The sequence below is a fragment of the Fodinibius salipaludis genome (assembly GCF_002287075.1).
GTDB lineage: Bacteria > Bacteroidota > Rhodothermia > Balneolales > Balneolaceae > Fodinibius > Fodinibius salipaludis.
The window spans coordinates 115,343-173,013 of the sequence record NZ_NSKE01000007.1 but is presented as its reverse complement, the minus strand read 5'-3'; the positions used below and the strand labels follow the sequence as shown (position 1 = coordinate 173,013).

Below are 57,671 nucleotides of genomic sequence, written 5' to 3'. Positions count from 1 at the left end.
CCGATGCGTAATCGCCGGCACTTTCGGGCGTCCATTTCCCCAGAAATACCGATCCCGCATTCATGATCTGATCTTCATATAGCTCGGGATTTTGGCATTGTAAAATAAGATGTTCAGGGGCATACCGGTTCGAGAAATCGAGAGCCTCATCCAGATTATTAACCGTAACACTAAAACTCTGCTCTATTGATTTACGGGCAATTTCCTGACGCGGAAGTTCAGTAAGCTGATGCTCAATTGCTTGTAAGCAAATATTTAGATCAAAATCGTTAGTAGCTACTAATACCACCTGACTATCTTCGCCGTGCTCAGCTTGAGATAGTAGATCGGCTGCCACAAATGCAGGGTTTGCAGTTCCATCAGCAATGACTAAAACTTCCGACGGACCGGCCGGCATGTCAATGGCGATCTGGGCTTCACTGTTCTGGAGCATCATTTTGGCTACTGTCACGTATTGATTCCCGGGACCCAGAATTTTATCAACTTTGGGAACAGATTCTGTGCCTAAAGCCATCCCTGCGACTGCTTGTGCTCCCCCCGCTTTTAAAAGATGGGTTGCCCCGATCTTTTTTGCGAGATACAGAATTTCATCAGCAACAGAACCGTCACTTTTGGGAGGCGTCGCTACTACTATCGTTGAGCATCCGGCCAGCATTGCGGGGATACCAAGCATCATCAGGGTAGAGGGAAGGATGGCCGTACCACCGGGAATGTAAAGGCCAACGCGTTCAATGGGACGAGCTACTCGTTTGCACTGTACGCCCGGCATCGTTTCTACTTCCAACGGCGCAGGCAGTTGAGCCTCGTGGAAACGGTAGATATTATCAAAAGCGGTATCAAGAGCCTGTTTTATTTCAGAGTCAAGACTTACCTTTTTTTGCTGTGGGTTGATGACAATTGGGTCGGGAGCTGCACCATCAAACTTTTGGTTATAATAATTGATGCCAGCATCACCCTCTCGCTCAACTTTTTCAATGATTGGTTCCACCTGCCCAAATATAGATCGAAAATCCATCTTGGGTCGCTGACAGAGTAGGTTCAAATCATCGGCAGATAAATCTTTGTACGAATATTTTTTCATAGGATTTCATGTTTAATAAGCAAGAAGTAAAAAGCAAGGATATAGTAAATTATCTTGCTTTTGCTTCTTGCATATCACTTGTTAATTACAAAATCATACTTTCGATGGGAAGGATCACAATACCGCTGGCCCCCTCGGCTTTTAGCTTTTCCATCACAACCCAGAATTCATCAATAGGGATGACGGTATGAACAGCAACCATGCCGTTATCGGCAAGGGGCATAACTGTTGGACTTTTGAGTGAAGGTATAATTTCTTTGATCTTGGGAACGGCTTCTTCCGGGGCATTCATCATAATATATCGGCTGCGCTCGGCTTGCTGGTGCCCATCCATCCGCTGTAGAAACTTTTCAATAAGCTGCTTTTTCCCGGAAGATAGTTCTTTATTGGTACGGATAAGCTGGGTTTCAGATTCTAAGATTGTCTCCAGTTCTTCAAGTCCGTTTGCTTTAAGTGTATTCCCGGTAGAAACCAGGTCACAGATAGCATCGGCGACTTCAAGGCGAGGGGCAATTTCTACGGCTCCCGAAATTGTTACAATTTCAGCATTAATATCGCGTTTTCCGAAAAAATTCCGCGTTAAGTTAGGGTAGCTTGTAGCTATCGACTTACCTTCAAAATCTTGTATCGATTGAATGTCCCCGTTTTTACGAGCAGCCAGTGAGAGACGACATATTCCGTAATCAAGTCCGCGAAGAACGGTAACATCAGCCCCTTTTTCCTGGGTTTCGTTAGCCCCTACAAAGCCGAGATCACAGACGCCATCCTGTACGTATTCGGGGATGTCATCATCACGAATTAGCAGGAGTTCAACGTCAAAGTTACGGCATTTAACAAGGAGGTTTCGTTTGTAGTCATCAAACCGGAGGCCGATACCTTTGAGTAAATCAATGGTTTTATCAGTTAGTCGACCTGATTTCTGAATAGCGATGCGTAAAGAAGTTGTAGAGTCAGCAGTGCGTTGCATAACAAGTAGTTATTAAATTTTGTTGGAAACTGTTATAAAAAGTGGGAAAGACGATGTAGCCTCAGCTACACAAAGTAATGCTATTGACGGGGCCAACCGCCGTGATGGGGGTGAGAATGGAAGGAAATATGTAGGCTTTGTTTTTGCATCAGGCCAAAGATAAGAGTTTTACGGAATTCTTCCACAATGAATTTTAGAATTTGATTAAAAGGAACCCTTTCAATGTTAAATGTGGATAACCGGGTGGGTAAGAAAATCATTCCACAAAGAAAAAGGCCCTTGCCGTTTGGCAAGAGCCCTTGACTATCATGTTACCTTGAGGGGTAAGTGATGTCCTTAATTAGAAATTTATCAAGCTTATGTCATCTGATAATTTGATAGCAATTTAGGTGACCGTATTTTGATTAGCGGGTCGGCTGTTTGAATTCGAGTGTCCGAAAATAGTATGATCGCTCATAGGGATGCTTCGGCATTTATCATATAAATGCTGGATATTAGCTGTCAATTTCTGCATAAAAAAACTATGCTGATATTGCGGCTACAAATGCGATAAGCATCAATGTAAATAACGTAAGTTGAATGATAGGGTTATAAACAATTCGTTTGTGCATGGATCTGTGTTTCTTATAATGTTCTATTAACCTTAATTAAAGGGCAGAAATATTTCATTGTTCCGAAACAATCTATTTTTTTTAGCCATTAAAAATCAGTTTAAAATTTTAATATGAATCGATTGAAGTATTATTGGTAAAAGACTATCCTTACATACCAATAATTAAAACAGATAACAGATATTTTATATGATTACAACGGCCCAATTTACGTATATCCCACTCAAAGCTTCCGACCCGCGTGAAAGTATTGATTATCTACTTGAGCTGGTTGCCCAGCATGATGTAGAGGTAGATGTAAATTATATGTCCACAAGTGTTCGTGGTGAAACAGAGGTTGTTTTTGAACTTATCCGTGAGATGTACGACACAATGACGATAGAAAAGGAAGAGTTTAGGTTTCATGTTGAGTTGCTGAGTCCGGAGTCAGCAGATAAGGATCCGCTCGATATTCCGGAAGCGTAATTCTTAGGATTGTTTAAAAGATTACCACTCCCAATACCTGACCGGTATTGGGGTTTTTTATGAAATATCTTTTATAGCACTTAGTTGAATATATTGTGCAATGCCACCGTCATTTTTGTATCTTTAGCGTTCTTTTGAGCAAGCAAAAATAGTGCTGTAAGCACATCTTTATGACCCAGATTCGCAACTTTAGTATTATCGCCCATATCGATCACGGCAAATCCACGCTCGCAGATCGGCTTCTTGAGCGTACCGGTGCAATCACCGAGCGTGAAATGCAGGAGCAAATTCTCGACGATATGGATTTGGAACGTGAACGTGGTATTACGATTAAAAGCCACGCCATCAGGATGGATTATGAGCGTCCAAGCGGTGAGGAAGTGATTTTTAATCTGATTGATACTCCCGGTCATGTTGATTTTTCCTATGAGGTTTCCCGGGCGCTAAAAGCTTGTGAAGGGGTACTGCTGGTTGTGGATGCAGCGCAAGGTATAGAAGCTCAAACCATTTCTACGTTGTATCAAGCCATTGATCAGGATTTAGAAATTATTCCAGTGCTTAATAAGATTGACTTACCGAGTGCTGATGTAGAAGGAGTAGGGCAACAGATTGTAGATTTGATAGGCTGCACTCATGACGAAATTTTAAAAGTGTCTGCCAAAACCGGTGATGGGGTAGACGAGCTGCTTGAGGCAATTGTAGAACGTATTCCCGCACCGAAACAAGAGACCGAGAAGCCATTACGTGCCCTCATTTTTGATTCTGTTTTCAACAGCTATCGCGGGTCTATTGTATATGTGCGAGTGATGCAGGGGACTCTTAATAAGGGGGATGGCATTCGTTTTATAGCAACAGATAAGGAATACGAAGCTGAAGAGATAGGATTTTTAAAACTTGAAAAAGAAAAGACCGAAAAACTTGAAGCCGGCGATGTGGGATATATTGTCGGAAGTGTAAAGTCGTTGCAGGATGCTCGGGTGGGTGATACCGTAACGCGAACAGATAATCCAGCCGAAGAACCAATTCCCGGATATCAGGAACCGAAGCCAATGGTATTTAGTGGTTTATTTCCCACCCAGTCGGATGATTTTGAGGACCTGCGATCGGCGCTGGAAAAGTTGCAGCTTAATGATGCTTCGCTGACGTATCAGCCGGAAACATCAGAAGCACTTGGTTTTGGATTTCGAGCCGGATTCTTGGGAATGCTCCACATGGAAATTGTGCAGGAGCGGCTCGACCGCGAGTTTGATATTGATATTATCACTACGGTACCGAACGTAGAATATGAAGTGCATATCACTGAAAAGGGAGAAGATAAGAAGGTACTGGTTGATAATCCCAGTGATATGCCCGATCCTGCTGTAGTAGAGGCGGTTTATGAACCCTATATCAAGGCGAGTATTTTAACGCCTTCGGATTATATTGGTCCTGTGATGACCTTGTGCCAAGAGAAACGTGGGCAGTACGTGAATCAGATTCATATGCAGAGTCAGCGGGTGGAAATTAAGTACGAGCTGCCCATGGCTGAAGTAGTGTTCGATTTTTATGACCGTTTGAAAAGTGGAACGCGCGGATATGCATCTCTTGATTATGAGTTTCTGGAATATCGGGAGGGTGATCTGGTGCGATTAGATATTTTACTAAATAAAGAGCCGGTTGATGCGTTATCGAGTATTGTGCACAGAGATAAGGCCTACGATCTGGGGCGCAAGTTGTGCAAGAAACTAAAAGAGCTAATCGACCGTCACCAGTTTGAGGTTCCTATTCAGGCGGCTATCGGAAACAATGTGATTGCACGTGAGACTATTCCGGCCATACGCAAAGATGTTACTGCTAAATGTTACGGCGGTGACGTTTCGAGAAAACGTAAACTCCTTGAGAAACAGAAAGAGGGCAAGAAGCGTATGAAACAAGTAGGAACCGTGGAAATTCCTCAGGAGGCATTTTTAGCGGTACTCTCTATGGACGAAGATAATAATAACTAATGTAATTGACGGATAATGGACAGGACATTTTTTGATTCAGTTGAAGGACTATTAAATTCTTCCTTTTTAAAGGGGATTACTGCCGGAGTGGCATTCATTTTATTAAGTTTAACAGCATTACCGGCTAATGCTCAGTTTGAAGCGGCAGAATTTGAAAAGATAACCAAAGAAAACCGGGCCCAGTTTGAGCGTGAAACCCGGAATATTAGCTTAACCGGACAGGGATTATACGAAGATACTAAGCTTGATGACCGCCAAACCAACGAAATTAGAGCTCGTCTACAGGCTCTATTTGGTGACCCTACTCAAACGCTTGAAGATCTGATTAATAAGGATAATTTCAGACCCGGTAAAGCCATACAATTTGAATATTGGTTTATGGTTAATGACAGTATCCCCTTGATGGTATTAGATTGGAATGGACCGTTTGGGAGTGGCTTAACATATGGTGGAGCAAGCAAATACATAGATTTGATGCCTCAAATTAAGAGGGAATTTGTAGAAAAGCTGATGTCGGTTGAGGAGCTCGGTGAGTATAAAGATTACTTTTATTCTCCGGAAAAAGATCAGTGGTATATTGTTAAATATGAAGATGGTAAATTCAGAAACGAAGAGATTGACTCACCGGCAGGAATGAGTATAGATTAATTTATTAATAATTAGGAGTAACATTGGCAGATAAATTATCAAAAGAAGAGCGCAAGGAACGGCGATCTCAAAGAAAACGGCGAAAAGGGAAAGAGAACGAAGAGGCAAAAAGTTGGCTTCGGGAATGGATGGATGCACTGCTATTTGCAGCAGTGGCAGCAATAATAATCCGTGCTCTTTTATTTGAGGCCTACCGTATTCCTACGCCTTCTATGGAAAAGACCTTGCTGACGGGAGATTTCCTCATCGTTTCTAAAATCAGTTATGGGGCCCGAACGCCGATGGTATTGGGCGTGCCGTTTACGAATATTTATATGCCCGGTGCGGTATTACCGTGGACGCGTTTGCCCGGATTAAGCGATGTTGAACGTAATGATATCGTTGTCTTTAACTATCCCATTGATTTAGATCCAACGGCCGCCAAAACAAGCTATATTAAACGTGCTGTTGGTGTACCCGGCGATACGGTTGCTGTTGATGATGCAGAACTTTTCATTAATGGAGAAAAGGCACAGGAATTCGAGGGAATCCAACAAACATATGTTGTTTCGGTTCGCGATCGCGTGCGGTTGAGTCCTGCCAAGGTAGAGGCCGCCGGGGGAAAACTTATAGGATCTCAAAATGAGGGATCATACAGAGTGACGATGACCCAAGGAGTGGCTGACAAAATGAGTGAGTGGCCAGAAGTCAATAATATAGAACTGTTCGTTTTACCGGAAGATTTCAATGAGTTTAACCGACGTGATTTTAGTTTTTCCTCCGGCTTTAACAATCATCATCATATGCCGCCGGTTGTAATTCCTTTTGAAGGGCAAACGGTTACATTAACGCCTGATAACTATCATATCTACGAAAATATTATTACTCGGTACGAAAGGAATAATGTAGAGCGAAATGGAGATCAGTTTGTAATTAATGGTGAGGCTACGGATGAATACACCATTCAGCAGGATTACTACTTTATGATGGGAGATAACCGTGATAATAGTGAGGATAGCCGTTTTTGGGGGTTTGTCCCACAGACTCATATTGTAGGTAAGGCAGGCATGATTTACTTTTCGTGGGATAATGAACGCATGTTGCCTCGCTTTGGCCGTCTTTTAAACTTTATCCACGATTAGTTTTTTAGTCGGTGTATATTAAGCTGATGACAATATTCTATACTTTATCTAGATAAGAAAGACGATGATAGTCAATTTTTTGTTATGGCTAAGAACCATCACAAATAAAAAGAGAATTTTGATTGAATATCTCTCTAATTATTATTGACACCCATTTTATCCTGGGCGGTAGAAATTGATCTTTGCATGGTAGTGATTGCTTGCCTTACCTCATCTCCCGACTCTTCCATATTTTTGCTAAGGGAATATACGGCTTCGACTGCATCCATAGTGAGATCGTTGTCCAGGTAAGATTTTATTTCGTTTATATCAGAAATATATGTTTCTAACATTCTGTTTACCTTACCACTATTGTCTCTAACTCTGCTGAATGCTTCCCTTAATTCTTCGCGGCGGTTTTCACTGCCGCTTCGCAGTTGAGTATTGTCGTAATCTTCTGCGTCGTTTTGCCATTCGGAAAGGTAGTCGTTGCTATTGGATCTCATTTCTTTAATGAGGGTATTTAATTCCTTTTTCATTTCCTCAGTTTTGCTAACATTATCACTGAATGAATTGTATGCTTCTTTAAGATCAGATTTGTTAGTGTTGGAAATGTTATTCAGTGAGTTTTCAGTTTTATCTATCTGTTCGGTGAGTTGGCTTAGTTTTTGTTCAAGATTACTCAATGAAGATTCAGTTTCTTGAGCTCGACTCGTGTCACTTGTAGCACATCCTGATACTACAAAAAGAATAAGTAATAGGGCGGTAGGTATGAATAAACTTTTCATTGTGGACTGACTCTCTTTTAGGGTTAAATTCATTTAGAAAAATTAACCCTTTTATAAAAGAATCTATATGAGATAAAGTTCAAGTTTTTTGTAGGAATTTAAGTGGGTATTCCGTAATACTCTATAACAGTCGATTTGTTAGGGAAGGATAGGAAGTAAGAAAGAGAAGTTGACTTTCTTGATAAAAATTAATTTTTACGGATGGTTTTACCCATTGGCTGACCTTCTTTGATGGCAAGCTGTCCGCAACCCGCGTCAATATCGTCACCGCGGCTTCGTCGAACGGTAGCTGTTACGTTCCGTGAAACAAGTTCCTGCATAAAGGCATCGAGGCGTTGTTCGCGGGCTCGTTTTAATGCCACTCCGGCAACATCATTATACATGATGATATTTACCTTACTGGGCGCCCACTGAACAATATCAGCAAGTTGTTGTGCATCTTCGGGGCTATCGTTGAATTCATCAAAGAGTAGGTATTCATAAGTGATAGGCCGATGCAGCTTATCGTAATAATGTTGAACAGCTTCCTTAAGTTTATCGAGGCCCATAGAGTTATTAATAGGCATAATCTCGTCACGCTTCTCATCGTTCGCCGCGTGTAGTGAGATTGCCAGGTTAAACGGCTGACGCTCGTCGGCCAGCTTCTTAATCTGCTTGGTAAGTCCCACCGTGGAAACTGTAATACGTTTGGGTGAAAGGCCAATGCTTAATTCATCAGTAATTATATTTGCTGAATTGACGACCGCTTTGTAATTGTGGAGCGGTTCGCCCATTCCCATATATACAATATTGGTGATACCTTTGCCGAATCGTTCTTCACAAAGTGCATCAATGTACTGCACTTGGTCGACGATTTCGCCGTGTGTTAGGCTTCGGAAAAATCCCATCTTGCCTGTTGCGCAGAATGAGCAGCCGAACACGCAACCTACCTGTGATGATACACAAACCGTGAGTCTATTGGCGGCTCCATCCTCATAAAAGTCGGGAATGAGTACGGCTTCAACCTTATGATCTTTTTCACCCTGCAGTTTGAAAAGGAACTTCATGGTTCCGTCTTCAGATTCCTGGTGGGTGGCATATTCAATAGTTGGGACCTTGGCTATTTCTTTGAGACGTGAACGCAGATCTTTGGAGAGATTGGTCATCTCATCAAAATTGTGCACGCCTTTTTGATACAGCCATTGGAAGAGCTGATCACTGCGGAAGGATTGAAGTCCGAGTTCTTCGGTAAACTCCTGCAGTTCTTCTTTGGTTAAGCTTTTCAGGTTAGTTTTTTCGTCTGTATCGGTTTGTATAGTCATATCGTTAAAGATACAAATCCTTAAGCACGTTTGTTAAACAAAGAGTAATGATTTTTTTATGTGCCATACTATTGCAACAAAAAAAAGGGGGATGTCTCAGAAGACATCCCCAAAATAGTTATCTGTAGAAGAAGAGTGTTAATTGTCGAGTGTTGCATTAAGCTTAATATTAACCCCTGCCAGTGCTTTTGAAACCGGACAATTTTTCTTGGCTCCTTCGGCAAGTTCCAAAAATTCATCCTTTTCGATGTCAGAAATATTACCCGTTACGTTTAAGGTAATTGTAGTTATTGCCGGATCACCGTCTACCATTTCGAGAGCGACATCAGCGTTGGTCGTGACAGCTTCGGGGGCATATCCGGCTTCGGCTAAATCACCAGATAGTGCCATAGAAAAACAGCCGGCAAGTGCGGCCCCGATGAGTTCTTCAGGATTTGTGCCGGTACCATCTTCAAAACGGGATTTGAAGGAATAGGACCCTTTATAGGCTCCGCTTCCAAACGACATGTTTCCCTTTCCATTTTTTAGATCACCATTCCATGTTGCTTTTGATTTACGTGTAGGCATAGCTTAATAATGTTTGGTTAAACTTTTGTGATGATATATAAAAACAGCTTATTCGCTTCTGACATTCCTTTGGGATATGAGGGTTGTTTTACAAAAACATTGATAGATGAAAAAATCGGGGAGAATGCAGTGAATCTACAGTTATTATGAAAAATTTTATTTAAATGAACGATCTTTTTTTGTATTTAATTTTATGCATTTAGCTGTAAGTGTGTAGGAGTAAATTGTAATAAAATATATAGTATTGATGAATCAAGAAATGGAAGCGGAATTTGTGGATGTATATAGTACGCTCACAGAAAAACTGATGAACTGGTTGGAAACGACCATCGCGATGTTACCTAATCTTGTAGTAGCATTGCTTATTTTGATTGCGTTTTTCATACTCGGGCGCCTTGTCCGCAGGGGGGCAAAACATATGCTGGAAAAAACAACCAGCAATAAAACAATCATCAATTTGATGGAAACGATTGTCGGGGTTTTAATAATTGGTGTTGGGTTTTTTATTGCCTTGAGCGTTCTAAAGCTTGACGGGGCGGTAACATCACTCCTTGCTGGTGCCGGTATCATTGGTTTGGCATTAGGTTTTGCATTTCAGGACATTGCCTCGAATTTTATCTCAGGAATTATTTTATCTATCCGTCATCCATTTGGCATTGGGGATATTATTGAAACCAATGATTTTTATGGGACGGTGCAAAAGATGAATCTTCGCAATACCATTATTCGCACCCCACAGGGGCAAATTGTTTATATCCCAAATAAAAGTGTTTTTGAAAAACCATTAGAAAATTATACAACCAGTGGAGTACGACGCATTGATCTGGAATGTGGCGTATCTTACGGCGATGATCTCGAGAAAGCGAAGGAAGTTGCGATTGAAGCGATTGAAACACTGGATAATTATGATGATGACAAAGAAGTCGAATTTTATTACGATGAATTTGGCGGGAGCTCAATTAACTTTGAAATTCGTTTTTGGGTAAATTTTAAAACAAATTCTGATTTTTTATCTGCCCGTAGCGATGCCATAATAGCCATTATGAAAGCGTTTGAAGAAACTGATATTATGATTCCGTTTCCCATACGTACGCTGGATTTTGGAGTTCGGGGCGGAGAAAAGTTGAACACAATGTTGGGAGATGGCAAAAAATCAGAAAAAGAATAGCTTAAGAACCATCTAATAAAAAAGGCCCGAGTATTACACTCGGGCCTTTTACTTTTGTAAGAATTTTTGTCGCTATTTGAGGTGGCGATTTAGATAGTCCACATACGAGGTATAGAGCAGATAGTAGCTTGCGGTGTTGAAGGCTACGCCGTGGGCACCGGGAGGGTATATCTGTAAATCAACATCTTGCCCATTTCCTGTGAGTTCGGTTAAAAGCTGCATGGTGTTTTGCACGTGCACATTTTCATCCATTGTAGAGTGCGAGAGCAAGAGATTTCCCTTTAGGTTTTGGGCATTTGTGATGGATGAGCTTTGCTCATAACCGTCTTTATTATTTTCGATCAGCCCCATATACCGCTCGGTATAAATACTGTCGTAAAATCGCCAGTCAGTAACGGGTGCCGTAGCAATACCGACCTCAAAAATATTGGGATAATTGAACAGGGTATAGGTTGTCATGTATCCCCCGTAACTGTGTCCACGGATGGCCATTCTGTTACCATCGACCCAGCTTTTTTCGGCCATGAATTGTGCTGTTTCTACAAAGTCGGTAGCTTCCCATTTGCCAAGCTGCTTGTAAACAATCTTTTCAAATTCAGATCCGTATCCGCCGCTTCCCCGGTTGTTGACATTCACGACAACGTAGCCTTGCTGTGCCAAGTATTGATTCCATCCCCCGGATTCCCAGCTGTTATATACACCTTGCGCACTGGGTCCTCCATAAATATTGAGCACCATGGGATATTTTTTGTCAGGATCAAAATCGATAGGTTTAATCATGAAGCCGTCTAACTTCTGTCCGTCGGAGGTGGTAAAAGAAAACAGCTCGCGAGGAGCATAGACATGTTTCTCTGTAAATTTTTCCACAGAAGCATTGTCTTCAAGCACTTCCAATTTCCCATTCCGAGTGCTCCAGAGTTCAACTTGTGTTGGGGTTGAAGTGTTGGAATAGCGATCGATATAAAAATTGCTATTCGATCCCATGCTGATGTCATGTCTTCCCTCTGATTGCGTGTGCTTGGTTTTATTACCTCCGCTAAAGTTGACGGAGTACAGATGCCGTTCCAGCGGCGATTCTTCGGTAGAGGTGTAATAGATTCTGTTATTGCGATAATCTACCGTATGAACGTAGGTTACTTCCCAATTTCCATCAGTAACTTGATTTTTAACGGTGCCGTCATAACCGTAGCGGTAGATATGACTCCAGCCATTACGGTCCGAGATCCAGAAAAACTCTTCGCTGTCCTTCGGGAAAAAGAACAGGTGGTCAATGCCGGCAAAGAAGTCGAATACATCGATCCAGGCATCAGACTGCTCCTCCATGACCAGTCGCCGATCACCGTTATTGATATCGTTAAAAAATAGTCTCAAGTGATTTTGAGCTCTATTTAGATGTACGGTCGCCAGTTTGTTTTCTTTAGCTGTCCAATAAATTCTGGGGATATAGCCGTCGGTCGGCGTATCCATCCACTGTTGTTGGCCGGACTCTACATTTATAACCCCGATTTTTACTTTCGGATTTTCGTCACCCACTTTGGGGTAGGGAATCTTCTCGTATTCAGGATGCTGTCCGGAATAATCCGTCATCTTAAAAATGTTGACATGCCGTTCATCGGTTTGCCAATATGCAATTTTTTCACTGTCGGGTGACCATGTCCAGGCTTGGGCCAAACCAAACTCCTCTTCATAAACCCAGCCAAAGCGTCCGTTATAAAAATATTCTTTGGCACTGTTGGTAAGCTGTGTTTCTTTCTGTGCTTCCAAATCATAGACGAACAGATCCCCATCTCGTTCATAACCGATTTTGCTTCCGTCGGGAGAAAGTTCAGCCGTGCGTGCATCTTCTACAAGTAAGTTCAGGGATCCCTCTTCTACAGAATAAAGATAATAATCAGAAATACCCGAACGGCGGTATACTGGGCGAAAATTCGATTGAAAAACTAAATACTTCGAATCATCCGACCATTGAAACGAAGAATATTCAAAGGTGGAGTCGGATTCGGGAAAGGTATGATTGGCACTGTTGAAAATAAGTTCATCTTCTTCCGATGCGGGATCATAGGCGCGGATCTCCATATTTTCCGTTTTCTCGTTGTATTCCATATACGAATATCGGTTGCCGTCGTCAATCCAGTTGACATTTCGGGGGCCGTTGGAACCGCTAAGCTGACTGCTTTTCGAGAGAGCTTCTTTAACACTGGAATAGCGCTGTTTATCCTGGGCTATAGTGGGTTGCTGAAGCAAAAAAGCTCCCACCAAGAAACTGAGAGCCAATGTTTTAAAAAATAAAGAGTATGAATATTTCATTTTTTTGATATCTATTTTAGAGAAAAGCTCTTTTCTAAGAGTTGAAGGAATTAATAATTAAAAGCCGATACAAATTAAGATTTATAAGTTGTTATTCAATCAGAACTTGAAATATGATCATCAGTGCGATGGAAATGGTTATAGTTGTTGCGACCGTGGAGGTATCACTTTCTTCCATAGCGTCGGGGACGAGTTCTGCAAAGACCATCCATATCATGGCCCCGGCCGCAAAGCCAAGTCCCATGGGGAGATACGTGCGAAATATTTCTACAAATAAAAAAGCGGGTACGGCCATTAATGGTTGAGGCAAACTCGAAAAAATACTCCACCATGCCGCTTTTAATGGGGATGTTCCTCGCGGAATAAGTACCAGGCTGATGGCCAACCCCTCCGGTATATTATGTACAGCAATAGCGGTGGTGATGAATAACCCTAAATCCAATCCTCCACTGAATGATACGCCTACACTCACGCCTTCGGTAAAAGAATGGACCGTCATAATTCCGACGATCAGGAGCATCTTTGTGCTGTCAACTTGATCAATATTTTTGATGGAAAATCGATCGTCATATTTATTGAGTAACTTTTCGCTGCCGATTATAAATAGTAGCCCAATAATTATTCCATAAAAAGTAAACCATGGATCGTGATTTATTCCTTCATAGATGAGGCCAAAGCTTGCCGCAATCATCAATCCGGAGGCAATAGCATTAGAGATGCCAAGCCAGTTTCGGGTTAAATTCTTAAAGAAGAAAAAGGGGAGGGCTCCGAAACCTGTAGCCACTGCGGTAATCAGGGCATAAATAAAGACATCAAATACGGGTTGTTGTAACAAATCACTCATAATGTTTTTGTATATCAATGCTCAGGAATATACAGAGTGATTCTCGTTAATCCACTGATTTAAAAAATTTAGAATTGAATTAAATAGGGGAGAGGAAAATTATGAGTGATGAGTAACGATTAGATGTTACCCATCACACATTATAAGTGTTAAAAGCTTATTACGTTTCTTCGGTCAGTTCTTGGATAATGGTATCCATTTTGTCTTCCAGCACTTCTGTTTTTTTGTCAAAACCAGTGCGGTTGGTGAGTTCGGTATTAATACTGCAGTAAAATTTAATTTTGGGCTCTGTACCGGATGGACGCACGGTGACCATTGTTTCATCTTCTGTAACAAATTGGAGGACGTTCGATACTGGTAGATCGATATCTTCTGTTTCGCTCGTTTTAACATTCCGCGATTTCTGGGTTTTATAATCCTTGATAACCACTACGTCAGATCCCGCAAGCTGTTCAGGTGGATTTTCCCGATAATTTTTCAGCATTTTTTGGATCTCTTCAGCGCCCTCGCGTCCGCGCTTGTAAACCGACACCAAGTTTTCGCGATAATAGCCGTGCTGCAGGTAGATATCCAGCAGGGCATTAAATAAACTGGTTCCCTGATCTTTATAATAGGCGGCCATCTCGGCGATGATAACCGATGAGACAATGGCATCTTTATCGCGCACGTGATCGCCAATGAGATATCCGTAACTTTCTTCACCACCGGCAATAAACTGTTTTTTATCTTCCAGCTCGGTCATCAGCTCACCGATATATTTGAATCCGGTCAACGTATTGTAGCACTCGACACCGTAATGGTCTGCAATGGCATCAATCAGGTAAGAGGTTACAATTGTTTTGACGATGTATTCATCGCCGTCGAGTTTATCGGCTTCTTGCCAGGCGTTTAGGACGTAGTTGATGATCAGCGCCCCGGTTTGATTACCGTTAAGCAGAACCCATTCATCATGATGGTCCTTAATAGCAATTCCCACACGGTCGGCATCAGGATCGGTGGCCATTACCAGTTCAGCATCAATTTCTTTGGCTTTATTCAGTGCCATGGTGAGTGCTTCTTTTTCCTCGGGATTGGGATATTCAACCGTGGGAAAATCACCGTCGTAGGTCATCTGTTCTTCGACGAGCGTTACGTTCTTGAAGCCGTAACGTTTTAATGCAGGTGGAACCATGACTCCCGACGTTCCGTGAATGGGAGAGAAAACGATGCTCAGGTCGTTCTGACGACTGATGGCATCGCCTGATAATGAGACATCCATCAGGGCATCCAGGTACTTTTCATCAATTTCTTTGCCGATGGATTCTATATTCTTGGATACTCCCTCGAATCTAACATCATTGATGTCCTCGATCTGTTGAACTTCCTCCATTACTGACTTGTCTTGTGGAGAGACCAGCTGGCAGCCATGTTCATCGTAGGCTTTGTATCCGTTATATTCTTTAGGATTATGTGAAGCTGTTAACATTACCCCACCATGGCAGTCCAGTTCGCGAATGGCGAATGACAATTCTGGGGTTGGACGTAACCCTTCAAAGAGGTATACATAAATACCATTGGCAGAAAATACATCCGCTACGACTTGAGCCAGTTCCTCAGAATTATTTCGGCAGTCGTGGGCGATTACAACTTTAATTTGTTCATCATCGGGATAATTTTTCCTCAAAAAGTTGCTGAATCCCTGGGTAGCCATTCCAAAAGTATATTTGTTGACACGATTAGAACCCACGCCCATAATGCCGCGCAGTCCACCGGTTCCAAATTCCAGATCCTTATAGAAAGCGTCAGTCAGTTCTTGATATTCTTCGTTGTCAAGCTTTTTTCGGATGGCAGCTTTAGTTTCGTCATCATAATTGCCATTTAGCCAGCTGTCAATTTTTTGTTCAATTTGTGGATCTAACGATTTCATGGTAAACGAAAGTTGAGGAATTAATTTTTTTGTGACTCTACAGCCGGAGGTTGACTCCAGTTCACTTTTTTGATCATTAGCCAGATGCCGATGGCAATAAGCGGAATGCTGAGCCATTGTCCCATATTAAATACCCAGTCGGCAGCAAAAGCGGCCTGTTCCATCTTTGTAAATTCGAGCAGAAAACGTCCGGTAAATAACGTACCTAAGAATAGAGCGAACAGTGATCCCTCAGGCGGATTCGTTTTATAAGCGTGATATACTTTCCAAAGGATTCCAAAAACAATGATGCAAAGCAGTGCTTCATAAAGTTGGGTAGGATGGCGAGGAATCATGTCGATTCTGGTAAAAATGACGCCCCACGCCAGTTCGGTTGGCTGACCAACAATCTCGGAATTCATGAAATTCCCGGTTCGAATAAAAGCTCCTGCAATAGCAACGACGACCACCACGCGATCGGCCAGCCAGAGAAAACTCATATCTCTGAACTTTTTGGTAAACATGTACATGGCGATGATGATCCCAATGGCAGCACCGTGGCTTGCCAGTCCGCCATGCCAAATTTTTAAAATTTCGGCAGGATAACGCAGATAAAAGCCGGGATCATAGAACAGTACATGTCCCAGCCGGGCACCAACGATAGTAGCAATTAAAACATAGGTTAACAGTTGATCTACTTCTTCGGGATCACGCTTGGCATGGAGAAACATTTTGCGTGTCAGCCAAAAACCAATCAAGAATGAGGTGGCAAACAAAATGCCATACCAACGCGGTTCCAGTGGTCCCAGGCTAAAGGCTACGGGATCGACGGACCAAGTAAAATAATCGTTTGCTAAAAGTAATAAGTTCATGTGGTAGTTTATCTGTTAAATAGGCGAATTTTGCCCCCCCCTTACATCTTAAGAAGGGGAGATTTTGATAAGTACCTTTTTTAGATATTAAAGTCTTATTGATAATCCCTTCCTTATAAAGGAGGGGAGTAGGGGTGGTTAATATAATTATATATACTCTTGTTCTAATTTTTTAATAGCAGAAATTATATGTTTAAGAACACCTTCCAAATTTTGTTTTATTTGAGGATTGGTGAATCTCAGGATATAAACATCAAGCTCGTTTAAAAATTCAGTTCTTGTCTCATCATGCTTTTCACCTTCTGAGGTATAATGAGATTCTCCGTCTACCTCAATAACAAGATTTAACTCTGGACAATAAAAGTCTACAATGTAATCTCCAATACCGTGCTGTCTGCGAAATTTGTGATTAAGCATATTCCTGCCTTTAAGCTTTGACCAGAGAATAACTTCTGCTTTGGTCATGTTATTTCGCAAATATTTTCTCTGAGCTTTAATACGCTTTGGATTGAATATGTTTGATTCTTCTTTTTTGCACATTTTAACCATTGCCTCAACCCCTCTTACATCTCCCCTTAAGAAGGGGAGAGTTGATAAGCACCTTTTAAGAAATTAAAGTCTTTTTGGTAATCCTCTCCTTATAAAGGAGGGGCGGTAGGGGAGGTTCAATAAGAAATTGGATTATATTGATAGTTATTATTTTACGATTTTGTAATCGGTGCCTTCGGGGCTGTCCATCAGCTTGATATCCAGTTCTTCGAGCCGGTCACGAATAGTATCCGACAGTTCAAAATTCTTTTCGTGACGCGCGTTTTTGCGGATATCAATAAGCAGTTCAATAAGTTGTTCGGTTTTATCATTGTCTGCCAAAGAATCGTCTTCTTGCGGCCAGAGTCCCAATACACCCTCAACAAAATCACGCAAAAATTCCTTGATATCGCTAATATTTTCTGGGGTATCTCCGCTGTTAATTTGTTTGCGGATGATTTTTAGCTCTTCAAAAAGAACGGCAATGGCCTGTGCCGTATTAAAATCATCATTAAGTTTGGTTTCCAGAGAGGTTTTCAGGGATTCCAGATCATAAGCTTCGGTAGAACCGCCCTCAGTATTGTCGATGGTTTTAACCATCTCTTGTAGGCTTCGAAGACCGTTTTCGGCACCGGAAAGGGCATCCTCAGAAAAATCAGTGGTGCTGCGGTAATGACTTTGTAGTAAGAAGAAACGGATGATCTGCGGATCCCAGGAACGGGTTAGCAGATCGTGATCACCAGAGAAAAATTCGTGCAATGAAATCGCGTTGCCCAGCGATTTCCCCATCTTTTGTCCCTCAAGGGTAACCATGTTATTGTGCATCCAATAGTTGGAAAAAGGCTTGTTAAAAGCGCCCTCGCTCTGGGCAATTTCGCATTCGTGATGGGGGAATTGGTTGTCCATGCCGCCGCCGTGAATATCAAAATGTTCGCCAAGGTACTTTGTGGACATTGCCGAGCACTCTACGTGCCATCCCGGATAGCCCTTACCCCAAGGCGAAGGCCATTTCATAATGTGACCGTCATCGGCTTTCTTCCAGAGCGCAAAGTCTTCGGGTGAACGCTTGTCGCTGGCCGTTTCGATGCGGGCACCGCTTTCCTGATCTTCAACATCCCGTCCGCTTAGCTTACCGTAATCCTCATCCGAGGAGACATCAAAATAGACATTACCATCGGTCTCGTAAGCGTGACCATTTTCAAGCAGTTTTTTGACCATCTCGATCTGCTCGATGATATGTCCCGTAGCACGGGGAGAAATATCAGGTCGCTGAACGCCAAGAGCATCCATATCGCGGAAATAGTTATAGGTGTACTTCTCCGCAATTTCCATGGGTTCCAGCTTTTCGATGGCGGCCTGTTTCTCCAGTTTATCCTCACCCTGATCAGCATCATCAGTCAGGTGTCCCACATCCGTAATATTTTGGACGTAACGAACATTATATCCCAAATAACGGAGATATCGAATAACTACATCAAATGAGACGTAACTTTTTGCGTGTCCCAGGTGGGGATCCCCATACACCGTAGGCCCACAAACATAGATGCCTACAAAGCCCTCTTTGATAGGTTTGAATTCCTCTTTTTCGCGGGACAGCGTATTGTAAATATGTAATTTATCCATGGATCAGGATGCTTCCTTATTAATCAATAAAATTGCATTTACAGTTCGCAAAGATAACGTTTCATTGCAACAGTTGACAACGCCTATTGCCGAAAATCGTTGTAGTTAGTTGTCAAATAATCCCTTGAGAAGATTTTTGCCCTTATCTTTCAGGTAGTCTTTTACAATGGGAGCAATCTCTTTTTTATCAGGGCGAATATTGGGGTCTTCTTGTGTGCCCGTCATGCGAAGCGGAACCATAATAGTTCCGTTATCTCGTGTTAAGGCCTCTGTAGCCTGCGTAGTTATAACCGAAGCGATGCCTTTTTTAAATCGTCCTGGAAGCAACAGTTGGGTTTTATAGTCGATAGTACCTTTGACCATGTGCTGAGTTCCGCTGAGTTCCATACCGATATCTTTGCTGGTCATCTGCAGGTCATTGATGGTAAACACGCTGTTTTTGAGTGAGTAGGTGCTTTCGAACTCATCTAATCCCACATTATTAAACTCTTTGGCATTGAACAACGAAGCTAATCGCTCTTGAATAGGATGTCCCTGAATCCGTGAGTTAGTCATTCCAAAATTTCCGTCCATGGTTGATGTTTTGATGACCGGCTCTAAAAACTCGTTAAGTTCAGAATAGTATTCTACATCAGCGCTGAAAGCCCCGGATACATATTCATGGAAATTGCTGTCTTCACCGAGCACCTGGAACTCATCAAAGAAGGCGGCCGCTTGTAAGCTGTCTAAGTTTCCGTTGAATGAGATCATGGTGCGTTCCGGATCCGGAACTTCCCAGACAAACGATCCCGTAGCTTTTCCATTGAACATATTTATAGACGCTTGCTCAAGCGTGATTTTCTCCGGTGTTGTAGAAGCTTCGGCCGTCATGTTTGTCATCGTTACACCCGTGACGATCATTTCGTTAATTTCGGCACTTACCGAGCTCGTCAGGTGTGGAAGGTGAATAGGAATGGGTCCGGTTTCTGTAGTGTCACTCCAGTCGATTAATTCATCTAAATTAAGCAGTTCACTTTTGTAGGTTCCCGTAAGTTGAGGCGTAGTGCTACGGTCTTCTTCTGCCTTTAGATATTCCATATAGTCGCTTAACGAGCCGCTGAGCGAAATATCAGATGAGCCGATATTGAATGACAATCCATCTAAATCTACTGAGCTTGGTGACAGATTTAACACTCCATTGAGTTCAGTCACTGGCTGAACCATAGCTTCTCCATCCATATTGATGTTCTGTGCCGTTAATTGACCGTTGAACTGCATATTTGCAGGATCATTGGGCTTGCCCTGCACGCGTAGGTTGAGGTCGGCCAAGCCGGTAAGTTCGGTGATTGTGGGTTCCAGTTCGTAGTAATCTTTAATCTGATTAAGGGCCGCCTTACCTGTTAATTCTACATTGACCGTTCGATCATCGCTCAGGTAATTTCGTACATTTCCTGAAATATCGAGGTTATTATCTCCTGTGGTAAAGCTGGCTTTTGATATAGTGAGATCTGGGCCATCCAATGAGGAGTTTAAGGTGATATTTTCGATGGGTTTACCCAGTGATTTATGGCTGATATATCCATCAGAAAGCGAAATATTTCCCGACTGAACAGCGTTTTCTATCTGATCGGCTTTGCCTTTTAAGACAGCCTGAGCCTTGAATTGGCCGCGCATGCTCAGCGTATCCTCGTCAATAGGATAAAAATCTTTGATGGTAGCGAGGTCAAAGTCCAGGTTGGTTGTTAAATCAATGCTGCGTTGTTCTTCATCCATCGGTTCATTGATTGAGCCCTTCATGGAAAAGGTGTTAGCCGCGGCCTGTAGCTTCATGTTGTTTATAGTGATGACTGATTGATTAGCCTCGGCATCGATGGTGATATTTTCAATTGGCTTGGCTACTTCGGCATATTTGAGCAAGCCATTACTTAGCGAAATGGTGGCATCAAAAGTAGCTTTTTCGGGTGCCTCCATATTCCCGGATGCTTGTCCATTAGCGGTAAGCTGGCCGCCCAGGTTTTCGACATCAAACTGACTGATATCGTAAAAATTACGGATGGTGGCAAGGTTCACATCCGAATCAAAATCAATAGAAAATGTACCATTGTCTTCCAGTGGGTTTTGGAGCTCCCCGTTTGCCGATAGATTATTTTCTCCGGCCTTTGCGGTAAGGTTTTCAACGGCAATTAATTTATTGGATGCATTGGCTGTTAATTGGATGCTTTCAATTGCCTGGGGAAGATCCGGGTTTTTGACATAGCCGTCATCAACTGAAATTCTGATATCAAAATTCGGCAATTCTTCTCCCAGCAATGCTCCATTTATAGTTCCGTCAATAGCCAATGATCCCCGACTTTCGAGTCCCTCGGTGTATTCTTCATAATCAGCGGGAATCAGTCTTAGAAGTTCGCCGAAATTATCTGAAGATGAATTGAAGGTAAGATCACTATTTAAGTCATTACTCCAGTCAGAGAGTGATCCGGTTAAATTGAGAGCGAGTCCGCGAATGGAAAAAGTGCCTTCATCAAGTGTTACGGTTTCGTTCTCCATGTTGATGGTGGATTGCTGAGTCATACTCAGCGGGAGATTGTTGAGATAGGTGCTTTCTCCCATTGAAGCCGAAAGGCCACCCAATTGCAGATCGATAGTGCTCGTTATTAAATCGGCGTAGTTGAGAGTAATATCAGCATTGAGATCGTCCAGTTGTACGTTAGTTTCGGTTGTTGCATCACGATAGCCAAAATCCCCTCCACTGATGTTAAAATAGGGGATATTAATTCCCATGGTCTCAGCCGTTGTGTCGGTTTCAGCTTCTTCCGTCATCAAGAAATCGATGTTGGTGGTACTGTCGGCATTAACGATATAGGTGAACTTCGGATTGCGAAGACTGAGTTCAGAAATATTGATTTGGTCACCCAGTAAGGAGAAAAGTTCAACCGAAACCACAAGTTCGTCCAGTGAAAGGAGCGTATCTTCTTCTGTTTCTCCGGGGATGCTCATGTTTTGTATACTAACGCCCGGTTGTGGAAAAGTGCTGAATAGGGTTAGCGACATTTGCTCAACATTTACCGTACGTCCCACGGCATCATTAACGTAGGGCATGACAGTATTTTTGAGGCGCTCATCCGTAAAATAGATATTGAGTCCAATTATAATGACAATGAATAATCCTACAATTGTACCGGCTATTTTTAGAAAAATTTTCATAATTTCAAGGTGTTGGTCTCTATTGAATTTGTATCCCGCAATTTTGGATAGTAAGAAAGTTTACATTGATTAAAAGTCGAATAAATTGCCACAAGTTCCTTATGTTATATTTAATTCGTAAACAGTTGGTAAAATACAAAAGTTTATCATGTTAAATTGGGGTTCAGGAGCAGATAATCCAAAATTTAAACAGCGTCGCCGTCGATTAGTTCAAGCGCTGGCAGATAAAGGCATAGAAGATCAGCGTGTGCTGGATGCTTTTAACATTGTTCCTCGACATGTTTTTGTGGATACGGCGCTGCAGGATCGTGCCTATAAAGATACGGCGCTACCCATTGGTAAAGAGCAGACGATATCGCAGCCGTATACCGTTGCTCGACAGACGGAATTGCTTGAAGTACAGCCCGGTGAAAAAGTACTGGAAATTGGGACAGGATCAGGATACCAGGCGGCAATTTTGTGTGAGTTGGGCGCTAATGTATATACGGTTGAACGCCATGATAAGCTATATAAGAAAGCTAAATCTACGCTGAAAGAGCTTGGTTATTCCATTCGGGCTAAGTTGGGCGACGGTACGCTGGGTTGGTCGGCCTATGCCCCTTATGATGCCATTGTGGTTACAGCGGGGGCTCCGGTTGTTCCCGAGGATTTGATTGAACAGCTCAATATAAATGGTCGGCTGGTGGTTCCGGTGGGAGATGACAAAAGGCAGGAAATGGTACGGCTTATCAAGATTCGGGAGGACGAGTTTGAAGAGGAGCATTTCAGTGATTTTAAATTTGTACCGCTTATCGGAGAAAAAGGCTGGCAGAAATAATTCGAAAGAATTGTGCAATGAAAAATTGTGATCCTTGCCATATATTAGGCTTTAAATTAATTCCTAATTCCTAATCCTTAATTTCTTTGTCACAGAACGATCAGGCTGAAGACCAGTCCCAAAAAGATTCAACATCGTGGAGCGAATCTCCCTTTCTATTAATTAAAGGTTTTTTAATGGGATCGGCAGATATTGTTCCTGGTGTGAGTGGGGGAACGTTGGCGTTGATTGTGGGGATTTATACGCGCCTTATCAATGCGATTAAGAGTTTTGATACCCGATTTTTTAAGCAGGTCGTCACCTTAAAATTCCGGGATGCTTTTAACGAGGTGCACTGGAAATTTATGGGAGTTTTACTCGCGGGGATTTTCTGTGCTATTCTTTTCTTTACGAAAGTAGTGCCCCTACAAGTATATATGTTTACCAATCCCGAATTGGTATATGGACTCTTTTTTGGATTAATAGTGGGCTCTATTTTTGTGCTTATCAAAGCTATTGAGGGCTTTAGCTGGGTACACGGTCTAATGGTTTTGATTGGAGCGGGCATTGGGTTCTGGGTTGTCACCTTAGTGCCGGCCGATACGCCCGAATCACCGTGGTTTGTTTTTATTAGTGGATCTATTGCCATTTGTGCGATGATTTTACCGGGAATTTCCGGCTCCTATTTTTTGCTAATCCTGCGAAAGTACGACTATATATTAGCACAATTCGGTAAGCTGGGTACTTCCGAGACAACAGCTGGGTTATTGTCACTATTGCCTTTTGTTGCCGGTGCCGTTGTTGGACTGGTGCTTTTTTCAAGATTATTGTCGTGGCTGTTAAGTCGATACGAAGCAAAAACACTGGCTGTGCTAATTGGCTTTTTAATTGGATCGCTTTATGTGATATGGCCGTATCAGGATCGGACGTTTGAGCAAATTGTCAGCAAAACGGAAGTGGTGGCATATAATAGTTCCGAAGCTCAGACATTACGGGATGATCCTCCGGATCAAAATCGTCCCGAATTTAGACGGTTGGGCGAAACGATGAATCCCGATGGCGCACAAAAAGAAGTGGAGGTTTTGACTGTTAAAAATAAGCTGATTAAGAGCGATCCATTTATTCCGTATTTAACGGTTCAGGAGGCCGGGACGGACCGTTTTTGGAGCGGTATTTGGGGGATAGTTATTGGATTAATTATGGTGATGGGACTTGATTATTTACGGACGGAAACCTAATGTTTATTAAAGAGAATTAAATCTTAAATAATGGCTGTTATCATGAAGGATATTCAAAAAATATTAGTACCCACAGACTTCTCAGAAAACGCTCAGCTGGCGTATCGTCATGCCCAGGAAATTGCTCATCGTGTAGGAGCAAAAGTAGATTTTATCCATGTTATTCCAATGCTTACTTACTTCCACAAAAGTTTATCAAACATGCAGGCTCCGCTGGATGTGGATAAAGAGCTGTATCCCAACGTTCAAAAAGAGGCATTGCATCAAATGGAAAAGGCGATGGATGATTATATTTCCGAGGAGTCGAAAGGAGAGGCCATCTGCAAAATTGATCGAAAACCTTCTACAGCTATTGCCGAATATGCAAAAGAGAATAGCTATGATTTGATTGTGATGCCTACCAAAGGACATCATAAATCGAATTTGATGCGCGGTTCGACGACCAACAAAGTTGTTCGACATTCTTCAGTTCCGGTGTTTACGGTGGATGAAGGACTCAATGCCGAAGGACTAAAAGAGATAATGATACCTACGGATGGATCAGAGCTATCGTTTACTGCCCTGCCTATAGCGTTGGCATTGGCATCAATTTATGATGCCGATATTACTTTCTATCACGTGCAGGAGCTCTATGGCAGTCCGCTGGATTCAGAAAGTCGAGATCCACAAAAAACGGAAAAGCAAAATATTTATGAATCTCTGATGGCTCGGTTAGATGATTATTTAGCTACCGAGGGCATGGATAATGTGAAGATTGCTCGCGGTGAGAAAAGATTCAGAGATCAGTTTGTGGTATCGGATAATGCATCAAGCCGTCGGATAAATATTTATACGGCCGTAGAACGAGTGGTTTCGGCCCACTTGGGTATTGAGGATTATGCCACGGAAAATGCTGATGTGGTAGTGATGGCTACGCATGGTCACAGCGGTTTTGCTCACTTGCTGTTGGGTTCCACAACCGAGAAGGTTGCACAGTCGCTGAATATGCCGGTGCTCACCGTTAAGCCGGATGAAAAGAAGTTGACCAAGAAATAGCGGTTAGTTCAAATCCCATTAAATAAGAAAAAGGCGCAAAATTGTTTGCGCCTTTTTCTATTGGAATGAGCATAGATGTTAAGCCAGGAAATTTTCTCCGGCTTTGGGAATCCAGACTTCAGTGTCGGTTGATTTCTCAGTGTATTTTTTGAAGTCTTCGGGATCGCCCGTTAGCGGTGGGAACGTGCCGTAGTGAATGGGGACTGCATAATCGGCTTGAAGTAGATCGCAGGCCATAGCACCTTCGCCCGGCCCCATAGTATAGTGGTCGCCCATTGGGACAGCAACAATATCGGGTTCGTAAAGCTCACCATAGAGCTCAAGTTCATAAAAGATGTTGGTATCACCGAGATGATAAAAGGTAATATCGTCATAAAAGGAGATCACCAGTCCGGCAGGTTCGCCCGCGTAATCGCCCTGGAAAGATGAGCTGTGGTTGGCCGATACCATAGTGACGGAGAAATCATCAAAAGCAACTGTACCGCCTTTATTAAATTCGACGGCCTGATCTTCGTTGAGGCCGTGCTTGCTAACCAGCAACCGAGAAAGTTCAACCATTGTAACCACTTTACACCCGGTTTCTTCTGCGATGTCCAGCGTGTCGCCTACGTGATCTTCATGTCCATGGGTTAGTAGAATAAAATCGACGTCATCCTGTTGTTTATACTCGTCCGGAGTGGTTGGATTTCCCGAGAGAAAAGGGTCGACTAATATTGTTGTACCCTCAGGACTTGTGAGTTTAAATGCAGAATGTCCTAACCATTGAGCTTGCACTGATGTATCCATAGTTGTAATAGTTTATTTAATGATTTGTTAGAAATAGTATTGATTATCCGTGATCAAAGTGTTATTAATGAAGTTCAAAAGCGCATAAAATAAGATGAATTATGAGATTAAATGTTATTTCATTTGGTTTACTATCACAACATTTTATAGCGAATCATTCCGTGCGCTTTTTTGAGCTTATCTAATATCGTATAATTCCTAAAATATGAGGTTTACCCATGGCAGAACGAATTAAACTGCATCCTGAAACTCCCCATGTAAAACGATTATTTGAAATTGCCGACAAGGTTAAAGATGGTGCTGTCTTGCTGTTTCCGACCGACAGCCAGTATGCCCTTGGCTGTGATTATAAAAATAAAAAAGGGATTGAGCGGATTCGTGAGATTCGGCAGTTGGGAAAGGGGGATCACTTAACCATATTATGTGATTCTTTATCGGGTATAGCAAAGTTTGCACATATTTCTGACTATAATTTTAAGCTTATTAAACGCCTTATTCCCGGTCCGTATACTTTTATCTTACCGGCTACCAAAGAGGTGCCCAAGCTGCTTGTGCATCCCAAGAAAAAAACGGTTGGTATTCGTGTGCCCGACTATCCTATTTGTGAGGGTCTGGTCCGCGAGGTTGGTAATCCCATGCTTGCTATTACCGCTAAAAAGCCGGAGATGGATGATAATGCTTTGGAAAAATTTGATAGAGAACCGTTCTTACGAAAATTTGACAAGCAGGTAGATGTGACGATTGACAATCAACAGGAGTTACCTTCCCAAGAAACCACAATCTTGGATATGACCGATGATAATACCAAGATTGTTCGTCGCGGCCTCGGAATTGAACGAGTGGAAGAAGTGTTTGAAAGGCAACGAGAACCGTTAGAAAAACAAAGTTAGTGTATGAAGATTGCTATTAATACAGGTGGTGGTGATGCACCAGGTCTTAATGCTGCTATTCGTGCGGCTACATTGGCAGCACTAAAAAGAGGCTGGGAAGTCTATGGTATCAAAAACGGATATGGTTCGATATTTACTGATGAACCTTTCGTAAAGCTCGATGCCCAGGCTGTGCAGGGTATTACGCTGCAGGGCGGTACTATTTTGGGAACGGCCAACCGCGGGAACCCTTTTGAGATGCCATATCAAAAAGATGATGGCAGCTGGGGTACCAAAGATGTATCTGACCAGCTGGTCCAGACGTTTGAAGATCATGGCATTGATGCCCTTGTGGCTATTGGCGGCGATGGATCAATGAATATTGCCAGTAAGCTTATTCATAAGGGGCTTAATGTGGTGGGGGTGCCCAAAACCATTGATAACGATATTTACGGCTGCGATGTAACCCTCGGTTTTGATACCGCTATTGATATTGCAACGGAAGCTATTGACCGTATTACGACTACAGCCGAATCGCATCACCGTCTAATGGTCGTGGAAGTGATGGGGCGCTACGCCGGATGGATTGCACTTTATTCTGGTATTGCTGCTTCGGCAGATGTGGTTTTAATACCCGAAATTCCCTTTAGTTATGATTCTATTGTAGAAAAAATAAAAGAGCGGGAATCGAAGGGACGTCATTACACCATGATTGTGGTTGCCGAGGGAGCAAAGAAAAAAGACGGTGAAATTGTAACCAAGGGTAAAACACCGGGACAGGAGGTGCAGCTGGGCGGTATTGCTGATCAGTTAGCTGATGAACTTTCGGAGCGAACCGGTAAGGAGTCTCGATCAGTTGTATTGGGACACCTTCAGCGTGGCGGATCGCCCTCTACCTATGATCGGCTAATTTCCCTCCGATTTGGTGCAGCTGCTATCCGATGCGTAGAAGAACACGATTATAATAAGCTGGTGGTACTTCAGGATAATAAACTGACGCGGATTCCTATTACCAGCATTGAAGGAAAGATGAAATCTGTTTCGCTTGAAAGTGATACCGTACAGACGGCGCGAGATATCGGCATTTGCCTGGGAGATTAATTAAAAAAACTAAATATTCATCCGACCGCTGGATTTGCGACCAGATGAATGAAGAGGAATATTTAAATCTCGTTCCGTAGCTCTGCTGCGTAACGTTAACTGAATGAAACGAAAGTTAAATGTTATGGGCTTATTTAATTCAGTAAAAAATGCGTTTTCGGGATCAGAAACGAGTGATATCTGGGAAATGATTTCAGACCTTTCTCAGGTAGATCCTATTATAGAAGCATCAAAAGAAAAGCCGCAGCTGATTTACAAACACAGTCACCGCTGCAGCGTGTGTTTTGTAGCTAAAGGAAATCTTGAAATGGCATCAGATAATATAAAAGAGCATGCCGACATGCATTTTGTGAATGTGGTTCGTAGCCGTGATGTCTCTAACAAAATTGCATCTGAATTAGATGTTCGTCACCAGTCGCCGCAGGCTATATTGGTTGATAACGGTGAGGTGGTTTGGCACGGTTCGCACGGTGGTATAGATGCCGATGCTATTTTAGAACATTTTGAGTGATATTTGGTTTCTGTTATCTCAATCCTCAAAAATATTTTTGAAACTTTTCTCAAAAGGCGGCTCAATTATTCCCTCTTCTGTAACAATTCCTGAAATATATTTGTTAGGCGTAATGTCGAATGCGGGATTGTAAGCCTCTGCTTTTTTGGGCGCTATTTGTGCATCGCTGTAATTAAGGACCTCATCTTGCTCGCGCTCCTCCAGAGGGATTTCATTACCGGTTTCTATTTCCATATCGATAGTGGAAAGCGGTGCAGCGACATAAAAAGGGATTTCATTTTCCCGTGCTAATACTGCAAGGGGATAGGTCCCTATTTTATTGGCAAAATCACCATTGGCGGCAATACGATCGGCCCCAACGATAACCAGATCAACTTCTCCCCGACGCATGAGCAACCCGGCGCTGGAATCAGTTATTATTTTCATCGGTACCTCCGCATTCATCAGTTCCCAGGCAGTAAGGCGTGATCCCTGTAGCAACGGGCGTGTTTCATCCACCCAGACGAATGTTTTTTTACCTTGTTCGTAGGCGTGAAGTATTACTGAAAGGGCCGTGCCGTATTGTCCTGTTGCAAGACTGCCGGTATTGCAATGAGTTAGCACTTGGGCTTCTTTGGGGATTAGCTCAACACCGTTTTCACCAATCTTTTTGCAGGTGCGTTTGTCCTCATCATGGATAGTTTTAGCCGTTTGGAGTACGATCTCTTTAATCTCGCTGATATCCTTATCCTTATGCGCATGGATAGTCGACTTAATCCGATCCGTGGCCCATTTAAGGTTCACTGCTGTGGGCCGAGCCCCTTCCAGGTATTCAGCAATGCGATCGACTTCTACTATGAAGCTTTCAAACGAATTTTCGGGCAGATCTTTAATCCCCAAATATAAACCATAGGCCGCTGCAATCCCGATAGCGGGAGCACCGCGGATGCGTAATTTCTTAATGGCTTCCCACATGCGTCCCACATCTCGTATTTCGCTATAGACTTCGCGTCTGGGCAAGTAGGTTTGATCTAAAATACGGACATGATCTTCTCGCCATTCAATAGACTGTATTGCAGTATCAATATTATTGCTCATAGTAGAGTTGCCTCTTCTTAAATTATACGATACTGATTATGGCAAAAGGAGCCGGATTTTACAACCCTAATTAATTATGTCTTTTGGATACAACGCAGAGCATGGTATCCAGATGGAGATAGAATATTCCAGTAAAACTGATCGGACTTAATACCCTTCGGCGGCGCCGTCGCCTCGGGGGTCCGGAGCACCATATTTCAACCCATTTTCATCAACATAGACCGTATGGGCACGGCCAACACCGCTTGTTACGCTTAGCGTGTGTCCCATCTCTTTCAGTTTTTCTTTTGTATCAGGACTCAACCCAAATTCTTCGTAATATAGTTTATCGGGCATCCACTGATGATGGAAGCGTGGGGCAGAGTTGGCTTTTTGAGGCTCCATCCCAAAGACTGCCATGTTCAGAAAGTTGTGGAACGTAGCCGTAATAATACGCGGCCCACCCGCAGCCCCTAGAACCATTCTCGTGGAGTCGTTTTTAGTAACGATGGTGGGAGACATGCTGCTGAGCATCCGCTTTTTGGGAGCTACGGCATTGGCCTTGCCCTGTATCAACCCAAACATATTGGGTTCACCCGGCTGAGCGGTAAAGTCATCCATTTCGTTGTTGAGCAAAAATCCGGCCCCGTCAACCGCAATTTTGTTTCCGAAAGAGCCATTCAACGTTGTTGTTACCGCTACGGCATTTCCATTTTCATCTACGATGGAAAAATGGGTAGTTTCTTTGGATTCTTGGTATTGTAACGGATCGCCGTGCGAGATGCTGTCGCTGGAGGTAACCGTATCCCACCGAAAACTTTGCATGCGATCATGATTGTAGGCCGAATCTAACAGGCCGGATTGTGGAATACGTACAAAATCGGGATCGCCTAAGAAGTGGGCTCGGTCGGCAAAAGCGCGTCGCATAGCTTCGGTAACGAGATGGACATATTTAGCCGAGTTGAACCCCAGCTCTTTTAAATCGTAATTTTCGAGTGAGGTTAACATTTGTGCAATAGCGATACTTCCGCTGCTGGGGGGAGGCATAATGTGTAGATCGTATCCGTTGAAAGAGGTTTTTACAGGATCGCGCCATTTGCTCTCATAATTTTTTAGATCACTGTAGCTGATAATACCTCCGAGCCGTTCCATAGTATTGACGATGCGATCGGCCGTAAGTCCGGAATAAAATCCATCCCGACCCATGCGTGCAATACGATCTAAGGTTTTGGACAGATCCTCCTGTACAAATAAGTCTCCTTCTTGGTAGGGCGTTTTATCTTTCTTGGTAAAATATCGTCGGGATGTCCGGTATTCCTTGAAATCATCTGCGTAATTATTGAGGTCTTGAGCCTGTTTCCATGTCAATGGGAATCCTTCTCGCGCTAATTTGATGGCCGGTTCTATAACCGTTTCCAATGGGAGGTTTCCATAACGCTCAAGAGCCTTGATCATGCCATCAACCACACCGGGTACACCGGATGCCAGGGCCGATCTTCTGCTGAGATCCGGTTGGTATTCCCCATCTTGTATGAACATATCTTTAGTGGCTTTTTCTGGTGCCCTTTCGCGAAAGTCGAGCGAAGTAGTAGTACCATCAGCCATATGCAATACCATAAATCCGCCCCCGCCAATATTACCGGCACGTGGTTCGGTAACGGCCAATGCAAACTGTACGGCTACGGCTGCATCAACGGCATTGCCGCCTTGCTGAAGATTTTTTTTGCCCACTTGTGAGGCATGTTTTTCGGCGGAAACGACAATGCCATTTTCATAGGATTTAGCCCAGCCAATTTGAGCAATACTTTCACTGGGCAGTGATACAAAAAGTGCAATGAATAAAATCCAGGTAAGAAATCGAGAGTAAATCGTTTTGTTCATTAGACTAATTTTTTTTGAGCACACAGTTCTTGTTTTATCCAGAGAAAAGTTTTGTTGCAAGTACAATACATGCTCAGGAATTGTAGCAACGTTTTGTAAAGAATTGAATTGTAAGAGAATTAACAACGAATATCTAAAATAATACCCAATGTACTCTCTACTCCGGAAATGAAGGAGCAGAGAGCATTGGGTTAACGTGCTTTGTTAAAATGATATTGAGAGTTTTGAATAGACATATCGCCCATTAAATCCAAGTGGTGAAGCAGTGGGATACGGGAATATGCCAAGGAAATTAGAGTGATCAGGAGTAAGATCCGGGTAATTGTCGAGCAGGTTTCGGGCTCCTACCGTAATGCGGGCATATCCTTCCACTATTTGGTAACTGGTCGACAAATTAATAACCCATTCGCTGCCCAACGTATAATCTTGAGCAGGATCCTGATCCGGTACCAGTACTTCTCCATACCGCTTGCTCATCATGCTTAAACTAAACGGACCGTTATCATAGGTGGCCTCCAGGTTAAGCGTATTTTTAGGGCGTTCCCGGGCAAGTTCTAAACGAGCCTCACGGCCGAATATACTTTCCCCAAATGACTGACTTAATTGTGTAGGAGTAGCTACTCCACTTGCCAGACGATTTCGGGTACTGTTTAAGGCACTTTTCAAATACAGTGTGCCGTTCTCACCTATCACGGTTCGATATGATGCTGTTAAGTCAATTCCCCACGTTCTGGTATCAATGGCGTTAGAAAACATTTGAACGCGTTGGGCCCCATATTGCGAAACCAGATTCTCAATTTCCGTACCGGCCATATTTCCTGATAAAATGATCCGATCTTCGATATCGATATGGAAAACATCAACAGTAAAAGTAAAGGCATCAGTAGGACTTACAGCAAGACCGCCACTCACGTTGAACGATTTTTCCTCTTTTAAATCCGGAACACCGAGGGCATCCGCTACTTCACTTTCATTATTAAAGAGTCCAACTTCGTATGGCACATTATTAATAAAGGTTGTAGATACCTTTGAAAAATAACGTTGTGCAAGGTTGGGAGCTCTAAAACCAGTACTTACCGCCCCCCGGAATATGAGCTCTTCCTGTGGTTGAAAACGCATGGCTAACTTACCGTTAATTGTTTCCCCAAAATCGCTGTAGCTTTCAAATCGTCCTGCAACATTCATCAGAAACTTTTCGGTAATGTCAGCTTCTAAATCCACATAGGTTGCAATATTTGACCGGCTTTCATCTACTACCTGACTTGGACGGAAACCGGGAAATACCTGGGCACCGGGAGCAGCACGGCCACCATTTTGATTGGTTTTAACAGGGCCATCGATATAAGAATTTTCTTCGCCGGCGGTAATCTCATACTGATCGATGCGATAGACAGCGCCTGTAGCAAAGTTAAGCGGACCGGCAAGACCTACATCAAATGTTCGATCGAGATCGAGCATGGCATGAGACTGTTGGAATCCAACCGTGCCAGCATAAAATTCTGTTTGCGTGGAGTTAGGACCAAGCGTCACATTAAGTGAGTTTGTGATGTTGTACTCGAAATCATTGCTGCCTGTTTGCAGATTGAAATCGTAATTCCATTCGCCTATCTGTCCACGAAGACCGAGAGAACCAGAGTAATCATTGATTTTTATATCAAATTCGGGCAGAAATCCAATCGGATATATTTCCGGCCAGTTGCGATCTCCTAATGATCGGCGATAAAAACCCTGACCGAGGGCGTCGCGATAACTGTAGCCGCCGAAAGCATATACTTCCATCGATTCGTTAATGGGAATGGCAGAATTGCCCCAAAGATAATAATTGTCTGATTCGCCGCTGCCCCAGTGAAAGTTAGGCTGTTGAACAGGATTGTTTTTTTCAACGACCTCTTGGACGCCGTCGCCATCCATATCCATGACAATATCACCATCACCTGCCATGATTTGATCGCGTGGACTTGCACCGGCCCGATTTGTTGGATCTTGCAGGCGAAGTTCACCAAATAGATTAATATATCCGTTTTCACCGATTGGCAATCCATAGGCGGCGGTAAAGTCTTGGGTTGTTCCATCATTGGAAAAATTGTCGGTGGCATTGCCGCCCAGTTTGTAACTCATAGAAAGAGGAACCGGTTCCTCTTTAAGCTGAATATTTACAACTCCCGCTATGGCATCTGATCCGTACTGCGCAGCGGCACCATCACGCAATACCTCCATTTGTTGCACTGCACTGGCCGGGATGGCATTCATATCCACCGGGCTTGACCCTTTTTGGATGCCCGATCCCAGTCTGTTAACGAGCGCCGACTTGTGGCGTCGTTTTCCATTGATAAGTACCAGCGTATGGTCGGGGCTAAGTCCACGTAAGGTAAATGATCGCAAGGCATCCATTCCGTCAGCAACTGTTTGCTGGGGAAAGTTGACCGAGGGTGCGACCTGTTCAAGCATTTGTCCAACTTCTGAAGAACCGACTTTTTCCAGGTCAAGGGCAGTATATACATCAACTGGAACCGCCAGTTCATCTGCAGCGGTGTGTCCGGCACGCGAACCCACTGTTACAGTTACTCCTTCACCCATGACGGCTGTTTCTTGCATGGTAAAATTTCGGGTTACCGTCTGTCCAGCAGACAATGATATTTCTTCATCTATTTGTTGGTATCCCACAAAGGTAACCCGTACGGTGTATGTGCCGGGATCAATATTTTCTATGGTGTAGCTCCCGTCTTCGTCTGCAGCTGTACCCTGGGAGCTCTCAACTAAGAAAATATTAGCTCCTGCAAGTGCTTCGCCATTGGTATCCAATATAGTACCTTCTAATGTGGCTGGGCTTTGCGCGAAAAGCACTAATGGGAATAGCAATATTATGAATACAGAAAATAATCTAACTGTTGATTTCATATCTTATCTGTCCTCGTTATTGTTTTTGTTTGACTTAGAGGAATCCTTACCCCCTCAACCGATATAAAAAATATTTACAAACATGTAAAAAAAATTTAATGTTGAATGGGTTATTTGTCAATTTTTTGGGCAAAACCGCATGTTTTTAAATAGGATCCATTTATTAAGTAACAGGCTGTTAAGTCATAGATTGGATTTTCGAAAAAGAAGATTGGTTATGACTTTCGTTAAGAAAAGCGTTACATGATCCACGGAGTTATACTTTTGTTATAGAAAAATATCCAAGGATTTTTTGATTGGAATCCTGCCGATGTCAGCGGTCTTCTAAAAAGTTTGCGGTGTTTGCTTCCCGGATAGCATTTAAAAGGGAGCGAACTTGCTTATATAATTTGTGATCAGGTTTGCAGGCTTTTTCGACAAACTCTTCTTGTTGCTGTTGATCTTCGAAAGTCAGCGCCTCATCCAGAATGAGTTCAATTTTTTGCCACCGTGATTGATCCATAAAAGTAAATTATGTCCTTTCTCTTGTATATAGTATATGCGAAATCCAGATGAAAAATGGGCCAAAAAAGTTTACATGTACGTGCTAACTTTTTTATTGGTATGGATTTGATCTCTTTTAATTCGCAGTGACGTATATCATTATGTAGGATTTATAAATTCAAAAAAAGTAAAAAATATGCATCGAATAACACGAATAGTAACGCTACTGTTAGTTTGTTCAATTTCAATTTTTATGGCTTGTGAGGGGCCGTCCGGTTCCGAAGGGCCACAAGGTCCAGAAGGACCAGAAGGCCCCGTTGGTCCGGCCGGTGAAGACGGCAGCATGATGTATTCCGGGCAGGATGCACCCGATGCCACCACGGGTGAAAATGGGGATTATTATTTAGATGAAACGACAGGAGAGCTGTATGGCCCAAAGAACGATGATGGGTGGGGAACTCCAATAAGTTTGCAAGGCCCTCCGGGACAAGATGGGCAAGATGGTGAGGATGGCAGCCAGATTCACTCTGGAAGTGGCGCCCCTGATGCGTCATTGGGGTCGGTAGGTGACTACTACCTGGATGAAGACAGCTACGATCTATATGGTCCGAAGACCGAAAACGGTTGGGATACCCCGATAAACTTGAAGGGAACGGCTAATGTGATGTACTCTTCTTGGATTACGGTACCTGGTGAAGCATCTGAATGGAGTGCCGAGGAAGTAAGTGGTGATAGTATTCGCTATCATGATATCGCAGCCAATGCTCTTACGGAAGATATCGTAGGTCAAGGGGTGGTGAATGTGTATGCTGATTTTAGGGATGTAGAACCTGACATTGATCAGATTTATGCTCTCCCTATGTCAAATTTACCCGGTTTCGCAGTCAGTTTATATTATCAGTTTTCGTTACAGAATGTGATGATTGCCTATTATGACCCGTCTGCCAAAGGTACTGATCTGGGGCCACTCACTGTCGATACAAAGTTTCGGTATGTCATTATCCCGGGCGGGGTAGCGGCTAAAAGCAAGATGACAAAAGATGAAATAAAGGAAATGCCGTATAATGAGGTAAAAAAACGCTTTGGTATTCAAGAGTAAAACTCTAAAATAGCGTAAATCGCTAAAAGGCTCTGTCGTTTTCGGCAGGGCTTTTTTTATGGATCGCAGACTACTCATAAAATTTGTCCTCATTCCGCTTGCCGTTACGCATGTTACTATGTGGTATTCATTAATTCCAAAAAACGATTAGTAACTATGCATCGAATAACACGAATAGTGACGCTACTGTTAGTTTGTTCAATGACCATTTTTATAGCCTGCGAGGGACCGTCCGGTTCTGAAGGCCCACAAGGTCCAGAAGGACCAGAAGGCCCCGTTGGTCCGGCCGGTGAAGATGGGAGTATGATACACGCCGGGGACGGTACACCTGATGCAAGTCTTGGTGAAAATGGAGATTACTATTTAGATGAAACGACAGGAGAGTTGTATGGCCCGAAGAATGATGACGGCTGGGGAACCCCCATCAGCCTGCAAGGACCTCCCGGTCAAGATGGTCAAGACGGAGAAGACGGCAGTCAGATACACGCAGGCAGCGGCGCGCCTGATGCCTCGCTTGGAGCCGTAGGCGATTATTACCTGGACGAAGACAGTTACGACCTGTATGGTCCGAAAACCGAAAGCGGCTGGGGAACTCCTATCAATCTGAAAGGAACGGCAAATGTCATGTATTCTTCCTGGATTACGATACCTGCTGGAGAATCTGGATGGACTGCTGGAGAAACAGCTGGTGATAGTCTACGTTACCATGATATCTCAGCCAATGCTCTAACGGAAGATATCGTAGATCAAGGAGTGGTAAATGTATACGCAGATTTGAGAGATGTAGGGCCATCATTTGAACATATTCGTGCTTTGCCCATGACAGATTTACCTGGGTTCAATTTGGGTACCAGTTTTTATCATCAGTTTTCGGTACAAAATATACAGATTGCCTTTTTCTACTTGGATAATAAGCAAACGGAGCCCGCCCCAATGACAGTAGAAACAAAGTTTCGGTATGTCATTATCCCCGGCGGCGTAGCGGCTAAAAGTAAGTTGACAAAAGATGAAATCAAGGGAATGCCGTATCATGAGGCAAAAAAGCGCTTTGGCATTCAAGAGTAGAACGTACGAATAGCGTATTAAGCTAAAGAGCCCTGTCGTTTTTGGCAGGGCTTTTTTTATGGATCACAGGTTACTTATAAAATTTGTCCTCATTCCGCTTGTAACTAAGTGAAGAATCATAAATGATAATAAATCTTTGGATTTATGAGACGATTCCTACTTATGACAATTTGTGTTGCTATAGTATTTGCTTTTGGCTCGTGTGGTACGGATTCCGGCGGGCCTAATCCCCAGATCGACGGGCTGCAGCCCGACAGCGGCCCGCCGGGGACGATGGTAACGGTCAACGGCTCCGGGTTTAGCCCCGAGGCGGCCAGCAATACCGTGACCTTCGATGGCACGACCGCACCGGTCAACAGTGCCACCGAATCGACCATCGAAACTGAGGTCCCAGACGGGCTTTCGCAAGGCTCGGTGCCGGTAGAGGTGACCGTCGGCGACCAGACCGCTTCAGGTCCGTCGTTTACCGTCGAGCAGGCGGCCCCGGGGATCAGTTCTGTGGAGCCCGACAGCGGTACGGTGGGCACGGAAGTGACCATCAACGGCATGAACTTTTCGGCGACAGCCTCCGAGAACACGATTGCGTTTAATGGCACCCAGGCGCCGGTTAACGGTGCAGCGGAGGACCAGCTGCTGACCGAAGTACCGCAGGGCGCTACGGACGGACCGATTGAGGTAACCGTCAAACAAAAAAGCACCACCGGTCCGGATTTTGACGTGATTACTGAGGGCACTCTGAAGTTGATTACCAGTACCAGTGGTAAAAATCAGGATTCCAATGGCTATACCGGTACCGTAGATGGCTCGGCCAGCAAGCTGTTTAAAGCGAACGATGACAAGTTCTTTGTTGACCTGCAGAAAGGCAGCCACGACGTGGAGCTGTCCGGCATTGCCCAGAACTGCACAGTCTCCGGCAACAACCCGCGCAGCGTAAGCATCACGGCCGGCGATACCACCTCGACGACATTTGATGTAAGTTGTCAGGCGGTGGCGACGGATAAGATTGTCTTTGATTCCGACCGTGCTTCCGGTAGTAGTCGTAATTTTGACATTTATATAATGAGTTCGGATGGCTCATCTCCGTTTCGTCTTACAACTGATCCTGCATATGAATTTGATCCTGATGTTTCGCCAGACGGTACAAAAATTCTGTTTAGTAGTGAACGGGATGGCAATAGAGAGATTTATACCATGGATGCTGACGGATCTAACCTCACCAGAATTACTAATAACTCAACGGGAGACGTTGCACCAACATGGTCGCCGGATGGCAGTGAAATAGCTTTTATTTCCAACCGCGATGAAAGTACTGGTGAGCTATATACGATGAATGCCGATGGTTCCTCGGTACAGCGCCTGACAAACAATTCAGCTTATAATGATTCCCCGGATTGGTCGCCAGACGGATCAAAAATTGCCTTTCGCTCTAACCGAGATGGCGATTATGATATCTACAAAATAAACCCTGATGGTTCTGGCTTACAACAGTTAACCATTAACTCAGTACGTGATTCTGAACCAGCATGGTCACCGGATGGTGAGCACATAATTTTCCAGTCTGAACTACCCAGTAACCGAGATCTTTACAAGATGTCGAAAGCAGGTAACAATTTAATTAATCTAACCGATGATCCGGCTCTTGATGGCGGACCTTCTTGGGGGCCTCAGAACTGATGATACATAATGCTTGAGAGATAAAAAAAACTAAATTTACCTGCAGTGGTCTGAGAACTACTGCAGGTTTTTTGTTTGTTTCTTATTCTGTTCTTATCTGGTTCTCACACCCTCGAAAGCTTCGGTTAAACAAGACTCTGATGCTGCAACCAAGAAACAGCCAGCCGAGGAGAAGTTGTCCCCATTCCGTCTACCGTTACATATGTTGTTATATAGAGCTTCATTAAGTGAATACGGTTAAATACGAATACGTAAAATAATCATCTGCCCGTAGCAGTATGAAGGCTGCTACGGGCTTTTTGTTACAACTACCAAACTACTGAGTGGTCTGTTGAAAGAGTTTATTGTGTTGAAGAAAAAATATTTCGCAGTGAATCTGCTTCTTGGATGTTTCCCTTAGATTCAAGTATATCAAGCAGCTGTTGCAAAGGTATTTGAATGTCCTCACTTGAAGAATCATAACGCTCCGTACGGATAGATAGTACTTTTCGGAATAAAGTTTCCGCTTGTTCTATTTGTCCACTGCGATAGGCATTTTCTGCTTTATTATGTAGCACACCTACGATTCTGGGGTGATTATCAGGATAGTGTTTTTTAAGAATGTGTAGCGCTTGGTCGTAAAGCGAATCGGCCTTTGAATATTGTTTTTTTGATCTAAAAATATAGGCATAGTCGCTTAAATGTTGTCCCATAGTGGGATGCGTTTTGCCTAACTCATTACGGGTAATTTGTAATGCCCGTTTTATCATTGTTTTAGCAGAATTGATTTTACCCTGCTTTAAGAGTATGTTGGAGAAATTGCTGCTAACAGTGACAATTTCGGGATGTGACGGGCCATACAATTTTTCTGACATTGCAAGTGATCTTTGATAATGCTCACCGGCTTTCACCAAGCTGTCTTGTTCTTTATAAATAATGGCTAAATTGTTGAAGTTATTTGCTTTGCCGGGATGAGGGCCATTTATGTTAGCTTGCAGGATATCGAGCGATTTAAATTGATTTATTTTTGCTTGCTCATAGTTGTCTTGTTTTCTCAGTATTGATGCCAAAATGTAATAGGGTTCAGCCAATTGCAGGTGCGTACGGTTATGAATATTTTCTTTAATATTTATAGCTTCCTGCACCATTGATAGCGCTTCGTCATAATTAGCGTTAATTCGTTTTACGTAGGCAAGATCGGCCAGAAGTTTGCTGTATTCTTCGGTATCAGATTCTCCTGCTTTTTGAAAAAGGGTTACAGCTTGATCCATTGCTTTTTCCGCTTCATCAAAATCCCCTTTATCGCGCAGTATTAACCCTCTTATATTATAAGCTTCAGCCTTTTCTGCAAGGGGTATGCTCAAAGTGTCCTGTATTTCTACAACTTGTTGCATAAGAGGATCCGCTTTGTCGATTTCTCCCAGAGAACGATAAGTGTGGGCCATAACCTGCATAACATTTGCTTTTACTTCGGGAGATTGGTCAAGTTTTCGTACTCGGTCATATCCCTGATTAAGGAATTCCCGAACGGTAATAGTATCCCCTTATGCATTTTCAGGGTAATTGCTTTCGATGAGATCAGTTAAAAAAGAAGTGACTTGCTCAGCTTTTTTTGCTTCGGTCTGAGCAATATTCCGTTCCTGGGTAATCTGCCACGAATAGTAGAATATAATTCCAGCGATAATTAGAAGAATGCCAGCGGCCGTGGATAACGGTGTTTTATATCGGCGAAAAAACTTTGAAGTTTTATATCTGAACGTATCTTCCCGTGCAATAATCGGACGGTTCTGCTCTCGACGATCCAGATCCTCCAATAATTGCGTTACGGCATCATAACGAGCTTCCGGCTCTTTGCGCAGAATCTTCATTACGATCGCATCCAGATCGCCCTGTAATGTATGTGTCAAATTATCGGCAGATAGCTTGCGAAGCCGGGCATTCTCATGTTGCTGATTAGTATTGAGCTCTTTATATCTGGCAGAAGGTTTGGATGGTAGTTTATTACGGATGAGATCTTCTATCTCAGTAAGATCTTTCTCATCCATATCAAAAGGATGAACGCCCGTTAACAATTCGTATAAAAGAATGCCCAGCGTGTAGATATCGGTTTTTGTAGTAATAGTTTGATGCTCAACTTGTTCAGGCGCGGCATAGCCGAGAGTCAGAATCCGTGCCCCGGTTTGTGTTTCAAATAATTTTGTATCGGGATCTTCGGGCTCCAGCAATTTGGCAATACCGAAGTCGAGAATTTTCACCTGACCATTTTCTGTGATCAGGATGTTTGAAGGCTTAAGATCCCGGTGGATAATAGCATTGTTGTGGGCGTGATGTACCGCTTTACAAATGCATTTAAAAAGATCCAGACGCTTTTCTAACGAAAGTTTATTGTCATCACAATAGGTATAAAGCGGAGTACCCTCTACATATTCCATCACCAGGTAGGGCAGTCCTTCTTCAGTCATGCCGCCGTCTAACAGTCGCGCAATATTGGGATGATTGAGCTTGGCCAGTATATTGCGCTCACGCTTAAATCGAGCAATATTTGAAGGCGTATCCATGCCTCGGCGCATTAATTTTAAGGCTACTTTTTGAGTGTAGGCCTTGTCTGCGCGTTCACCCAGAAATACCGATCCCATTCCGCCGTGGCCAATGAGCTCGATAAGTTTGTAGCTGTCGATCGTAGTACCGACGAGGGAAGACGTGTTCTTACGAGTTTCTTGTTCCGAAATCTCCCGGGCCAAGTGTCGGGGATAATTTTCGAGTCCCTCCAAATAATTTTCCGTATCGGATTGCTCGATTGAGGAGAGAAGTTCGGTAACCTGCCGCTTGATCTGCTCGTTGCCTTCACATTCCTCTTGTATATAGGTTGCTCGTTCTTTTTCATTTAGGTCAAGAGCGGTATCTACAATGTCGTTGATTTTCTTCCATTGTTTCTGATCCATACGAAAAGCACTTCCGAGTTATTCCTTTTTTAATTCTTTATAAAGCCATCCTCGGGCCTTGGCCCAGTCGCGTTTGACAGTGCGTTCTGATACATCCAGCGCCTTGGCAGTCTGGTGAACCGTCATTTGTCCGAAATAACGGAGTGTTACCACATCAGCCATCCGTTCATCCAGTTGGGCAAGTTCGTCTAATTTTTTATCGAGATTGATGAGTTCTTTAGACTCCTGATGGGCTTTTAGTAATTCGTCGATATAGGTAACGTCTTTTTGATCCCCGCCGCGTTTCTCGGCTTTCTTTTTTCGGGCATGGTCTACCAGAATTTGTCGCATGCATCGGGCTGCTATTGCGAAAAAGTGATTTTTATTTTTCAGTTCAAGGCTGGTTTGGTCAATCATCTTCAGATAGACCTCATGGACTAACGCCGTTTCTGATACGGTAATATCGCGATCTTCAGATTTAAGTTTGGAGAATGCAAGACGTTTTAACTCCTGATAAACTATCGGGAATAGCTCGTCGTAGGCCTGTTCAGATCCCGCCTGAACTTTTTGTAGTAGTTTCGTGACACGAGTTTCTTTACTCATCGCAAACGGGCTAATAATTGTGTGTAAAAGTATTTAGGAAATAATTTTAATAAAAAACTATAAAGGCAAATAATTGAATAGTCTAACCGATCGACTTTTATATTCCTGAATTTGCCTCTGTTACTGCTCTACAAAGTTCGATTTTTTAGCCGCTTGAATAGTTGACAGCAAAGATGTGAATGTTGATAAAGTGGGTCATTACTCCGGTATACTTTTTATATCTCTTTTCTGCTATTCAGCTGATTTCTATGTGAGAATATGTCAATTATTGGGGCATTTTTTACCGTTGTTGATCGATATAGCCGTATAAAAATTCATCCCATTTATTGGGATGTGCAATAATTAAATGGAAAGGGATAAATCAGGTCTAATTTATTCAATTTGTCCGCCTTTAGTCTGCTATTACGCAACATACTATACAAGGATTAATTTGAACAAAAGATCAGTTTGTTACCATGAAATTAATATCAAAATTTCTATTCATCATTTTTATCGTATCAGGGTTCACCATAGCATGTAGTGATAAAGAAGGAGGTGTAGGGCCCGATCCATCTCCACAGCTTAGTATTAGTTCAGTAAATCCTACTACAGGACCAGAGGGAACATTAGTTACTATTGAGGGAAAGGGGTTCAGCGATCACAGCTCAGGTAATAATGTTATTTTTAATGACGTGGAAGCTTCTGTTGATTCTGCAGCTACTGATTTTATTAAAACAAAAGTACCAGAGGGCGCTACAAGTGGAAAGGTTAAAGTTATCGTTGATCAGGATACGGTAAAAGGTCCAGCATTTACGGTAGAAGCCAGTGCTCCGGGTATTAGCTCCGTAGAACCTGGTAACGGTCCTGTAGGTACAAAGGTGACCATTAAAGGGGTAAACTTTTCATCAACATCTGCTGAGAACACCATAACATTCAATGGTACAACGGCCCCGGTTAATAGTGCTGATGAAGAGCAAATTGAAACTCAGGTGCCTTTGAATGCTACGGATGGTCCGATCGAAATAACAGTGAATAATAAGTCAACCACAGGACCGGATTTTGATGTAAAAGGACCAAAAATTACATCGGTCATGCCAGATACAGCAGTTGTAGGAGCCGAGGTTCTTATCGAAGGCAAAAATTTCAGTAAAAATGCTTCGGATAATGTTTTGACGTTTGGCGGGGTACAAGCCACCGTTGATAGTGCAGCCAAGGATGCGTTAAAGGCAAAAGTTCCCGAAGGAGCATCAGGCGGAGCGGTAAGTATCACAGTGGGAGAGCTGTCTGATGATGCTGATTTTTCAATCATAACAGAATTACAAGCCTGTTATGGTAATAATATCCAGCTTGATGCAACCCTTGAATGGGTTAGCCAAGGATTGACAACCTCCGATAAAGATGATAAGTCGCAGGATATGGCGATGGATTCCAATGGGAATTTATACATGGTGCTGCGTGATCGAGGAGTTGTGGCAAAATATGATCCTGAAGGAGATAAAGTCTGGGAATCAAATTTTGATTCAAAACTCAAGTCAACGACATGGAGAGGCATTGAAGTTGATGGTAATAGCGTATATATCGTTGGAGAACGTGGGGTTTCAAACCAAGGCTTGGGAGAAGCGAAATTAGAGTATCACTTTTCAACTTTGAAAGATGGCAATTCCAATACAGGAGGTAGAGACGCCGTATTGGCCCGTCTTGATGCAGGTTCTGGCAGCCTTGGATGGGCCCAGCAATTTGGTTCTCCTGACCTTGATGAGCTCAATAATGAAACGGTTGCCGTGTTGCCGTCGGGTGAAATTCTGGTCTCTATTAGAATGAGCGGTCCTTTCACACCGAATAATAAAGAACCAAATAAGGGATCTCATGATGTGGCTATTGCCAAATTCCAGCAGAACGGTACGCTACAAACAGTAAAACAAATTGAGGCATACACGGCCCCATACAGTATTGCTACCGACGGTCAAAGCCGGGTATTTCTTGGAGCAAGAAATGATGATGGCAACACTGTATTTGCAAGACTTAACAGTGGCTTACAAATCGAAGCGTCAAGCGAACAGGTGACCAATCAAATTAAACAGCCTATTCCGATGCCGGATGGAGGAGCTGTTGTGTATGGGAATACGGGCACTCCGGTTGAAGCAAATAAAAATGTATATATCAAGGATGCGTATGTGCAGCGCCTCAGTTCAAGTGGCGGGGAAAAGTGGGTTCATCAGCAGAAGTTCGATGATAGCGGATCCACAAAATATGTAGATGGCGTACGAGTCCCTGGTGGAGGAGTTGTTCTTGCGGGCCAAAATGCGTCAGAGATTGGGGGCCTTCCATACCTTGGCATTTATGCAGATGATGGAACCCCGCTTTTCATCGATGGTAGTAAAAAGTCTACCTTTTTTGAATTCGAAGATGATAAGAAAGGACGGGGTTTTCCTACGGCCATCGAAGCTTACCGAGATGCCAATGGCGAGGTGAATGTATTTACGTTGGGCGTGACGACTTCGAGTTGGCCGGGGCGCGGGGATGATGACAATGTAGATCCCAAGGGAGGCAAAGATATGTGGATAACCGGCATGACATTGGAATGCACTATGTCTAACAGTAAATAATTTTTAAACTGGCTGTTTCCTTGCCTGCAGTAATTTATTTGCTGCAGGCTTTTTTATTTCCATCGGAATCGATTTGTCCACATTCTGCTACCTGTTACGCAGGTTGCTACGTTAGATTCATTAATTCGAAAAAAAAGAATAACTATGAAACGAATAACACGAATAGTGACGCTACTGTTAGTTTGTTCAATATCCATTTTTATAGCCTGCGAGGGCCCGTCCGGTTCTGAAGGGCCTCAGGGTCTGGAAGGTCCCGAAGGCCCCGTTGGTCCGGCCGGTGAAGACGGCAGCATGATGTATTCTGGACAGGGCGCACCCGGTGCCGATATCGGAGCAGAAGGAGACTATTACATCAATACCAATAACGGTGAGATGTATGGTCCCAAAGATACTGATGGCTGGGGCAATCCTATTATGGTGCTGATGGGTAAAGACGGACAAGATGGTGAAGATGGAAGTCAGATTCATGCGGGGAGCGGCGCGCCCGATCCCTCGTTGGGCAAAGTTGATGATTTTTATTTGGATAAAGCCAATTACGATATGTATGGACCCAAGACTGATCAGGGTTGGGGATCCCCCATTAATCTGAAAGGGGCCGACGGGAATGCCAATGTAACTCGGTATATTTTCCCCGGATATGATTTTAGTTCTAATAATTATAATCCCTTAAATATCCCAGTGGATGATAAAGCTGAAATGGTAGAAAGTGCTTGGCTGGTTTATCTGGTTGGCCAATCCAGTCCAAATGTTGATGAGGCTTATTGGTCTATACCAGGTTATGGTAATAATGGGAATACTTTTTATACAAGTGAGCATCATTACTATGATAGTCGTGAGGAAGTTGTTTTTGCAATTTCGTGTGATCCAAATGTTCAAGGAGAGCAGTACGATCGTATTGAAATTGTTCAGATAGAAGCAAGTAATAATGAAGATCACAGAAAGCAAGTAACAGAAACAATTTTGCCAAAAGATTTAGATACCTCAAACTATCAAGAAGTAGCTGAATACTATGGGTTCTATCAGTAAATGGTAATTTTCAAAGAAAAAATTGCCCGTAGTTAACGAATCTTCCTTTTCTAAAGATCAAATGAGCCCTGTCGTTTTTGGCAGGGCTTTTTTTATGGTTTATTGGCAACTCAAAAAATTTGTCCACATCCTGCCTACCAGTACGCATGGTACTTTGTAATGTTTAATGTGAACAAACCTATTTGTTATGAAACGACTGTTACAACTATCAGTACTATTTATTACGATCTTGCTGGTGGCTTCCTGCGGATCAGATTCCGGAGGTCCGAACCCGGAAATTACCAGTGTCCAGCCTGAAAGCGGCCCACCGGGTACTTCGGTATCCATCTCAGGCAAAGGGTTCCGGCCGCATGGAGAAATGAATGTTACATTTGGCGGAACCTCTGCTACGCTCATCAGCGCTACGGAGGATCAAATCCAGACGGAGGTACCGGAAAGCCTTTCCGAAGGGTCGGCCCCGGTGGAAGTTAGCGTAGGAGGAGAAACTGCTTCGGGTCCCAGCTTTATGGTTGAAGCCAAAGCCCCGGGCATCAGCTCGGTAGAGCCCGACAGCGGTACGGTGGGCACGAAAGTGACGATCAAGGGCATGAATTTTAGTGGCAGTGCTTCAGATATTGACATTGTTTTTAATGGTACTGATGCCGCGGTAAATAGTACCTCCAAGGATAAGTTAGTTACCGAAGTGCCGGAAGGAGCAACGGATGGTCCAATCAAGGTTACTGTTAAACAAAAGTCCACAACGGGTCCCGACTTTGATGTGATTACTGACGGTGTACTTGAAGTGATTACACAGTCCAGCGGAGACGATCAAGACCCTGATGGTTATTCGGTGGCTGTAGATGGTTCATCGGGCAAGTCTATTGATATTAACGATAAGATATATTACAAAGATCTGCAGAAAGGAAGCTATAACCTATCACTTTGGGGTATTGCACAGAATTGTAGTGTCTCGGGTAAAAACCCACGTAGTGTAAGTATTAGTGCTGGGGATACCACATCTACATCCTTTGATATTGAATGCCGAGCCGTTATAAATGATCGAATTGCTTTTCAATCAAATAGAGGTTCTGTTGCTGATATTTATTTGATGGACCCAGATGGGGCAAATCAACAAGCATTGACCAATGATCCGGCAACGGATTATTTGCCACAGATTTCTTATTCAGGAACCCGTGTACTTTTTTCCAGTTACCGTAATGGAAATTTTAATCTGTTTATTGTTAATGCTAACGGTTCAAATATTCGACAGGTTACAAGTTCTTCCGGAGAAACATTTAACGGTAGTTGGGCACCTGATGATTCTAATATTGTGTTTGCGGATGATCGCAGCGGTAGTGGAGAAATATATACCATTGCACCCGACGGTAGTAACGAACAGCGGCTTACCAACAACAGTGCCAATGAGCAAAGCCCCAGTTGGTCTCCTGATGGTAGTAAAATTGTCTTTGTTAGTAAGAAGCCAAATGCAGGTTTAGATATTTATACGATGAATCCCGATGGCAGTAATGTAAAGCAGTTGACAAGCAATAATTCGAGTGATGGAGATCCTGTATGGTCCCCAGACGGCAGCAAGATAGCTTTTGTTAGTAGTGATGGAAATAAAGAAATATATGTAATGAATGCGGACGGCAGTAATACCCAGCGTATTACAAACAATTCGGCAAGCGATGAATATCCCAGCTGGTCACGGGATGGGACAGAAATCATATTCGATTCCGATCGTGACGGGAATGATGAAATTTATAAAATAAATGCTGACGGTACTGGAAGTCCTGTAAACCTTTCAAATAACAGTGCAAATGACCGATTTCCGGATTGGAGTCCAGTAAAATAATATCTGGGAAATAACGACTTGCCTGCAATAGTGTGAAAGTTATTGCAGGTTTTTTATTTGTCCACCTTTCGCCTGATAGTACGCATTATACTGTGTGAATGAAATTAATATTAATGAAACAGATGTAATATGCAGCGATTATTAAAAATATCATTACTTGTATTAGTATCGATAATGTTGGGATTTACCGGATGCGAGGGCCCGGCCGGTTCTGAAGGTCCTCAGGGCCCTGAAGGTCCGCAAGGCCCTGTTGGTCCGGCCGGTGAAGACGGCAGCATGATGTATTCCGGACAGGGCGCACCCGGTGCCGATATCGGAGCGGAAGGAGACTATTACATCAATACCAATAACGGTGAGATGTATGGCCCCAAAGATACTGATGGCTGGGGCAATCCTATTATTGTGTTGATGGGCGAAGATGGGCAGGATGGTGAAGATGGCAGCCAGATTTACGCCGGAACGGGAGCACCTGCTTCATCCAAAGGTTCTGTTGGTGATTTTTATCTGGATAAAGCCAATTACGATATGTACGGTCCCAAGACAGATCAGGGATGGGGATCCCCCATTAATCTGAAAGGGGCCGATGGGAATGCCAATGTAACACGCTATCTTTTTCCCTCGCATGATTTTGGAGCCACCCCAAATGTTATTAAAGAAATAACAAATGTAACTCGAACGGAGATGATCGAAAGTGCATGGTTGGTTTATTTAATAGGGCCTGGAGACTCCAGAATTCCTGTTCCTGGCTTTGGTTATGCAGGAGATGAAAAATATAACGTACGTCATAGATGGAACCAAGCAAGCTCAGTCGTAAATTTTGCATTTAGTGAAAATTCTGGCAATGGAGACCAATATGAAATAGAAATTGTACGTATAGAATCATCAAATACAGTTGATATGTCAAAACAAGCAATTGATAAGATAATTCCTAAAGACTTGGATATAACTAATTACCAAGAAGTGGCTAAATACTATAGCTTCTGGAATGAATGAAATAGTATATATTGATGTCGAAAGGGTTTTGCTGAAAAGCAGAACCCTTTTTCTATTAGATGCAGTGAAGAAGATAATTCTTGGATTTCAGCACAGCCCCTTTTAATGAGTTAACTGATATAGTGTTAAATTTATTCAGTTGATTTCTTGTCAGTTTTTATCATTTCATGGATTTTACCTAACTGGTACAAGGGCAGGGTTCGAATTCCCAATTTGTATATCTGCCGCTTGAGTATTCAAATAATTACTTAGCTATTATAGAGTACGGAATGGTGGTAAATTTGAGCAATTAATAAGTGAGTATTTGCTACAATGCCCCCAAAAATAAGAGGCTTTTTTAATGTAAAAGAGTTACCAATACTACTGCCGATATTGATCGGGCATATCTTTTTTATCCCATTGCTCATACAGTTGTACCAGGTATTTTCGGGCACTTGTGGTTTGGCTGTTCGATGATCCGCGTTTTTTCTTAAGCTTTTGATACCCATTTTGGAGGTGCTCTTCCGCCTCAGTATACTCCTTCAGCTTTGTAAGGCAAATCCCAAGTTTAACCTGCGATTGGGCTACGCGCACATCATCTGCGTCATATGCTTCAAGTCGCATTTGCAATGATTTGCGAAGGTGCGGTTCTGCCTCTTTGGGGCTTCCTTTTAAATACAGGGTTTCGCCCAGAGAGGCCATTGATGCGGCAGTAGAAGGATGACCCTCTGGCAACGCTTCTTGCATAATATTCAGGCTTTGCCGAAAGTACTCTTCCGCTTGATCGTACGACGCCATATTTTTTGCAATGAGACCCATATTTAGGTAGTCACCTCCTACATACGGGTGATCATCTCCATATTGCTCTTTATCAATTTTTAACCCCTTTTGGATAAGCTGGAGTGCCTCTTGGTACTTTTCCATATCGATATAAAGACGTCCCAGGTTGATGTAGCTTTCTGCCATGGAAGGGTGCATAGGCCGAAGTATTTCTTTACGCATAGCCAACGATTTTTTGAGATAGGGCTCAGCTTTGTCATAGCGTCCAGCTTTAATATTTGTAGTGCCAATATTATTTAACAGTTGCGCAGTATTGGGGTTGGGTTCGTCATAAAGCTGACGGTTAACGCTAAGAGCCTTTTGATAAAAGGAATCGGCTTTGGCAAAATCCCCCCTTTCTTCTTCTACAATTGCCAAGTCGTTGAGTTGCTCCAGAACATAGGGATGGATTTCACCGTATTGGTTTCGCCAAATGGTTAAAGCTTCTTTTTTCAATGTGGCTGCTTTCTCGTACTTCCCGAGTTGTCGTAGAGAAAATGCCCAGTCGCTGATGGTGGAAGCAATGTCACTATCGCCAGCCTCCGGGTTGGCACGTTGCAATTTTAGCGCTTTTTGATATATCGAGTCGGCAGCCTGATGATCACCTTGACGACCAATTACATAAGCCAGTGCGCTCATGGTTTTGCCTGTCTCGATACTGTTTGGACCTAACGTTGCTCGCTGTATTTCCAACGTTTTTCGTTCAAGCGATTCGGCTTTGGCAAAATTACCTTTATTTTTTTGAAGCTTGGCCATATCACTTAACCCTGTAGCAACCATTGGATGCGAAGAGTTGAAAGTATTTTTCCGTATATCTAAGCTTTGTTCCAACAGTGGTTGTGCTTTGTCATATTCGCCGATATTTACGTGAGCCCTGCCAATAACATGCAGCAGTTCCGATTTTACCTCCGGTTGGTTGTTAAGTTGATTGATGCGTTCTTTACCACGCTGTAAAAAAGTTGTGGCTGTCACCGTATCTTGGGGATTAACGGTGGGGTCACTGGCTCGAAACATGTCAGCAAGAAAAGTGCTAACTTCTCGTGCCTTTTTGGCTTCAAGTTGGGCTTTATTACGTTCTTTGGCGATTTTCCACGTATAGAATGCCGAAAAACTGAGGATTAAAACCAGAAATGCTGCTATTACTGCAAAGCCGGTCTTGTGGCGCTTCATAAATTTCGAGGCACTATATCTGAAGCTGTCCTGTCGGGCAAGAATAGGTAAATCTGATCTGCGACGCGAGAGATCTTCCAACAGTTGTTCAACCGACGAGTATCGCTTGTCTTGTTCCTTGCGAAGGGCTTTCATCAGGATGGCATTAAGATCTCCACTTAGTATTTTGTAAAGTTCAGCTGGCTTAATGCATCGGTTTGAAGAAATTTCTTCTTTTTTTGCCTCCGTTAGCTGTTTAAATTTTGTAGATGGAAGTGGGGGGTTGGTTGTACGGATTACTTCCTCAATTTCTGTGAGTCCTTTCTTTTCCAGATCAAAAGGATGTTGTCCTACTAAAAGTTCGTAAAGAAGTATTCCCAACACATAGGCATCGGTAGCGGTTGTAATAGCCTGTGTTTCTAATTGCTCTGGTGCAGAATAGCCAAGTGTTAATATTCGTGCACCGGTACGCGTTTTAAAGATATTTTCGTTCCTACTGGGGTTAACAAGTTTGGCGATGCCGAAGTCCAAGACCTTAACAACACCTTTTTCTGTCACAAAAATATTTGATGGCTTTAGATCGCGGTGGATGATGGCATTCTTATGTGCATGGTTTACTGCAGCACAAACGTTTTCGAAAAGCTGTAGTCGCTCTGTTACCGTAAGCTGGTGACGGTTACAGTAAGACAGTAGGGGCACTCCATTAACATATTCCATCACCAAGTAGGGGAGTCCTTGGTCAGTGAGTCCTCCATCCAACATTTGTGCAATGTGGGGATGGTCCAGGTTTGCCAAGATATTTCGTTCGCGTTTAAAACGAGCGATATTTGAGGGGGTATCCATACCATGGCGTAATATTTTGATCGCAACCTTCCTGTCATAAGCTCCATCAGCTCGCTCAGCTTTGTAAACTGAACCCATACCGCCATGACCGATGAGTTCAGTTATTTCATACCGACCTACAGTTTTTCCGATCATAGCAGATGCACTTTTGCTATTCTCTGAGTTGAATAAGTCTTGAGCAAGGTTTTGAGGATAGCCGTGTGTACCTTCTAAGAATTCCTCGGTTTCAGATTGCTCAATGGAATCAAGCAATTTTATTACTTCCTTATATAGTAATTCTTTCCCCTGACACTTTTTTTTGATATAGGTAGAGCGTTTATCAAGGTCCAGATTAAGTGCAGTATCTATAATCTGGTTTACTTTTTCCCATTGTCGTTGATCCATAAATGCTTGTAGATATCAATCTTGGTTTTTGATTTCTTTGTAGAGCCATCCTCTTGCTTTGGTCCAGTCACGGCGAACTGTACGTTCGGATATTTCAAGTGTTTTAGCTATTTCATAGTTGCTCATTTGACCAAAAAATCGAAACGTTACTACATCTGCCATGCGTTGATCCAGTTTTGCCAGCTTTTTAAGTTTGTTATCAAGATTAATTAGTTCTTCAGCCTCATGATGTAATTTGAGAAGCTTGTCGATATAAGTAACATCCTTCTTTTCTCCACCTCGTTTTTTAGCTTTCTTTTTTCGGGCATGATCAATCAGAATTTGCCGCATGCATCGGGCAGCAATAGCCAAAAAGTGATTCTTATCGTTGGCCTTAATAGAGGTTTGGTCAACCATTTTTAGGTAAACTTCGTGCACAAGCTCAGTTTCCGAAACCGTGATGTCATTATGTTCATCCTGCAGCTTGGAATAGGCTAACCGCTTTAGTTCGCTGTAAATAAGAGGGAATAGCTGATCATAGGCTTCTCCATCACCTTTCTGAACTTTGACTAAAAGCTTGGTGACTTCTGATTTTTCTTTCATGATCCCTGGAATTTATTTCTAAAAATTCACCAACATTCTTCTATAAATACAAAGGCTCATAGTTATGATCAAAATTTAAAGTATACCATTTCATACTGAAGTGGGCTTTTGCAGTGCATGATACAAAAGGTTGTAACGAATTTGAACCAGTTCTGTTTGGCTTATCGCATGTTGCTGTGTAAAGATGTGTTAGCCGCAATAAAGTTCTGGTTTATCATGAGAGGGTAGCTCTTATAATAAATGATAAAAAAGTTTCTACCCGAATTTTACGCTCTGGGGTGAAACTCTTTGTGGACTTGATGGAGTAGGCTGCGATCTACGTGGGTGTAAATTTCTGTAGTGTTGATGGAGGCATGCCCCAGCATTTCCTGCACGGCGCGAAGATCTGCTCCGCCTTCCAGAAGATGCGTGGCAAAAGAGTGGCGAAAGATATGAGGATACACATTTTTTTCAATTCCTGCTCGTTCGGCGGCATCATTGACGATATTCCAAATACTCATCCGTGAAAGCGGGTTTCCACGCTGACTCAGAAATACTTTGTTTTCAGCCTTTTGTGGTTTTTTATCACTCTGAAATTTTGGGCGAACCACCTCGATATAATGTTCCAGTGCCGACTGTGCCATTTCTCCAACAGGGACCAGTCTTTCCTTATTACCTTTTCCGACTACACGGATGAACCCAATCTCAAAGATCAGGTTATCGAGTTCAAGACTGGTGAGTTCACTGACGCGCATGCCGGTGGCATAGAGTGTTTCCAGGATAGCAGCATTGCGTATTCCGGCATCGGTTTCTTTGTTGGGGATATCAATGATAGCAGAAACTTCATCAGGATTTAATACATCGGGCAAGTTTTTTGCTTTCTTGGGTAAATCAACTAATTCTGCAGGATTTGCCTCCGCCATGCCTTCGACTACAGCAAATTCGTGAAAGCCCCGGATGCTGGAAATATTGCGTGCAATAGAGCTTACCGACAAATCCATAGCTGTAAGCTCTTCGAGGTAGTTTTCGATATGACGAAGCTCGATACCCCCCAAGTCGGATATTTGCAAGTCGTTTGCTACGAATCGCAGATATCGTTCCAGATCATTCTTATAGGATACAACGGAGTTCTCTGACAAACTTTTTTCCAACTTAACAAACTGGATATACCGCTGTAACTCTTGTTGAAAATGCATCTTGATTACGAATTATAATATTCGTCTACTCGAGGCGGTTTTTTAGGTGATTCAGGGTGATCTGGCATTTCATCGGTCGCCGGAGTTTCTTCCAGATCAATATCTTCTGATTTTTCTTGTGTTTCTTTTTCCTCTTCTTTCTCATCATCCGGATACTCGACCCGGCTGTGGTATATGCCTACCAAGATGTTGAGAAATGTTTCCTTAATTGTTCGAATATCCTGGAAGGTGAGAGGGGTTTTACTGAGTTGTCCTTCATTGACCCGATCATCGACCATCTTGTCAATGAGGTTTTCAAGTTTCTGATAGTTGGGATCTTTCATCGCCCGAGAGGATGCTTCAATGCAATCTGCCAGCAATAAAATTCCTGTTTCCTTGGTGTGGGGTAAAGGTCCGTCGTATCTAAAATCATTTTCCTTTATTTCTTTTTTACTTGAATCAGCTTGCTTTTTTGCTTTATCCCAGAAGAATTTAATGAGAGAATCACCGTGGTGGGTTCTGATGAATTCGACAATAACTTCGGGCAGGCCGTGTTCTTCAGCTATCTTGACCCCATTAGAAACGTGTGCTTTAATAACAAGAGCACTCATGCGCGGCTTTAGCTTGTCATGTTCATTACTCTCAGTCTGGTTTTCAGTGAAATAGCCGGGGTTCTCCATTTTTCCTATATCGTGATAGAGTCCTCCAACCCGGCAGAGCAACCCATTTGCCTGGATAGCTCCTGCAGCAGCTTCGGCAAGGTTTGATACTTGTAGGCTGTGATGGAATGTGCCCGGGGCTTTGGTCATTAATGTCTTAAGGAGCGGTAGGTTGGTGTCGCTCAGTTCCAAAAGTGAAAAATCGGTAGTTACGTTAAATGATTTTTCAAAAAGCAAAATGAGCGGATAGGTAAATAGAATAAATATGGCGTTAATAGCTATAAAAAGCAGCTCGCTGCCAAGTACAGTCCAGCTGTCAAAAGTAGTCATGCTAAAGCCCAGCACGACCACAAGATACGACCCAAATACGATGCCTGGGGTGGTAAAGAAAAACTGGGAACGCTTTTTAATGTCACGCACCGAGAATAACCCAAGGCTGCAGGCCACCGTGGTAGCGGTGACAAATTCATAATTATTGCCATTAATAAGTCCGGTGAGAAGTGCCAGGGTAATTGTTGATAGCAGTCCCACCCGGGAATCAAAAATGATAGTTAGAATTATGGGAGCAATGGCAATAGGGACGATAAATGGTGAAATATCATCAAGATGATAAACAATAGAGCTGCTGACTATAACAAGCGAAAAGGCAATAAGTACGAGGGTTAGCATCGAGTTATCGACAAAGATATATCGACGGTACAGATAGAGATAGAAAAAGAAAATAGTAAGAATAGAAACCACCGCTATTATATCTCCGCCATAGCGTAACCAGCGTTCCAGGGTACTTGCATTTTGGGCGCGGGCATCGGCCAAGCTCTGAAGCATATTGTATTTCTCACTGGTGACAATATCACCCCGACGAATGATAACCTGTCCTTGGGCAACGGCCCCTTTTGAGGTGGAGATTTCGTCAAGGGCATCCTGGATGCGTGCCTGGGTTTCTTCTTTGTTGAAGATATAATTAGGCTGGATAATTTGGGCAAAAATTTCGTTGCCCGCTTTTGCTAATTTATCATAAAAGTTGCGTGAAAGACGATATTGTGCATATTCTTTTGCTTCCGGCAGATCACGGATATTTACTAAATTGAGTGTTTGTTCGGTGCGTTCTTGTAAGTCGCGAACAGTAATCTCATCATTAGTAAGCTCTGATTTTGGAACATCTAAAACCCCTTCATTAAGGACTTCAGCGGCGAGGTTTTCAAGCTGTTCGTTAAGATTTACATCAGAAAATTGGTTGTTTGTGCCACCTTTGGAACTGCTTTGTGAGGAAACGGAGTTATAGTTTTCCAGCAGTATTTTCCAAACTGAATCAGATAAATTTATGGGAGATCTTTCTTTCAGCTCTTCGAATCGCAGGCTGTCTCGCTGGGCATCGGATTGATCATCTTGTATTGCCTGCTGCCAGGTATCGTATCCCTTTTTTATGGGCGTTAAACTTTGAAAGAGAGAATCCAACTTACTTTGTACCGCAATTTGAATATCCGGTTGCTTATGAAAAATAGGTGGAGTTGTCTCTCGAATTGTTTGACGTTCTTTTTCGAGTTCCTGGTCACTTTTTTGGATGGCAAAGGTAAAGGGAGCAGTTAAGTCATCACCCCGCCAGGGTTCTCCAATATTGTAGTTGACAGGTTCTTTGTAGGAGCTTTCCGGTATGGCAAGAACAATAATCCCCAGAAATAGAACAAGGATAAATGATCTTAGATAGGGGCTGTACTTTAATGAAGAGGCTTCTTCTTGTTTTTTCTTCTTCTCCCCGAGTACGGGAGCGCCCTGCCTTTTTTTAGGTGCTAACCCCAGTTTTTCAAGAATACCCATAAATATAAGTTCAGTCTGTTTCTGTAATATCTAACCTGACAGAAACATTAAAATGTTCAGATAAGATACGTTGATTACAAAATTATACCAACCCATTATCATATTACCAAACCTGCAATAGGTTACAGCTTTTCACCGATAAGGTCCAGAAATGAATTTTGGTCAATTATGGGGATGTTTAGCTCTTGGGCTTTATCGAACTTACTGCCCGGAGAGTCTCCTGCCAGGAGATAGTCGGTATTGCTACTTACGGATGAGGTTGTCTTTCCACCGTGCTTTTCGATTAGTTGTGTTGCCTCCTTACGAGTTAACGAGGGCAAACTACCCGTTAACACAAAGGTTTTACCTTCCAGCTTTTGAGAAGCTTGCTGCTTTTGTTCCATCATTAAGGTGAGTCCGTGATTTCGCAGTTTTGCTACAATTTCACGGTTGTGATTTTGATTAAAAAATTGAACAACTGACTGCGCAATTTTAGGACCAATTGAATCAATTTCTTCTATTATTTCTTCATTTGCGTCTATGAGGGCTTCCATGGTTTGAAATCCATTAGCCAAATCACGCGCCACAGTTTTACCCACAAAACGAATCCCCATGGCATAGATCACCCGATCCAAGGGTTGTGATTTACTTTCCTCAACAGCATCGATGAGGTTTTGGGCACTTTTTCCAGCCATGCGTTCCAGCGGCAGCAGCTGTTCTTTGGTGAGATCATAGAGATCAGCATAATTGCTAATTAATTGTTCTGAAACTAATTGATCCACAACAGCTTCCCCCAGCCCGTCAATATCCATGGCATCGCGGGAAGCAAAATGTTCAATGCGTTGACGTACTTGGGGCGGGCACTCGGGATTGATGCACCGCCAGTCAACGTCGTCACCAAGCTTGATGAGTTTCTCATCACAAGCGGGGCAATGTTGCGGCATTTCAAAACGTGGACCGCGACCTACACGATCTGGATTAACTACACTAATTACCTGGGGAATAATTTCACCGGCTTTCTCAATTACTACGCGATCGCCAACCCGAATATCTTTACGGTGAATTTCATCTTCATTATGCAGCGAAGCACGTTTTACGGTAGTGCCGGCTAACTCAACTGCCTTTAGCTCAGCAACTGGCGTGATTTTACCAAGTCGTCCAACTTGCAGTGTGATATCCTGTAGTGTGGTTGTAGCTTGTTGGGCTTCAAATTTATAAGCGATAGCCCAGCGGGGAGCTTTAGATGTCGCTCCCAGCGTATCTCGGTATCTCTCTTCGTTGACTTTGATGACTACTCCATCTGTCTCGAAAGGAAGATCGTGGCGCAAGTTTTCCCATTCGTCAATCTGGATATGTACCTCATCAATATTAGAACATTGTTTAAAATGTTCACAAACTGGCAGACCGAATTTATTCAACAGCTTCATTTTTTGATACTGTGTGATTTCTGCATCAGTATCGTCGGTTAATAAATCAAAGCTGAAAAAACGAATTGGGCGGCGTGCAACTTCACGGGGATCTTGCATTTTCAAAGAACCTGCCGTAGAATTACGCGGGTTGGCAAATGGGTTGAGCCCCTGTTCTTCGCGGTGTTCATTTAGGCGAACAAAAGCTTCGCGTTCCATATAGGCCTCGCCGCGAACTTCCGCTATATCCGGGAAGTTATCGTCCAGGTGAAGCGGAATATCTTTAATGGTTTTGATATTTCGAGTAATATCGTCACCGCTTTCACCGTCGCCGCGGGTAGCACCCAGTGCGAGATCACCGTTTTCGTAGCGGAGTCGAATAGCCGCTCCGTCAAACTTAAGTTCAACTAAATAGGTGAAATTATCGTGTTCTAATATATCGCGAACGCGGCGATCAAAATCGTTGAGCTCATCTTCATTATAAGTATTGTCAAGGCTTAAGAGCGGTACGGGATGTTCAACCGTCTCAAAATCGCTGCTGGGTTC

43 protein-coding genes (2 of these 43 running past the window's edge) are annotated in these 57,671 nt (G+C 43.0%); 18 read left to right on the top strand and 25 right to left on the bottom strand.

Annotated elements, in window-relative coordinates:
• Nucleotides 1–1,081 carry the 5' portion of a histidinol dehydrogenase gene (hisD, locus tag CK503_RS10955; RefSeq protein WP_095606854.1) on the bottom strand. The gene continues 215 nt to the left of window position 1, outside the view, so only the first 1,081 of its 1,296 coding nucleotides appear in the window; its start codon is at nucleotides 1,079–1,081; the stop codon falls past the left edge of the window.
• An 85-nt stretch (nucleotides 1,082–1,166) separates the two neighbouring features.
• Nucleotides 1,167–2,048 (bottom strand): ATP phosphoribosyltransferase, encoded by an 882-nt coding sequence (hisG, locus tag CK503_RS10950; RefSeq protein ID WP_095606853.1) that lies wholly within the window; start codon nucleotides 2,046–2,048, stop codon nucleotides 1,167–1,169.
• 800 nt (nucleotides 2,049–2,848) lie between these two features.
• On the opposite strand from hisG, the gene CK503_RS10945 reads away from it, so the two are divergent.
• The 4 genes from CK503_RS10945 to lepB all read left to right on the top strand — a co-directional run bounded on the left by CK503_RS10945 (nucleotide 2,849) and on the right by lepB (nucleotide 6,878).
• Nucleotides 2,849–3,124, top strand: a complete 276-nt coding sequence (locus CK503_RS10945; protein WP_095606852.1) for a YkoF family thiamine/hydroxymethylpyrimidine-binding protein — start codon at nucleotides 2,849–2,851, stop codon at nucleotides 3,122–3,124.
• Between the two features lie 170 nt (nucleotides 3,125–3,294).
• Nucleotides 3,295–5,109 (top strand): translation elongation factor 4, encoded by a 1,815-nt coding sequence (lepA, locus tag CK503_RS10940; RefSeq protein WP_095606851.1) that lies wholly within the window; start codon nucleotides 3,295–3,297, stop codon nucleotides 5,107–5,109.
• Between the two features lie 15 nt (nucleotides 5,110–5,124).
• Entirely contained in the window at nucleotides 5,125–5,757 is a 633-nt protein-coding gene (locus tag CK503_RS10935) for a hypothetical protein (RefSeq protein ID WP_255233395.1), read from the top strand.
• Between the two features lie 23 nt (nucleotides 5,758–5,780).
• The gene (lepB, locus tag CK503_RS10930) at nucleotides 5,781–6,878 is read left to right on the top strand and encodes a signal peptidase I (protein WP_255233394.1); all 1,098 of its coding nucleotides are present in this window, start codon (nucleotides 5,781–5,783) and stop codon (nucleotides 6,876–6,878) included.
• A 134-nt stretch (nucleotides 6,879–7,012) separates the two neighbouring features.
• Here the strand turns inward: lepB and CK503_RS10925 are convergent, their stop codons facing one another.
• The 3 genes from CK503_RS10925 to CK503_RS10915 all read right to left on the bottom strand — a co-directional run bounded on the left by CK503_RS10925 (nucleotide 7,013) and on the right by CK503_RS10915 (nucleotide 9,513).
• Nucleotides 7,013–7,678 carry a DUF2959 family protein gene (locus tag CK503_RS10925; RefSeq protein WP_095606850.1) on the bottom strand — a complete coding sequence of 222 codons (666 nt, stop codon included), beginning with the start codon at nucleotides 7,676–7,678 and terminating at the stop codon, nucleotides 7,013–7,015.
• A gap of 155 nt (nucleotides 7,679–7,833) precedes the next feature.
• Nucleotides 7,834–8,946: a dual-specificity RNA methyltransferase RlmN gene (gene rlmN, locus CK503_RS10920; protein ID WP_095606849.1), complete on the bottom strand. Its 1,113-nt coding sequence runs from the start codon at nucleotides 8,944–8,946 to the stop codon at nucleotides 7,834–7,836.
• Between the two features lie 138 nt (nucleotides 8,947–9,084).
• A complete protein-coding gene (locus tag CK503_RS10915; protein ID WP_095606848.1) occupies nucleotides 9,085–9,513 on the bottom strand; it encodes an OsmC family protein in 429 nt (142 codons plus the stop codon).
• A gap of 247 nt (nucleotides 9,514–9,760) precedes the next feature.
• Here CK503_RS10915 and CK503_RS10910 point away from each other — a divergent pair, with 247 nt between their 5' ends.
• Nucleotides 9,761–10,681: a mechanosensitive ion channel family protein gene (locus CK503_RS10910; protein ID WP_255233393.1), complete on the top strand. Its 921-nt coding sequence runs from the start codon at nucleotides 9,761–9,763 to the stop codon at nucleotides 10,679–10,681.
• 72 nt (nucleotides 10,682–10,753) lie between these two features.
• On the opposite strand, the gene CK503_RS10905 is transcribed toward CK503_RS10910, so the two are convergent.
• The 7 genes from CK503_RS10905 to CK503_RS10875 form a co-directional block, all read right to left on the bottom strand.
• Nucleotides 10,754–12,988 (bottom strand): S9 family peptidase, encoded by a 2,235-nt coding sequence (locus CK503_RS10905; protein ID WP_095606847.1) that lies wholly within the window; start codon nucleotides 12,986–12,988, stop codon nucleotides 10,754–10,756.
• A 91-nt stretch (nucleotides 12,989–13,079) separates the two neighbouring features.
• The gene (locus CK503_RS10900; RefSeq protein WP_095606846.1) at nucleotides 13,080–13,832 is read right to left on the bottom strand and encodes a ZIP family metal transporter; all 753 of its coding nucleotides are present in this window, start codon (nucleotides 13,830–13,832) and stop codon (nucleotides 13,080–13,082) included.
• Nucleotides 13,833–13,992: 160 nt separating this feature from the next.
• Nucleotides 13,993–15,738, bottom strand: a complete 1,746-nt coding sequence (locus tag CK503_RS10895; RefSeq protein ID WP_095606845.1) for a phospho-sugar mutase — start codon at nucleotides 15,736–15,738, stop codon at nucleotides 13,993–13,995.
• A 20-nt stretch (nucleotides 15,739–15,758) separates the two neighbouring features.
• Nucleotides 15,759–16,589: a prolipoprotein diacylglyceryl transferase gene (gene lgt / locus CK503_RS10890; RefSeq protein ID WP_095606844.1), complete on the bottom strand. Its 831-nt coding sequence runs from the start codon at nucleotides 16,587–16,589 to the stop codon at nucleotides 15,759–15,761.
• A 147-nt stretch (nucleotides 16,590–16,736) separates the two neighbouring features.
• Nucleotides 16,737–17,129, bottom strand: coding sequence for an endonuclease domain-containing protein (locus CK503_RS10885; RefSeq protein WP_095606945.1), 393 nt, complete (start codon nucleotides 17,127–17,129; stop codon nucleotides 16,737–16,739).
• 156 nt (nucleotides 17,130–17,285) lie between these two features.
• Entirely contained in the window at nucleotides 17,286–18,740 is a 1,455-nt protein-coding gene (gene cysS, locus CK503_RS10880; protein WP_095606843.1) for a cysteine--tRNA ligase, read from the bottom strand.
• A 105-nt stretch (nucleotides 18,741–18,845) separates the two neighbouring features.
• Nucleotides 18,846–21,923 (bottom strand): DUF748 domain-containing protein, encoded by a 3,078-nt coding sequence (locus tag CK503_RS10875; protein WP_095606842.1) that lies wholly within the window; start codon nucleotides 21,921–21,923, stop codon nucleotides 18,846–18,848.
• Between the two features lie 148 nt (nucleotides 21,924–22,071).
• On the opposite strand from CK503_RS10875, the gene CK503_RS10870 reads away from it, so the two are divergent.
• From CK503_RS10870 to CK503_RS10860, 3 genes are all read left to right on the top strand, one after another.
• On the top strand, nucleotides 22,072–22,740 hold the full coding sequence (locus CK503_RS10870) for a protein-L-isoaspartate(D-aspartate) O-methyltransferase (protein WP_095606841.1): 669 nt from the start codon (nucleotides 22,072–22,074) through the stop codon (nucleotides 22,738–22,740).
• 86 nt (nucleotides 22,741–22,826) lie between these two features.
• On the top strand, nucleotides 22,827–23,957 hold the full coding sequence (locus CK503_RS10865) for a DUF368 domain-containing protein (RefSeq protein ID WP_255233392.1): 1,131 nt from the start codon (nucleotides 22,827–22,829) through the stop codon (nucleotides 23,955–23,957).
• A gap of 42 nt (nucleotides 23,958–23,999) precedes the next feature.
• Nucleotides 24,000–24,992: a universal stress protein gene (locus CK503_RS10860; RefSeq protein WP_176466292.1), complete on the top strand. Its 993-nt coding sequence runs from the start codon at nucleotides 24,000–24,002 to the stop codon at nucleotides 24,990–24,992.
• Between the two features lie 78 nt (nucleotides 24,993–25,070).
• On the opposite strand, the gene CK503_RS10855 is transcribed toward CK503_RS10860, so the two are convergent.
• The gene (locus tag CK503_RS10855; RefSeq protein WP_095606839.1) at nucleotides 25,071–25,778 is read right to left on the bottom strand and encodes a metal-dependent hydrolase; all 708 of its coding nucleotides are present in this window, start codon (nucleotides 25,776–25,778) and stop codon (nucleotides 25,071–25,073) included.
• Nucleotides 25,779–25,996: 218 nt separating this feature from the next.
• On the opposite strand from CK503_RS10855, the gene CK503_RS10850 reads away from it, so the two are divergent.
• The 3 genes from CK503_RS10850 to ytxJ all read left to right on the top strand — a co-directional run bounded on the left by CK503_RS10850 (nucleotide 25,997) and on the right by ytxJ (nucleotide 28,259).
• Nucleotides 25,997–26,668: an L-threonylcarbamoyladenylate synthase gene (locus CK503_RS10850; RefSeq protein ID WP_095606838.1), complete on the top strand. Its 672-nt coding sequence runs from the start codon at nucleotides 25,997–25,999 to the stop codon at nucleotides 26,666–26,668.
• A gap of 3 nt (nucleotides 26,669–26,671) precedes the next feature.
• The gene (locus CK503_RS10845) at nucleotides 26,672–27,748 is read left to right on the top strand and encodes a 6-phosphofructokinase (RefSeq protein ID WP_095606837.1); all 1,077 of its coding nucleotides are present in this window, start codon (nucleotides 26,672–26,674) and stop codon (nucleotides 27,746–27,748) included.
• Nucleotides 27,749–27,851: 103 nt separating this feature from the next.
• Entirely contained in the window at nucleotides 27,852–28,259 is a 408-nt protein-coding gene (ytxJ, locus tag CK503_RS10840) for a bacillithiol system redox-active protein YtxJ (RefSeq protein ID WP_095606836.1), read from the top strand.
• A gap of 18 nt (nucleotides 28,260–28,277) precedes the next feature.
• Here ytxJ and mtnA read toward each other — a convergent pair whose 3' ends face one another.
• The 4 genes from mtnA to CK503_RS10820 all read right to left on the bottom strand — a co-directional run bounded on the left by mtnA (nucleotide 28,278) and on the right by CK503_RS10820 (nucleotide 34,596).
• Nucleotides 28,278–29,336: an S-methyl-5-thioribose-1-phosphate isomerase gene (gene mtnA, locus CK503_RS10835; RefSeq protein WP_095606835.1), complete on the bottom strand. Its 1,059-nt coding sequence runs from the start codon at nucleotides 29,334–29,336 to the stop codon at nucleotides 28,278–28,280.
• 147 nt (nucleotides 29,337–29,483) lie between these two features.
• Entirely contained in the window at nucleotides 29,484–31,196 is a 1,713-nt protein-coding gene (ggt, locus tag CK503_RS10830) for a gamma-glutamyltransferase (RefSeq protein ID WP_095606834.1), read from the bottom strand.
• 204 nt (nucleotides 31,197–31,400) lie between these two features.
• Nucleotides 31,401–34,094, bottom strand: coding sequence for a TonB-dependent receptor (locus CK503_RS10825; RefSeq protein ID WP_095606833.1), 2,694 nt, complete (start codon nucleotides 34,092–34,094; stop codon nucleotides 31,401–31,403).
• Nucleotides 34,095–34,407: 313 nt separating this feature from the next.
• Nucleotides 34,408–34,596 (bottom strand): hypothetical protein, encoded by a 189-nt coding sequence (locus tag CK503_RS10820; RefSeq protein ID WP_095606832.1) that lies wholly within the window; start codon nucleotides 34,594–34,596, stop codon nucleotides 34,408–34,410.
• A gap of 177 nt (nucleotides 34,597–34,773) precedes the next feature.
• On the opposite strand from CK503_RS10820, the gene CK503_RS10815 reads away from it, so the two are divergent.
• The 3 genes from CK503_RS10815 (at nucleotide 34,774) to CK503_RS10805 (ending at nucleotide 38,415) form a co-directional block, all read left to right on the top strand.
• Nucleotides 34,774–35,676 carry a collagen-like protein gene (locus CK503_RS10815; RefSeq protein WP_176466291.1) on the top strand — a complete coding sequence of 301 codons (903 nt, stop codon included), beginning with the start codon at nucleotides 34,774–34,776 and terminating at the stop codon, nucleotides 35,674–35,676.
• 156 nt (nucleotides 35,677–35,832) lie between these two features.
• On the top strand, nucleotides 35,833–36,741 hold the full coding sequence (locus tag CK503_RS10810; RefSeq protein ID WP_141239921.1) for a collagen-like protein: 909 nt from the start codon (nucleotides 35,833–35,835) through the stop codon (nucleotides 36,739–36,741).
• A 144-nt stretch (nucleotides 36,742–36,885) separates the two neighbouring features.
• Nucleotides 36,886–38,415 carry an IPT/TIG domain-containing protein gene (locus tag CK503_RS10805; RefSeq protein WP_095606829.1) on the top strand — a complete coding sequence of 510 codons (1,530 nt, stop codon included), beginning with the start codon at nucleotides 36,886–36,888 and terminating at the stop codon, nucleotides 38,413–38,415.
• A gap of 341 nt (nucleotides 38,416–38,756) precedes the next feature.
• On the opposite strand, the gene CK503_RS10800 is transcribed toward CK503_RS10805, so the two are convergent.
• The 3 genes from CK503_RS10800 to CK503_RS10790 form a co-directional block, all read right to left on the bottom strand.
• Nucleotides 38,757–39,839 (bottom strand): tetratricopeptide repeat protein, encoded by a 1,083-nt coding sequence (locus tag CK503_RS10800; protein ID WP_176466290.1) that lies wholly within the window; start codon nucleotides 39,837–39,839, stop codon nucleotides 38,757–38,759.
• Nucleotides 39,840–39,938: 99 nt separating this feature from the next.
• Nucleotides 39,939–41,336 carry a serine/threonine protein kinase gene (locus CK503_RS10795; protein ID WP_095606827.1) on the bottom strand — a complete coding sequence of 466 codons (1,398 nt, stop codon included), beginning with the start codon at nucleotides 41,334–41,336 and terminating at the stop codon, nucleotides 39,939–39,941.
• A gap of 18 nt (nucleotides 41,337–41,354) precedes the next feature.
• On the bottom strand, nucleotides 41,355–41,918 hold the full coding sequence (locus CK503_RS10790) for a sigma-70 family RNA polymerase sigma factor (RefSeq protein WP_095606826.1): 564 nt from the start codon (nucleotides 41,916–41,918) through the stop codon (nucleotides 41,355–41,357).
• 455 nt (nucleotides 41,919–42,373) lie between these two features.
• On the opposite strand from CK503_RS10790, the gene CK503_RS10785 reads away from it, so the two are divergent.
• From CK503_RS10785 to CK503_RS10770, 4 genes are all read left to right on the top strand, one after another.
• The gene (locus CK503_RS10785) at nucleotides 42,374–44,503 is read left to right on the top strand and encodes an IPT/TIG domain-containing protein (RefSeq protein WP_095606825.1); all 2,130 of its coding nucleotides are present in this window, start codon (nucleotides 42,374–42,376) and stop codon (nucleotides 44,501–44,503) included.
• 144 nt (nucleotides 44,504–44,647) lie between these two features.
• Nucleotides 44,648–45,529 (top strand): collagen-like protein, encoded by an 882-nt coding sequence (locus CK503_RS10780; RefSeq protein WP_095606824.1) that lies wholly within the window; start codon nucleotides 44,648–44,650, stop codon nucleotides 45,527–45,529.
• Nucleotides 45,530–45,716: 187 nt separating this feature from the next.
• Nucleotides 45,717–47,363: an IPT/TIG domain-containing protein gene (locus CK503_RS10775; protein WP_095606823.1), complete on the top strand. Its 1,647-nt coding sequence runs from the start codon at nucleotides 45,717–45,719 to the stop codon at nucleotides 47,361–47,363.
• Between the two features lie 129 nt (nucleotides 47,364–47,492).
• Nucleotides 47,493–48,356: a collagen-like domain-containing protein gene (locus CK503_RS10770; protein ID WP_095606822.1), complete on the top strand. Its 864-nt coding sequence runs from the start codon at nucleotides 47,493–47,495 to the stop codon at nucleotides 48,354–48,356.
• A 360-nt stretch (nucleotides 48,357–48,716) separates the two neighbouring features.
• Here CK503_RS10770 and CK503_RS10765 read toward each other — a convergent pair whose 3' ends face one another.
• The 5 genes from CK503_RS10765 to ligA form a co-directional block, all read right to left on the bottom strand.
• Nucleotides 48,717–51,530, bottom strand: a complete 2,814-nt coding sequence (locus tag CK503_RS10765) for a serine/threonine-protein kinase (protein ID WP_095606821.1) — start codon at nucleotides 51,528–51,530, stop codon at nucleotides 48,717–48,719.
• 15 nt (nucleotides 51,531–51,545) lie between these two features.
• Nucleotides 51,546–52,112, bottom strand: a complete 567-nt coding sequence (locus tag CK503_RS10760) for an ECF-type sigma factor (protein ID WP_095606820.1) — start codon at nucleotides 52,110–52,112, stop codon at nucleotides 51,546–51,548.
• Nucleotides 52,113–52,378: 266 nt separating this feature from the next.
• Nucleotides 52,379–53,287, bottom strand: coding sequence for a site-specific tyrosine recombinase XerD (gene xerD, locus CK503_RS10755; protein ID WP_095606819.1), 909 nt, complete (start codon nucleotides 53,285–53,287; stop codon nucleotides 52,379–52,381).
• Nucleotides 53,288–53,292: 5 nt separating this feature from the next.
• Nucleotides 53,293–55,740: an HD family phosphohydrolase gene (locus CK503_RS10750; protein WP_095606818.1), complete on the bottom strand. Its 2,448-nt coding sequence runs from the start codon at nucleotides 55,738–55,740 to the stop codon at nucleotides 53,293–53,295.
• Between the two features lie 122 nt (nucleotides 55,741–55,862).
• Nucleotides 55,863–57,671, bottom strand: partial view of an NAD-dependent DNA ligase LigA gene (ligA, locus tag CK503_RS10745; protein WP_095606817.1) — the 3' portion only. It continues 195 nt past the right edge of the window; the window shows 1,809 of its 2,004 coding nt (coding positions 196–2,004); the start codon falls outside the window, past its right edge — the gene reads right to left on this strand; it ends in the stop codon at nucleotides 55,863–55,865.

What these genes read in the sequence shown, in the direction of transcription:
- CK503_RS10800 (WP_176466290.1), bottom strand. Translation starts at nt 39,839, where the DNA reads ATGGCCCACACTTATCGTTCTCTGGGAGAAATCGACAAAGCGGATCCT.
- cysS (WP_095606843.1), bottom strand. Translation starts at nt 18,740, where the DNA reads ATGGATAAATTACATATTTACAATACGCTGTCCCGCGAAAAAGAGGAA.
- CK503_RS10775 (WP_095606823.1), top strand. Translation starts at nt 45,717, where the DNA reads ATGAAACGACTGTTACAACTATCAGTACTATTTATTACGATCTTGCTG.
- CK503_RS10810 (WP_141239921.1), top strand. Translation starts at nt 35,833, where the DNA reads ATGCATCGAATAACACGAATAGTGACGCTACTGTTAGTTTGTTCAATG.
- CK503_RS10815 (WP_176466291.1), top strand. Translation starts at nt 34,774, where the DNA reads ATGCATCGAATAACACGAATAGTAACGCTACTGTTAGTTTGTTCAATT.
- CK503_RS10870 (WP_095606841.1), top strand. Translation starts at nt 22,072, where the DNA reads ATGTTAAATTGGGGTTCAGGAGCAGATAATCCAAAATTTAAACAGCGT.
- rlmN (WP_095606849.1), bottom strand. Translation starts at nt 8,946, where the DNA reads ATGACTATACAAACCGATACAGACGAAAAAACTAACCTGAAAAGCTTA.
- CK503_RS10785 (WP_095606825.1), top strand. Translation starts at nt 42,374, where the DNA reads ATGAAATTAATATCAAAATTTCTATTCATCATTTTTATCGTATCAGGG.
- ytxJ (WP_095606836.1), top strand. Translation starts at nt 27,852, where the DNA reads ATGAAACGAAAGTTAAATGTTATGGGCTTATTTAATTCAGTAAAAAAT.
- CK503_RS10900 (WP_095606846.1), bottom strand. Translation starts at nt 13,832, where the DNA reads ATGAGTGATTTGTTACAACAACCCGTATTTGATGTCTTTATTTATGCC.
- CK503_RS10945 (WP_095606852.1), top strand. Translation starts at nt 2,849, where the DNA reads ATGATTACAACGGCCCAATTTACGTATATCCCACTCAAAGCTTCCGAC.
- CK503_RS10750 (WP_095606818.1), bottom strand. Translation starts at nt 55,740, where the DNA reads ATGGGTATTCTTGAAAAACTGGGGTTAGCACCTAAAAAAAGGCAGGGC.
- CK503_RS10910 (WP_255233393.1), top strand. Translation starts at nt 9,761, where the DNA reads ATGAATCAAGAAATGGAAGCGGAATTTGTGGATGTATATAGTACGCTC.
- CK503_RS10935 (WP_255233395.1), top strand. Translation starts at nt 5,125, where the DNA reads ATGGACAGGACATTTTTTGATTCAGTTGAAGGACTATTAAATTCTTCC.
- CK503_RS10895 (WP_095606845.1), bottom strand. Translation starts at nt 15,738, where the DNA reads ATGAAATCGTTAGATCCACAAATTGAACAAAAAATTGACAGCTGGCTA.
- CK503_RS10820 (WP_095606832.1), bottom strand. Translation starts at nt 34,596, where the DNA reads ATGGATCAATCACGGTGGCAAAAAATTGAACTCATTCTGGATGAGGCG.
- CK503_RS10780 (WP_095606824.1), top strand. Translation starts at nt 44,648, where the DNA reads ATGAAACGAATAACACGAATAGTGACGCTACTGTTAGTTTGTTCAATA.
- lgt (WP_095606844.1), bottom strand. Translation starts at nt 16,589, where the DNA reads ATGAACTTATTACTTTTAGCAAACGATTATTTTACTTGGTCCGTCGAT.
- CK503_RS10845 (WP_095606837.1), top strand. Translation starts at nt 26,672, where the DNA reads ATGAAGATTGCTATTAATACAGGTGGTGGTGATGCACCAGGTCTTAAT.
- CK503_RS10860 (WP_176466292.1), top strand. Translation starts at nt 24,000, where the DNA reads ATGAAGGATATTCAAAAAATATTAGTACCCACAGACTTCTCAGAAAAC.
- CK503_RS10770 (WP_095606822.1), top strand. Translation starts at nt 47,493, where the DNA reads ATGCAGCGATTATTAAAAATATCATTACTTGTATTAGTATCGATAATG.
- CK503_RS10765 (WP_095606821.1), bottom strand. Translation starts at nt 51,530, where the DNA reads ATGGATCAACGACAATGGGAAAAAGTAAACCAGATTATAGATACTGCA.
- CK503_RS10925 (WP_095606850.1), bottom strand. Translation starts at nt 7,678, where the DNA reads ATGAATTTAACCCTAAAAGAGAGTCAGTCCACAATGAAAAGTTTATTC.
- CK503_RS10885 (WP_095606945.1), bottom strand. Translation starts at nt 17,129, where the DNA reads ATGTGCAAAAAAGAAGAATCAAACATATTCAATCCAAAGCGTATTAAA.
- CK503_RS10850 (WP_095606838.1), top strand. Translation starts at nt 25,997, where the DNA reads ATGGCAGAACGAATTAAACTGCATCCTGAAACTCCCCATGTAAAACGA.
- CK503_RS10905 (WP_095606847.1), bottom strand. Translation starts at nt 12,988, where the DNA reads ATGAAATATTCATACTCTTTATTTTTTAAAACATTGGCTCTCAGTTTC.
- xerD (WP_095606819.1), bottom strand. Translation starts at nt 53,287, where the DNA reads ATGCATTTTCAACAAGAGTTACAGCGGTATATCCAGTTTGTTAAGTTG.
- CK503_RS10795 (WP_095606827.1), bottom strand. Translation starts at nt 41,336, where the DNA reads ATGGATCAGAAACAATGGAAGAAAATCAACGACATTGTAGATACCGCT.
- CK503_RS10805 (WP_095606829.1), top strand. Translation starts at nt 36,886, where the DNA reads ATGAGACGATTCCTACTTATGACAATTTGTGTTGCTATAGTATTTGCT.
- ggt (WP_095606834.1), bottom strand. Translation starts at nt 31,196, where the DNA reads ATGAACAAAACGATTTACTCTCGATTTCTTACCTGGATTTTATTCATT.
- lepA (WP_095606851.1), top strand. Translation starts at nt 3,295, where the DNA reads ATGACCCAGATTCGCAACTTTAGTATTATCGCCCATATCGATCACGGC.
- mtnA (WP_095606835.1), bottom strand. Translation starts at nt 29,336, where the DNA reads ATGAGCAATAATATTGATACTGCAATACAGTCTATTGAATGGCGAGAA.
- hisG (WP_095606853.1), bottom strand. Translation starts at nt 2,048, where the DNA reads ATGCAACGCACTGCTGACTCTACAACTTCTTTACGCATCGCTATTCAG.
- CK503_RS10915 (WP_095606848.1), bottom strand. Translation starts at nt 9,513, where the DNA reads ATGCCTACACGTAAATCAAAAGCAACATGGAATGGTGATCTAAAAAAT.
- CK503_RS10855 (WP_095606839.1), bottom strand. Translation starts at nt 25,778, where the DNA reads ATGGATACATCAGTGCAAGCTCAATGGTTAGGACATTCTGCATTTAAA.
- CK503_RS10760 (WP_095606820.1), bottom strand. Translation starts at nt 52,112, where the DNA reads ATGAAAGAAAAATCAGAAGTCACCAAGCTTTTAGTCAAAGTTCAGAAA.
- CK503_RS10875 (WP_095606842.1), bottom strand. Translation starts at nt 21,923, where the DNA reads ATGAAAATTTTTCTAAAAATAGCCGGTACAATTGTAGGATTATTCATT.
- CK503_RS10825 (WP_095606833.1), bottom strand. Translation starts at nt 34,094, where the DNA reads ATGAAATCAACAGTTAGATTATTTTCTGTATTCATAATATTGCTATTC.
- CK503_RS10790 (WP_095606826.1), bottom strand. Translation starts at nt 41,918, where the DNA reads ATGAGTAAAGAAACTCGTGTCACGAAACTACTACAAAAAGTTCAGGCG.